General features: G+C 61.4%; 46 protein-coding genes (1 of these 46 running past the window's edge). 11 read left to right on the top strand and 35 right to left on the bottom strand.

The window, feature by feature from the left end:
- Both JSS27_09020 and JSS27_09015 read right to left on the bottom strand, forming a co-directional pair.
- Positions 1–808: the 5' portion of an ABC transporter permease gene (locus tag JSS27_09020; protein MBS0209080.1), read on the bottom strand. Its footprint begins 380 nt before the window's first position; only the first 808 of its 1,188 coding nucleotides appear in the window; it begins with the start codon at positions 806–808; the stop codon falls past the left edge of the window.
- A complete protein-coding gene (locus tag JSS27_09015; GenBank protein ID MBS0209079.1) occupies positions 805–1,899 on the bottom strand; it encodes a substrate-binding domain-containing protein in 1,095 nt (364 codons plus the stop codon). The genes JSS27_09020 and JSS27_09015 overlap by 4 nt, the downstream gene beginning before the upstream one ends.
- A 50-nt stretch (positions 1,900–1,949) precedes the next feature.
- Here JSS27_09015 and JSS27_09010 point away from each other — a divergent pair, with 50 nt between their 5' ends.
- Together JSS27_09010 and JSS27_09005 are read left to right on the top strand one after the other, a co-directional pair.
- Positions 1,950–2,198, top strand: coding sequence for a hypothetical protein (locus JSS27_09010; protein MBS0209078.1), 249 nt, complete (start codon positions 1,950–1,952; stop codon positions 2,196–2,198).
- Position 2,199: 1 nt separating this feature from the next.
- Positions 2,200–3,156, top strand: coding sequence for a serine/threonine protein kinase (locus tag JSS27_09005; protein MBS0209077.1), 957 nt, complete (start codon positions 2,200–2,202; stop codon positions 3,154–3,156).
- A 43-nt stretch (positions 3,157–3,199) separates the two neighbouring features.
- On the opposite strand, the gene JSS27_09000 is transcribed toward JSS27_09005, so the two are convergent.
- The 9 genes from JSS27_09000 to JSS27_08960 form a co-directional block, all read right to left on the bottom strand.
- Complete coding sequence (locus tag JSS27_09000; protein MBS0209076.1) at positions 3,200–4,543, bottom strand: (Fe-S)-binding protein; 1,344 nt, start codon at positions 4,541–4,543, stop codon at positions 3,200–3,202.
- On the bottom strand, positions 4,530–5,723 hold the full coding sequence (locus tag JSS27_08995) for an FAD-binding oxidoreductase (GenBank protein MBS0209075.1): 1,194 nt from the start codon (positions 5,721–5,723) through the stop codon (positions 4,530–4,532). Before JSS27_08995 ends, JSS27_09000 begins: the two co-directional genes overlap by 14 nt.
- A gap of 165 nt (positions 5,724–5,888) precedes the next feature.
- Positions 5,889–7,328, bottom strand: coding sequence for an FAD-binding protein (locus tag JSS27_08990; protein ID MBS0209074.1), 1,440 nt, complete (start codon positions 7,326–7,328; stop codon positions 5,889–5,891).
- A gap of 28 nt (positions 7,329–7,356) precedes the next feature.
- Entirely contained in the window at positions 7,357–8,979 is a 1,623-nt protein-coding gene (locus JSS27_08985) for an Rne/Rng family ribonuclease (GenBank protein MBS0209073.1), read from the bottom strand.
- Between the two features lie 705 nt (positions 8,980–9,684).
- Complete coding sequence (ptsP, locus tag JSS27_08980) at positions 9,685–11,427, bottom strand: phosphoenolpyruvate--protein phosphotransferase (GenBank protein MBS0209072.1); 1,743 nt, start codon at positions 11,425–11,427, stop codon at positions 9,685–9,687.
- A 107-nt stretch (positions 11,428–11,534) separates the two neighbouring features.
- The gene (locus JSS27_08975) at positions 11,535–11,813 is read right to left on the bottom strand and encodes an HPr family phosphocarrier protein (GenBank protein ID MBS0209071.1); all 279 of its coding nucleotides are present in this window, start codon (positions 11,811–11,813) and stop codon (positions 11,535–11,537) included.
- A 99-nt stretch (positions 11,814–11,912) separates the two neighbouring features.
- Complete coding sequence (locus JSS27_08970) at positions 11,913–12,389, bottom strand: PTS sugar transporter subunit IIA (GenBank protein ID MBS0209070.1); 477 nt, start codon at positions 12,387–12,389, stop codon at positions 11,913–11,915.
- A gap of 248 nt (positions 12,390–12,637) precedes the next feature.
- A complete protein-coding gene (gene raiA, locus JSS27_08965) occupies positions 12,638–12,988 on the bottom strand; it encodes a ribosome-associated translation inhibitor RaiA (GenBank protein ID MBS0209069.1) in 351 nt (116 codons plus the stop codon).
- Between the two features lie 351 nt (positions 12,989–13,339).
- Positions 13,340–15,844, bottom strand: coding sequence for a hypothetical protein (locus JSS27_08960; protein ID MBS0209068.1), 2,505 nt, complete (start codon positions 15,842–15,844; stop codon positions 13,340–13,342).
- Between the two features lie 749 nt (positions 15,845–16,593).
- Between JSS27_08960 and JSS27_08955 the strand changes: the two genes are divergently transcribed.
- Positions 16,594–17,073, top strand: a complete 480-nt coding sequence (locus tag JSS27_08955; protein ID MBS0209067.1) for a tetratricopeptide repeat protein — start codon at positions 16,594–16,596, stop codon at positions 17,071–17,073.
- A gap of 77 nt (positions 17,074–17,150) precedes the next feature.
- On the opposite strand, the gene JSS27_08950 is transcribed toward JSS27_08955, so the two are convergent.
- The 10 genes from JSS27_08950 to JSS27_08905 all read right to left on the bottom strand — a co-directional run bounded on the left by JSS27_08950 (position 17,151) and on the right by JSS27_08905 (position 27,833).
- Positions 17,151–18,839 carry a M28 family peptidase gene (locus JSS27_08950; protein ID MBS0209066.1) on the bottom strand — a complete coding sequence of 563 codons (1,689 nt, stop codon included), beginning with the start codon at positions 18,837–18,839 and terminating at the stop codon, positions 17,151–17,153.
- Between the two features lie 110 nt (positions 18,840–18,949).
- Positions 18,950–19,150 (bottom strand): hypothetical protein, encoded by a 201-nt coding sequence (locus tag JSS27_08945; GenBank protein MBS0209065.1) that lies wholly within the window; start codon positions 19,148–19,150, stop codon positions 18,950–18,952.
- Complete coding sequence (locus JSS27_08940; protein ID MBS0209064.1) at positions 19,147–19,842, bottom strand: CHAP domain-containing protein; 696 nt, start codon at positions 19,840–19,842, stop codon at positions 19,147–19,149. Before JSS27_08940 ends, JSS27_08945 begins: the two co-directional genes overlap by 4 nt.
- A gap of 362 nt (positions 19,843–20,204) precedes the next feature.
- Entirely contained in the window at positions 20,205–20,573 is a 369-nt protein-coding gene (locus JSS27_08935) for a response regulator (protein ID MBS0209063.1), read from the bottom strand.
- Positions 20,574–20,802: 229 nt separating this feature from the next.
- Positions 20,803–22,221, bottom strand: coding sequence for a sigma-54-dependent Fis family transcriptional regulator (locus tag JSS27_08930; GenBank protein MBS0209062.1), 1,419 nt, complete (start codon positions 22,219–22,221; stop codon positions 20,803–20,805).
- Complete coding sequence (locus tag JSS27_08925; protein ID MBS0209061.1) at positions 22,199–23,704, bottom strand: hypothetical protein; 1,506 nt, start codon at positions 23,702–23,704, stop codon at positions 22,199–22,201. The genes JSS27_08930 and JSS27_08925 overlap by 23 nt, the downstream gene beginning before the upstream one ends.
- A gap of 746 nt (positions 23,705–24,450) precedes the next feature.
- Positions 24,451–25,464 (bottom strand): HipA domain-containing protein, encoded by a 1,014-nt coding sequence (locus JSS27_08920; protein ID MBS0209060.1) that lies wholly within the window; start codon positions 25,462–25,464, stop codon positions 24,451–24,453.
- Positions 25,461–25,790: a HipA N-terminal domain-containing protein gene (locus tag JSS27_08915; protein ID MBS0209059.1), complete on the bottom strand. Its 330-nt coding sequence runs from the start codon at positions 25,788–25,790 to the stop codon at positions 25,461–25,463. The genes JSS27_08920 and JSS27_08915 overlap by 4 nt, the downstream gene beginning before the upstream one ends.
- Entirely contained in the window at positions 25,777–25,995 is a 219-nt protein-coding gene (locus JSS27_08910; protein MBS0209058.1) for a helix-turn-helix transcriptional regulator, read from the bottom strand. Before JSS27_08910 ends, JSS27_08915 begins: the two co-directional genes overlap by 14 nt.
- A gap of 296 nt (positions 25,996–26,291) precedes the next feature.
- Positions 26,292–27,833, bottom strand: a complete 1,542-nt coding sequence (locus tag JSS27_08905; GenBank protein ID MBS0209057.1) for a hypothetical protein — start codon at positions 27,831–27,833, stop codon at positions 26,292–26,294.
- A 26-nt stretch (positions 27,834–27,859) separates the two neighbouring features.
- On the opposite strand from JSS27_08905, the gene JSS27_08900 reads away from it, so the two are divergent.
- A complete protein-coding gene (locus JSS27_08900; GenBank protein MBS0209056.1) occupies positions 27,860–28,054 on the top strand; it encodes a hypothetical protein in 195 nt (64 codons plus the stop codon).
- 28 nt (positions 28,055–28,082) lie between these two features.
- Here JSS27_08900 and JSS27_08895 read toward each other — a convergent pair whose 3' ends face one another.
- Together JSS27_08895 and JSS27_08890 are read right to left on the bottom strand one after the other, a co-directional pair.
- On the bottom strand, positions 28,083–28,658 hold the full coding sequence (locus JSS27_08895) for a glutathione peroxidase (GenBank protein ID MBS0209055.1): 576 nt from the start codon (positions 28,656–28,658) through the stop codon (positions 28,083–28,085).
- Positions 28,659–28,694: 36 nt separating this feature from the next.
- Entirely contained in the window at positions 28,695–29,618 is a 924-nt protein-coding gene (locus JSS27_08890) for a response regulator (GenBank protein ID MBS0209054.1), read from the bottom strand.
- Positions 29,619–29,882: 264 nt separating this feature from the next.
- Here JSS27_08890 and JSS27_08885 point away from each other — a divergent pair, with 264 nt between their 5' ends.
- Both JSS27_08885 and JSS27_08880 read left to right on the top strand, forming a co-directional pair.
- On the top strand, positions 29,883–31,826 hold the full coding sequence (locus tag JSS27_08885) for a sigma-54-dependent Fis family transcriptional regulator (protein MBS0209053.1): 1,944 nt from the start codon (positions 29,883–29,885) through the stop codon (positions 31,824–31,826).
- 7 nt (positions 31,827–31,833) lie between these two features.
- Positions 31,834–32,577: an endonuclease/exonuclease/phosphatase family protein gene (locus tag JSS27_08880; GenBank protein ID MBS0209052.1), complete on the top strand. Its 744-nt coding sequence runs from the start codon at positions 31,834–31,836 to the stop codon at positions 32,575–32,577.
- Here JSS27_08880 and JSS27_08875 read toward each other — a convergent pair whose 3' ends face one another.
- The 3 genes from JSS27_08875 to JSS27_08865 are packed head-to-tail and all read right to left on the bottom strand — an operon-like array spanning position 32,578 to position 35,617.
- The gene (locus JSS27_08875) at positions 32,578–33,195 is read right to left on the bottom strand and encodes a hypothetical protein (protein ID MBS0209051.1); all 618 of its coding nucleotides are present in this window, start codon (positions 33,193–33,195) and stop codon (positions 32,578–32,580) included.
- Between the two features lie 53 nt (positions 33,196–33,248).
- On the bottom strand, positions 33,249–34,979 hold the full coding sequence (locus JSS27_08870; protein ID MBS0209050.1) for a serine/threonine protein kinase: 1,731 nt from the start codon (positions 34,977–34,979) through the stop codon (positions 33,249–33,251).
- Positions 34,979–35,617: a sigma-70 family RNA polymerase sigma factor gene (locus JSS27_08865; GenBank protein ID MBS0209049.1), complete on the bottom strand. Its 639-nt coding sequence runs from the start codon at positions 35,615–35,617 to the stop codon at positions 34,979–34,981. Before JSS27_08865 ends, JSS27_08870 begins: the two co-directional genes overlap by 1 nt.
- Before the next feature lie 218 nt (positions 35,618–35,835).
- On the opposite strand from JSS27_08865, the gene JSS27_08860 reads away from it, so the two are divergent.
- The 3 genes from JSS27_08860 (at position 35,836) to JSS27_08850 (ending at position 38,742) form a co-directional block, all read left to right on the top strand.
- Positions 35,836–36,591, top strand: coding sequence for a hypothetical protein (locus tag JSS27_08860; GenBank protein MBS0209048.1), 756 nt, complete (start codon positions 35,836–35,838; stop codon positions 36,589–36,591).
- Positions 36,592–37,051: 460 nt separating this feature from the next.
- Positions 37,052–37,735, top strand: coding sequence for a hypothetical protein (locus tag JSS27_08855; GenBank protein MBS0209047.1), 684 nt, complete (start codon positions 37,052–37,054; stop codon positions 37,733–37,735).
- A 44-nt stretch (positions 37,736–37,779) separates the two neighbouring features.
- Positions 37,780–38,742 carry a DUF4339 domain-containing protein gene (locus JSS27_08850; protein MBS0209046.1) on the top strand — a complete coding sequence of 321 codons (963 nt, stop codon included), beginning with the start codon at positions 37,780–37,782 and terminating at the stop codon, positions 38,740–38,742.
- Between the two features lie 257 nt (positions 38,743–38,999).
- On the opposite strand, the gene JSS27_08845 is transcribed toward JSS27_08850, so the two are convergent.
- Both JSS27_08845 and JSS27_08840 read right to left on the bottom strand, forming a co-directional pair.
- The gene (locus JSS27_08845) at positions 39,000–40,334 is read right to left on the bottom strand and encodes a DEAD/DEAH box helicase (protein ID MBS0209045.1); all 1,335 of its coding nucleotides are present in this window, start codon (positions 40,332–40,334) and stop codon (positions 39,000–39,002) included.
- A gap of 211 nt (positions 40,335–40,545) precedes the next feature.
- Entirely contained in the window at positions 40,546–41,769 is a 1,224-nt protein-coding gene (locus JSS27_08840) for a Fic family protein (protein MBS0209044.1), read from the bottom strand.
- A gap of 278 nt (positions 41,770–42,047) precedes the next feature.
- On the opposite strand from JSS27_08840, the gene JSS27_08835 reads away from it, so the two are divergent.
- Entirely contained in the window at positions 42,048–43,805 is a 1,758-nt protein-coding gene (locus JSS27_08835; GenBank protein ID MBS0209043.1) for a DUF11 domain-containing protein, read from the top strand.
- A gap of 166 nt (positions 43,806–43,971) precedes the next feature.
- Here JSS27_08835 and nadB read toward each other — a convergent pair whose 3' ends face one another.
- The 6 genes from nadB to JSS27_08805 form a co-directional block, all read right to left on the bottom strand.
- Positions 43,972–45,579, bottom strand: coding sequence for an L-aspartate oxidase (gene nadB / locus JSS27_08830; GenBank protein MBS0209042.1), 1,608 nt, complete (start codon positions 45,577–45,579; stop codon positions 43,972–43,974).
- Between the two features lie 343 nt (positions 45,580–45,922).
- Positions 45,923–47,602 (bottom strand): hypothetical protein, encoded by a 1,680-nt coding sequence (locus tag JSS27_08825; protein ID MBS0209041.1) that lies wholly within the window; start codon positions 47,600–47,602, stop codon positions 45,923–45,925.
- Positions 47,603–48,096: 494 nt separating this feature from the next.
- The gene (infA, locus tag JSS27_08820; protein MBS0209040.1) at positions 48,097–48,318 is read right to left on the bottom strand and encodes a translation initiation factor IF-1; all 222 of its coding nucleotides are present in this window, start codon (positions 48,316–48,318) and stop codon (positions 48,097–48,099) included.
- 338 nt (positions 48,319–48,656) lie between these two features.
- Positions 48,657–49,364: a DUF1080 domain-containing protein gene (locus JSS27_08815; GenBank protein ID MBS0209039.1), complete on the bottom strand. Its 708-nt coding sequence runs from the start codon at positions 49,362–49,364 to the stop codon at positions 48,657–48,659.
- A 97-nt stretch (positions 49,365–49,461) separates the two neighbouring features.
- Positions 49,462–50,382, bottom strand: coding sequence for a sugar phosphate isomerase/epimerase (locus tag JSS27_08810; GenBank protein ID MBS0209038.1), 921 nt, complete (start codon positions 50,380–50,382; stop codon positions 49,462–49,464).
- Positions 50,383–50,468: 86 nt separating this feature from the next.
- A complete protein-coding gene (locus JSS27_08805) occupies positions 50,469–51,965 on the bottom strand; it encodes a sulfatase (protein ID MBS0209037.1) in 1,497 nt (498 codons plus the stop codon).
- Positions 51,966–52,238: 273 nt separating this feature from the next.
- Here JSS27_08805 and JSS27_08800 point away from each other — a divergent pair, with 273 nt between their 5' ends.
- Entirely contained in the window at positions 52,239–54,671 is a 2,433-nt protein-coding gene (locus JSS27_08800) for an efflux RND transporter periplasmic adaptor subunit (protein ID MBS0209036.1), read from the top strand.
- 125 nt (positions 54,672–54,796) lie between these two features.
- Here the strand turns inward: JSS27_08800 and JSS27_08795 are convergent, their stop codons facing one another.
- Entirely contained in the window at positions 54,797–57,499 is a 2,703-nt protein-coding gene (locus JSS27_08795) for a TolC family protein (GenBank protein ID MBS0209035.1), read from the bottom strand.
- Positions 57,500–57,671 lie beyond the last annotated feature (172 nt).

The following is a 57,671-nucleotide window of genomic DNA, read 5'->3' as shown; positions in this document are numbered from 1 at the left end:
TGGCGTTGAGTTCGGCGGTGTTGCCCATCGTTTCCGGCGCGGCGGTTCCTTCATTGGCGATGTAGAAGATGCCGGCGATCGAGGACAGGGTCGCGCCGATGCAATAGGCCAGCCATTTGAGTCGATCGGTGCGAATGCCGCTCAGCCGGGTTGCCGCTTCATTGCCGCCGAGGGCATAGAGATGCCGCCCCACCACGGTTCGGCTCATCAACACCCAGACCGCCAGTGCCAGGACCGCGAAGGTGACCACCGGAATCCAGTTGGATTTGGTCAAGTAGCGAAACTGTCGATTGCCCACGTCGATTTGCGAAGCATGCGCCGTGACGTTCAACACGACCACCCGCGCCAGGCTGCGCAAACCGACCAGCGTGGCCAACGTGGCGATGAACGGCGGCAATCCAATCACCGTAATCAGCCAGGCGTGCAGACTGCCGACCAGCAGCCCGACGCCGATCGTCACGGCGATCGCCGCCGCGATCACGCCCAAGCCGATCGGCTCGACCGAGTTCATTTGCGTCGGAGCCAGCAACAACATCACGGCCGCGCAGATGCTGCCGCTGAACGCGATCAGCGAGCCGCACGACAGATCGATCCCGCCGGCGATGATGACGACCGCGCTCCCCAGGGCGAAAATGCCCAGGATTGACGCATCACGGACAATGTCGATGGCGCTGAGCTGCGGGAAGTGCAGGTAGTTGCGCTGAGGATCGAAGGCCAGCGTCAACAGCAGCACCACGACAATGGCCAGCGCCAAGGCCACTTCGCTACGTCGCCAAAAACCTGACCGGGCAGAACTCGATGTGCTCATGAGCCTTCGAGTCCGTACTTCGCCAACCACGCTTTGAAATCGGCCAGCGTGAGGAATTCCGTCTTTTTGCCGAACATCTCTGGTTTGAGCGGCGTGGCGCCGTTCGGCACGACCAGCTTCAACCCAGTCTCGAAAATATCTCCCCCAGGCTGCCCACGGTTGGGATACATTTCCTTGATGATCGCGTCGTTCTTTTCGCACAGCGCGGCCATCAGGCGCGCCGATTGAAAGCCAATCTCGTACGGATTCTGCACCATCATGCAATCGAGCAGCGACTGTTCCATGCTGGTGATGCTGGTGGGCTCGGCATCGAAGGTCACGGCGGTGTACTCGGCGCGGCAGTTGCGCTCGACCAGCACGTCGACGATTCGTGGTCCGTTATACGACCACAGCCCCACCAAGGTTTTGGCCTGGGGATGATTGGTGATCGCGTTTCGCACGTTCTCCAGCGCGCGCGAGCGATTCATGTCATCACCCATGTTGTCGACCAGCTTGAACTTTCCGCCGGCCCCTGCGACAACGCCGTTGCGACGATCGATGGCATTCTGCGAGCCGACACGGCCGACGAATGTCACCATTTCACCCCCCGCGGGACGCAGGTTCTTGATCGCCACGCCCAGCTCACGGCCAGCGGCGATGTTGTCGGTGCCGATAAAACCGAAGCGGGCGTCGGCTAATGTGGCGCGGTCGACGTCGGCATCGCAAGCGACCACATGGATGCCCTTCGATTGCAGGTTGCGCATCTCGTCCGCGATGGCCACATTCGCGGCATCGGTGACCGAAATGCCCACGGCGACAATATCGCGCTGAGTCGCGTACTGGCGCAGCTTTTCAATCTGCCCCTTGGGCGTGCCGTCGTTGACCTCCATTTCGACCTTCAGACCCCGATCGCCCAGCTTCAATTCCTTCTCGGCGGCTTGCAGGCCGGCGCGGCAGGCGTCCCAGTACGGCGATTGGCCGTTGGTGACGAAGATCATTCGCTTGACGCCCGGCGACGACGAACCGCCCGAGTCACCCGACGTGCAACCGGCCGGACTGGCGAGGAACAACGCGATCAACAACAGCGAACCAGCGCGGGCGAGCGACTTCATCGTGGTGTTTCTCAACGGTTGGCGGGCGGCGGCTTGATGGATCGGCGGCCGTGACATTTCGCGCTCGGAAATGGGACCGCTGGGCCTGCGACGTGGCGGTCCCGGCGGCGCGCGAAGCTGTTACGGAAGTTGTGATTTTAAGAGCCATGCCGGCGCGCGGCAAGCGCCGCGCCGCACGCCCGCTACAACTGTCGCCGCCGGCCCGCGAAACGCGGTTCCGGCTGGCGCGCTTGCACCGGACGTTCTTGCCCGCGGGCCGCAGGTCAACTCGGACGCCCTGGCTGGACGAATCGGCTTGATATGCCGCACCAGCTTCCCAGCCCGACAGCCCGCGTGGTCCGAACCGGTGGCGTCGCCAGCGCCGCCGAGGGGGCCGCGCCGCGCGTCGATTGCTGGGAATTGATGCGTCGCGCCGCCACCGGGGCGCTGACCGATGTCTATCGCGCCCGGGCGCGCGGCCAAGCCGCCGTGTACGCCACCTATGCCGTCAAGATCCTCAGCCCCCGGGCCGAGAACGGGGCGCTGGCCCGAGCGCTATTGCGGCGCGAGGCGATTGTGGCGTCACAGGTCACTCATGCTCACCTGCTGCCGCTATTGGCCCAGGGGTATGACCACCCGACGCCGTTCCTGGTGTTCCCTTGGCTGGCTGGCGAGTCGTTGGCGCAGCGAATAGCGCGCGTGAGCGAGCCGCTACCGCTGGCGCACGCCCTATGGTACGCACGGCAGATGGCCGAAGGTCTGGCGGCGCTGCACGCGGCTGGCTGGCTTCACGGCGACGTCGCGCCGGCCAACGTGATGATTGGCCCCCACGGGCATGTAACGCTCGTCGATCTGGGGTTTGCTGAGCCGCTCGGGCAACATGCGAGCACGAACAAAACGACGCCGCGCGGCACGCCGGCTTACATCGCCCCCGAGCAACTCACCGCCGGGCGCGTCGACGCGCGGAGCGACTTGTACAGCCTGGGCGTCGTGTTGTACCAGATGTTGACTGGCCGACTGCCGCTGGCGATCACCGATCGGGCATCGCTGGTCGCGGCTCATCGTCAAGGTCGAGCGGCCGACGTGAGGGAACATTGCCCCAACATTCCGCGCGAAGTGGCCAAGTTAGTCAACGAGCTGCTCAGCAAGCAACCGCTGCGCCGGCCGGACAGCGCCATGGAAGTCGTCGCCCGGCTCGCGGCACTCGAAGTCGCCGCCTTCACCGAGCGCGGCACGATCGCGCTTGCCGACGCTCGCAAGCTGCGCATTGACGGCTAGACCACCCTCATTCATCACTCAGCACTCATCATTCATCACTCGCTCACACCGGCGGCGGCAAGTGCCGGTAGCTCCGATCGAGCAAGTCGATGGGATGAGCGATCCAGAGGGGTTCGTGCCGCGTGTGAGCCTCGCGCATGATCTGCAGCAGGCAGCCGGCATTGGCCGTCAGCACCGCCCGCGCGCCCGTGCTGAGAATGTTGTCTAACTTGCGGCGGGCCAGCCGGGACGCCATCTCGGGCTGGGTCAGGTTATAGGTTCCTGCCGCGCCACAGCAGATTTCGGTCTCGGGCAGCTCGCGCAGTTCGAGCCCGGGAATCGCGGCGAGCAGTTTACGCGGAGCGGCGCGCACCCGCTGGGCGTGCAGCAAGTGACAGGCGTCGTGATAGGTGGCGACCATGGGCATCCGCCCGGTCGGCGCGATCAGCCCGAGCGAATCGAGAAACTCGTGAACGTCGCGGACCTTGTCGGCCAGCGCTTGGCGCGCTGGCTGCGCGGCGTCGTGCCAGTGGTGGCCGTAATCCTTGAGCATCGCGCCGCAGCCCGCCACGTTGACGATCACCGCGTCGACGTCGGCGGCGTTGAAGGCGCGGACATTCTGGTCGGCCAACTCGCGGGCCGGTTCGCCGCTGCCAGCGTGATAGTGAATCGCGCCGCAGCATTGCTGAGTGCGCGGCACGACCACGTCACAGCCGTTCTGCTGCAAGACTCGAGCCGTGGCCCAGTGGGTGGGACGGAAGACCGCGTCGGCCACGCAACCGGTGAACAGGGCCACCCGCGCGCGGCGCGGGCCAATGGCCGGCAAGAACTCGGGTAACTCAGGCTCGGCGGCGGCGAGCGTCGGCAACATTTGCGAAAGTTGCCTGAGGCGAGCCGGCAGCAATCGAAACAGCCCCAGCCGTTCGGCCAGCGCGACCAGCCCCAGGCTTTGCGCCACGCGCATCGGACCGAGCAGCAACTGCATCCGACGTGGCTGAGTGAACAGGCCGAACAGAATCCAGCGGTGGAACCAGTCGGGACCGGCGTCCCCCTCGACCTGCTGCTGCATGGCCACGCGGAACGGCTCGATCAGCTTGCCGTACTGGACGCCGGCGGGACAGGCCGTCTCGCACGCCCGACAGTCGAGGCACAACTCCAAGTGGCGTCGCACGTCGTCGCCAAGTTCGATCCGCCGATCGGCGATGGCCCGCATCAGGTAGATGCGTCCGCGCGGGCTGTCGTTCTCGTCCCCCAGCTCGCTGTACGTCGGGCACGCAGCAGTGCAAAGGCCGCAATGGACGCAGTCCTGCAGCAAGCGATACTCGATGGCGTCGCCCGGGTTCGGCGCGCCGCCGGGAGCCGCGGACGTCGCAGGGGGCGCGACGACGGGCAGTTCAGTCGTTTTCATAGATGAATCGCCCGGGGTTGAGCAGTCGCTGCGGATCGAATTGTTGCTTGACGCGTTCCATGTAAACCATTTCGCCCCGCACGCCTCCCCACCAGGCCGGCCGCGTGAAATCGTCCGCCGTGGCCGCCGACCAGACGTGGGCGTAACCGCCGCAAGCGTGCGCCGCCGGCTGCAGTTGCTGGAGCAAGAACTTGCAGGCGCCGACCGCGGGAATCTGTCGGAATTGGGCAATGACGATCCCGTTGCCGGCGTGGGCCTGAAAAGCAGCCTGATCGTCGAACGTGCGCAGTTTGTCGAGCAGCGTGCAGACTTGGCTGGGGCGCACGCTGAACTTCACCACCAGCGGCACATCGCCGGCCGGCAGCGAAAAGTCGGTCAGCTCTTGCCACGCGCCGGGCTGTTGCTCGAGCTGATCGATGACGGCCAGTTCTTCCGCGAGCGCTTCGCGAGGCCACTCGGCCTGCAAGGTTTCGATTTGCCAGGCGACCTCGGCGGCCGAGCCTTCAAAGCCGACGATAAAGCGCCACTCGTCGCCGAATTGATTGCCGTACAGAAGTTCGACCGCCACCGGTGTCGCCAGCGAAGTATTAAGCGCGGCCAACAGCTTCTCGGCCGCGGCCAGGTTCACCGGCCGGGCGACCAGCAGGGCGCTGGCCTCGGGCAGCGGACGGACCTTGAGCGTGACCTGGGTGATGATCCCCAGCGTGCCCAGGCTGCCGACCAGCAGCTTGCACATATCGTAGCCGGCTACGTTCTTCACCACGCGGCCGCCACCCTTGAACAGCTTGGCGTTGCCGTCCACGGCGGAAATGCCGATCACGTAATCGCGCAGCGTGCCAAAGCCGAAGCGTCGCGCGCCGCTGTAGTTGGTGGCGATCAGGCCGCCGAGGGTCGCTTGCTCGGCGAAGGGGGCGTCGATGGGCAACCGCTGCCGCTGCTCGGCCAGGATCGCGGCCAGCGACTGCATGGTGATGCCGGCTTCGACCGTGATGGTCATATCGCGCCAGGGATAGTCGATCACCTGGTTCAAGCCGGCCAACTCGACGCTGTAGCCGGGCTTGCGCGCGGGCAGACCGTAATCGAGCGCCGTGGCGCCCCCTTCGGGATAGAGCGCGGCATCGGTGTCGCGCGCCGTATGCACCAGTTCAATCACATCGTCAGCAGAAGCAATAGCGAGCATGCGTTACAAAAAGTCTTGTTGTCAGCCCCGAACCGTTCACCATTTCGCACTGGTGGGCAAGCCACCAGTGGCACCCAAGCCAGAGTGACCTGACTCCCATTCATCACTCAGCACTCATCATTCATCACTTCCGTTCATCGCTGATCGTTTCGCGTTTATCGTTTCTTAAACCGCCGCTCTCCGCCCCGGATGACTCCGCTCGGCGCTGCACGCTCCGGCGGTGGGAAGCATCTTCTTTGGGCTTAATAGCCCTTCCGAATTGAACGCTTGGCGCAGCCGGCTCATGGCGTCCAGATCGTCGGCCGTGAACATCTTGGGCATGAAATCGATCTTCTCGATGCCGATGCCGTGCTCTCCGCTCACGCTGCCGCCACAGGCCAGGCACTCGTCCAGGATCTCGTTGCTGGCGTCCAGGGCGCGGCGCATTTCGTCGGCGTTCTTCTCGTCGAATAGCACGATCGGGTGCAAGTTGCCGTCGCCGGCGTGAAACACGTTGACCGCTCGCACGCCGTGCCGGGCCGTGATCTCGGTGATCTTGCGCAGCATGTGGGGCAACCGCGTCCGCGGCACCACGCCATCTTGGGTACAGTAGCTGGGGCTGATCCGTCCCACCGCGCCGAAGGCTTGCTTACGGGCTTTCCACAGCGCGATCCGCTCGGCCGGCCCGTTGGCGTGACGCACCTCGCGGGCGTGATGGGCCTGGCAAATGGCCGTGATTCGTTCGCGCTGGGCGTCGAGTCCCGCTTCCAGCCCATCGACTTCGATGATCAGGATCGCTTGCGCATCCAACGGGAAGCCAAAGTGGAACGCCTGTTCGAGCGCTTCAAGAATGCCGTGGTCCATCATCTCGAGCGCGGCCGGGATGATGCCGGCGGCGATGATGTCGCTGATTGCCGCGGTGGCGTCGTCACAACTTTCAAAGATGCCGAGCATGGTGCGGACGCTCTGGGCGTCGCGCGTCAGGCGGACCCAGACTTTCGTCACGACGACGAGGGTGCCCTCGCTGCCGACCAGCGCGCCGGTCAGGTCGAGCCCGGGCAGATCCTCGCTCGGCCCGCCGAACTCGCAGACCGTGCCGTCGGCCATGACCGCTTCGAGCCCCAGGACATGGTTCACGGTCACGCCGTACTTCAGCGTGTGCGGCCCGCCCGAGTTGGTGGCCACGTTGCCGCCAATGGTACAGCTTCCCTGGCTGGACGGATCGGGGGCGTAGTGAAAACCTGTCCCGCGCAAGCGCTCGGTGAGCTTGACGTTCACCACGCCGGGCTGCACGACGGCGTAGCGATCGCGGAGGTTGATCTCGACGATCTCGCGCATTCGTGTCAGGACAATCAACACCCCGCCGCCGACGGGCAAGCTGCCACCGGCCAGCCCCGTGCCGGCGCCGCGAGGCACGAACGGCACCTGCCGGCGCCGGCAGAGCAGCACGATCTGCCTGACATGTTCGGTCGTGCGCGGAAACACGACCACGTCGGGCGTATCTTTCTCGACGACGAACCCGTCGCACTCGTAGACGAGCATCTCGCCGGCCGCGGACAGAACGCCGTCGGGGCCGACAATGCGGCGCAGCTCGGCGGCCAGTTCGCTGATTCCGGCGATGCTCATCGGGGGCGTGCTCCGAACCTTGAGTCGCTTAGGGGTTGAACTTCAGCTCGCGACCCAAGGCGTCGAAGCATTCGACCACCAGGTGTTCCGGCGCGACGGCCTCGCGCCCCATGATCTGGATATTCACCTTGTGATCTTCTTCCAACTGGGTCAACTCGCGTCGTTTGCGGTTGTTCAGGTACGTGGCCACTTCGTCGAACACCGTGACCGTCACCCGCGCGATGTCGGGCAACTGGCAAGCCATGATCAGCAAGCGAACCGACTCGATCGCCATGCTTTCCGCCGTCTTGACCACGCCGGTACCGGTACAACTGGTGCAGTTGCGGAACAGGCTCCGCTTCAAGCTTGGGCGAATGCGCTGGCGAGTCATTTCGATCAGCCCGAACGGACTCGTACGGAGGATCTTGGTTCTAGCCCGGTCGCGTTTCACCGCGTCGGCCAAGGCGCGTTCGACGCCGCGGCGATGCCTTTCGCGCCGCATGTCGATGAAATCATTGACGATCACGCCCCCCAGATCGCGCAGGCGAAGCTGCCGGGCGATTTCCCGGGCGGCCTGCAAGTTCATCTGGTAGGCGGTCTCTTCGGCGTTGTCCTGAGCGCGGAAGTTGCCGCTGTTGACGTCGATGGCCACCAGCGCCTCGGTCTGGTCGATGACAATGCTGCCCCCTTGCTTCAAGGGGACCGAGCGCTGGTAAATGCTCGAAATCTCCTCGTCGAGCTTGTACTTGTGGAACAGCGGCTCCTTGCCTTCGTACAACTGCAACCGGTGGACGTAGCGCGGCATGACTAGTTGCAGGAATTCCTTGGCCCGCTCGTAGGCTTGCGGTTCGTCGATGTAAATGGCGTCGACTTCGGCGGTGAAGATGTCGCGAATGGTCCGGATGATCATGTCGCTTTCTTCGTAGATGCCGCCGGGGCCCGACTGCTTCTTGATGCGGCGGACGATCACCTTCCACAAACGAAGCAGGTAGGCCAGGTCGCGCGACAGCTCTTGCTTGGTCCGCTCGATGCCGGCCGTGCGGACGATGAAGCCGACCCCCTTGGGCGGGTTCAGCTCGTGCATGATCGAGCGCAGCTTGCGGCGGACGTCTTCGTCTTCAATCTTGCGCGAGATGCCCGTGCGACCCAGCGCCGGCATCAGCACCACGTAGCGCCCTGGAATGCTGATGTAGGTCGACAGGGTCGGCCCCTTGTTGCCGATCCCTTCCTTGATGACCTGGACCAGCAGTTCGTCGCCGCGGCGGAGAATGTCCTGGATCGGCGGCTTGACCCGCGGGCGGCCGCCGGGACGTTGGGCGCGACGCCGGGTGCGAGTGCGACCGTCGTCCCCTTCGTCGATGTCCTCGCCGTGATGGCCGTTGTCGTCGTCCCCTTGCTCGTCGATCGGGCGATTGGGGTCGAAGCCCCCTTGGCGGAAGTATTGCGCCTCGATGTCGCTGATGTGCAGAAAGCCGTTGCGGCCGACGCCAAAGTCGACAAAGGCGGCTTGGATGCTGGGTTCGATGTTGACCACGCGGCCACGGTAGATGTTGCCGACGTAGCCTTCCTGGCTACTCCGTTCGATGTACAACTCTTCGAGCACGCCGTCCTCGACAATGGCGATGCGGCATTCCTCGGGCTGCGAGACGTTGATGAGCATCTCTTGCTTCATGACCGTACTTTCTAGACCGGCAATTGTGGGGGCGATACGCAAGCGCCAGGGACAGCGGCGACGGCGCGGTGCGCTCGGTCGCATGCTGGACGAAGAGGCGCGGGGAACCGGCGGCCAAACAGGCCGGGCCGGTTCGACTGGAGTCAGTGGCGGAACATCGTCCGCGGCAACGAGCGCCGCAGCCGGCAAAGACGCCCGATCGCGGCCCCGCCTGAGGCGTGCGGCGATCGGCGCAGGTGGCATGCCGCTCGAGCCGGCGCGCCGTGCCAGGGCGCGACTCGGATGCTGGCGCGCAATCGCCGACCGGCGCCACTGGCGGGCGCGCCAGGGCGAGTCGACCTGCGCCAATCGTCTGCGAGCAGTTTGTCTGCACCAGTTTCACTCCGGAACCGGTTGCCGCGGCGGCCCGGCCCGATTTGCGACTTGCGCCCAGCGGTCACCTCCGTGCGAAGTGTCGCGGCGCAAAAGTCGGCGGGGCATGGCGCACCAGCGCGTGGCAATTAGCCGAGTCGGGACAACGGTTCCTGGTTTGCTTTGCCGAGTTCGGGCGAACTCGTTACTGACCAACGGTTTCATATCGCATCGCTCCGCGCGTGCCGAACGCGGCGGAGGTCGGTTCGATCGGATCATCGAGATTGATGAACGATGAACGCGCGGAGCCGTCGCAACTGCGACGATGCCGCGCGAGCATCCTTCACCCTCCCATCACCAGTCGATCCCCCCGTGGATGCGGTTCAATTCCTCTTTCAGGTAATTCTTAATATCGCGCGCGTGCTCCAACGTGAGCGCTTTCTTGGCCACCACTTCGCATTGCGGAATGCTGACGTGGCGAATCAGTTGCTTGATCTCGGGAATGTTGTGAGGGGCCACGCTCAGTTGCCGCAGGCCCAGGCCCAACAGCAGCATGGTGTAAATCGGGCTGCCGCTCATCTGTCCGCACAAGCTGATCGGCACGCCTGACGCCACGGCCGGACGAACCGCCATGTCAATCAGCTTGATCACGGCCGGATCACTGGCCGTGTACAAACTGGCCACGTCCTTGTTGCTGCGATCGACGGCCAGAGTGTATTGAATCAGATCGTTGGTGCCGATGCTCAAGAAGTCGATCTCTTCGACAAAGTGATCGATCATCATCACGGCGGCCGGCACCTCGACCATCATGCCGATGGCCAAATCGCGATCGAACGCCACGCCATGCTCGTCCAGGTCTTCCATGATGTCGGCCAGAATCATCTTGGCCTGGCGCAGCTCGAGCACCGTGGCGACCAGCGGGAACATCACGCGGACCCGCCCCAGCACGCTGGCCCGCAGAATCGCCCGCAACTGGGTGCGAAACAGCGGCAAGTTGCGCAGCGACAGCCGGATGCTCCGCAGCCCCAGGAACGGATTGCGATCCTCGTCCAACGGCTCGTCGTGCGGCACCTTGTCGGCGCCCAGGTCGAGGGTGCGAATCGTGACCGGTCGGCCTTGCATTTGCTGGACGACGTGGGCGTAGGCCTGGTAGTGATCTTCCTCGTCGGGAACCTTCTCAGCGCCCAGGTACAAGAACTCGGTGCGATACAACCCGATGCCGTCGGCCCCTTGCTGCAGACACAAGCCGACCTCGTGCGGAAACTCAATGTTCCCGAACAGCGCGACGTTGACGCCGTCGGCGGTTTGCGCCGGCAGATCGCGAATCGAGACCAGGCTAGCCGCGCGGGTGCGATTGTCTTCGATCTCTTGCTTGTAGCGTCCCAGCGTCTCTTCGTCGGGGTGCAGGATCACCAGTCCCTGGTGCCCGTCGATGATCACCGTGTCGCCCCCCGACACATCGGTTAGGAACGGCCCGGTGCCGACCACGGCCGGAATGCCCATGCCTTCGGCCACGATGGCGGTGTGGCTCCCCGCGCCGCCGATCTCGGTGACAAAGCCGCGGACAAACTGCCGGTCGAGGGTGGCCGTCTCGCTGGGGGTCAGGTTGTGGGCCAAGACCAGCACCGGCGAGGTGAGGCGAGAGATTTCCTCGCGGCGGCGGCCAAGCAGGCTGCGCAACAGGCGTTTTTCGATGTCGACGATGTCGTTGGCCCGTTCGGCCATTTGGGTGTTTTCCAGCGACTGGAACACCTTGGCGTAACGGCGCAACGTGCGGCTGACGGCGTACTCGGGCGAATAGTGCCGCTCGCGAATCAACTGTTCAAGTTCGGCGCGCAGCTTGGCGTCGCGAAGCATCTGCAGGTGGGCCTCGAAGATGGCGCCGTAACCGGCGCCGAGTTCCGAGCTAACCGTGTCGCGATTGCGCTCGATCTGGTGGGCGGCGTCGTCACACGCCAACTGCAGACGTTCGAGCTCGGAGTCAACGGCATCGCGCGACAGAAAGCGCCGCGGGATGCGGAAGCCTTCGTTGCCCAACACCAGCGCTTCGCCAATGGCAATGCCCGGCGAAACGGCAATTCCTTGCAGACGTTGCATGGTTGTTCCACAAGCGAGCCCGGTGGGTTTGCGCCAGCGTGCTCGCTCGACTGCCGCGGCCCGTCCCGCCTGGGGGGACCGGCGCGCGGATGTATCGGGTTAATTCGCTATTCTTCGCCGAACGTGCTAGAGACCAGCTCGGCCAGCGCGTCGACCGCCGCTGTCGCGTCAGCCCCCTCGGCCTCGATCGACAACTCGGTTCCTTCGGTGGCCGCCAGCGTCAGGATGCCCAGAATGCTTTTGGCGTCGACTCGCTCGAAACCTTTGACAATGACAATGTTCGAGGAAAACTTCATGGCGAGTTTGACCAGCAAGTCGGCCGGCCGCGCATGCAGGCCATTGGGGTTTTTCACCACCGCCGCCCGCGTTTGCTTCAGCTCGCTCATATGCACAATCTTGACTCGCGGTGTTCGACCGACGACGTTCGCCAGGTCGCGTGGGCCACTGGACCCCAGGGTAAAGCTGGCCAGTGGTCCTTGGCCTGGCTAGACGTTGAACTGATCGTTATCGGCTTCGTCGAGCAACGTCAGGATGTCTTCCGTCGACCTGGCCTGCTTGAGGAACTTGCAAAAGTTGTCGTTGCGCAACTTGCGCGAGACATACTCCAGCGCTCGCAGGTGGTCCCCCGGCCGGTCGGGCGGCGAGACCAGCAAGAACAGCAGGTGGACCTTCTCGCCGTCCAGGCTCTGAAAGTCGACGCCTTCGCTGCTGACGGCGACGGCACCGGTCAGCTTGGTGACGCTGGGATGCTTGGTGTGCGGCACGGCCACGCCGCGGCCGATGCCCGTGCTGCCCAGCTCTTCGCGCTTGAGAATCGCCTTGACGATGCTGTCGGGTTGATCGGCGGGCAGATTGCCGGCCGAGAGCAACGATTCGACCATTTCGCGAATAACATTCTCTTTGACATCCGCCTCCAGGTTCGCCTTGACGGCCTGGCGGGTCACGAAGTCGGCAAACTTCATGCACCCACTCCTTTCTATTTCGACGTTGATGTATGCGATGCTCGACTTCGACCGTGGACCGGTGGTCCGTAATCGCTGTCGAGCGTGTGATGTTCTCTGAAGTTCGTACGGTTCGAGGCGGCGATGGTTGCCCAGGGGGTCATGCGCCACGCGGTTCGCCGAGTCGGGCACAGGGATGTTACGGCGGCCCGACCCGCTCGATTAGATTACAAGGCGACGGCCCCGTAAAGCGCCAATCGTCGCAGCAGTTAGGAACCTTCGGCTTCTTGCTCCGCGGCCCCCTGTTCGGCGCTGGCCTGCCGCAGGCCCGGCCCGCGGTGGTGATTCTGGACCTTTTCCTTGTACTTGCGCAATTGCTGCTCGATCTTGTGCATGGCGCCGTCGAGCGAGGCCATCAGCTCGCTCCCCTGCTCGGTCGCCACGAAGTCGTGCTTATGCTCGGCCGACAGCTTGAGATCGACCGTCGGGTTGTCCCGATCTTCCAGGTCGACCGTCACGTCAATGGCCATCAGCCGCTCGAACAACCGCGTCATCTTTTCTAGCTTGGCTTTGATCTTGGCCTGGGTCGCGTCGCTCAAATGGCCATGACGCGCCGAAATATTGATCAGCACCGCAACACTCCCGTTCTATCTGAATTGGGCTGCCGCGCCGGCGACCCCATGCCAGGGTCAATTCCGGTGCGTTTGAAGCAGAGAGATCACGCCTGCGGTCAACGGCTCCCAAGATGGGCCCGGACCAGCCGTTAAGGCGACAGCGTTCCCCCAAAGGCCGCATTCTACCTGCCAGCGGGAAAACCCACAAACGCAAACCTTAAGTCGACGATTCATGGCCTTTTACGGCAAATCACCCTTGGAGGGCTCCGCCGAATGGCCACGGCGGGCACCCCCATTGCCTGGGGGGATTGTCTCCAAGCTGACTGGGCCGCCGCACATCTCGCCACCACCCCCGCTTTAGCGCGAGAACAATTGGCCGGTTTCGATCTTTTGCTTCCACTTCACGACAAACGGCTGGCGCTTCGCCACCGTGTCGTCCGGCCGGTAGAACAAATCGGTCCCGGCCATCCGCTTGAGCGTGCCAATGCTGAGCACCCGGAACTCGAGATCCTCGTGGTCCAGGTAGCGGACCAATTGCATGCCGCCCCCCGACTGAATCTGGTCCGGCGTGTAGCCCCACAACATCCGGTACAGCTCGAGCCCCTTGGCGCCGTAGTGCTTCTCGAACGCCTTGCGCACCTGTTCGGCGTGTTGCGGGCTGCGACCGATCGCGTCGCGCAAAGCGTCGATCACTTCTGGCCAAAGAGACCGCTGGGTCCGCTCCTTGAGCGCCAAGACCAGCGGGTTGTAATCGTCCAACCGGGCCAAGGCTTGGAGCGAGAGCAACACGTTCTCTTGCTTGCGACCGGTGGCCGCTTCTTCCTGCAGCGCCTGGCTGATCGGACGATCCTGGGGCAGCAACTTGGGCAGCTCGGCGCTGGCCCGTATTTGCGTGGCGCTGCGTTCTTCGCTGGTCAACCAACGAGGCATGCCCGCCTGCTGGGTGGTCGACGACCCCATTAACACACGCCGCACCGGCGCGGCCAGCTTCTCGGTCTTGCCCGTCGCGTCGGTCCAGGAAATCTGACCGGTAAAGGCGTAGAGTACCGCTTCGACCGGACCAGCTTGCTTCTCGGGATCGGTTCCTTCCAGGTGCAACCGATCGACATCCAGCGCCGCCGCCGAGTTCTGGTCGGCCAGCACGAGCCTCCCAGGTTGACCATTGATCACCACGTTCAGCGCCGTCTCGGGTCGAGCAGCCTCAAGCACCATGATCCGTCCTTCGACCAGTTCCACGCCAGGCACTTTCTGCGGATCGTTGGGCAACAACTTGACTTCGGCACCACCCAGCAAGTCGACTCTCACGCCGGCCGTCATGGCCAGCTTGGCGCTGTAGCTCGGCAAACAGAGCAGCCGATTGCCGCTGAGCACCGTGGCCTTGCCCAACATGCGTTCCCACTGCAACGGCCCATTGATCGCGCGCACCAGCAGGTCCGATTCATTCATGTACTGACCGACCCCCTCTGGCGCAGCCGGGGGAACCACCACGGGCTGAGCCACGGGGGCCGCTGCTCCCGACGCGACGCCCGGCGTGCCGGCATTCATCGCCACCGGTCCAATCCCCGGCGCAGGTGGCGCAGGAATGGCGCTGCCCGGCGTGGCTGGCGTCCCCGGGATTGCGGGCGTTGTGCCTGGGATACCCGTCGGCGGGGTGGTGGCCACCGGCGGTGGATTCGGCGCCATGCCCGGCGCTGTCGGAGCTGTACCGGGCGCGGCAGGTGCGGCACCAGGCACCACTACTGGCGGCGCGGTTCCGGGTGGCAAAGACGCTGGCTGGGCGACTGTTCCCGGCGCGGCGGGTGTCCCGGCGGCAGGTGCCACTGTCGGCGTGCCGGGCGTCGGCGCGGTTGGCACATTAGCGGCCGGTGCGGTCGGAGAAGTTGGCGCTGCTGGTGTGGGCACTGCTGTCGTCGGTGCCGTGGCTGCTGGCGTCGTCGGCATCGAGGCGGGCTGCTGCAAGCCGCCGGGTATCTTGCCCGCGTCGTCCAGGCCGGGGACGACATTCAAGTCCTTCGACGTGGTCTGGCCCGTCATGGTGGCTGTCGGCAAATCGGTTCCCTCGGTCGGCGGGTTTGAACTGGCAAGCCACGACTGCAACTGCTCGCCGTTGAGCAGCACGCCGATCGCCGCTCCGACCACGATGAACAACAGTAACGCCGCGATCAGCCGGCCCCTGGAACCACGCCGCGGAGTGGACTCGCGCAGGTATTCAGGCACCTCGATCTGTCGGCGCGCGGGACGCAAATCCGCCTCGCTGGGAACCGTCTCGGGCACTGGCGCGGTGTCGGTCGCCACGGCCGGCACGCGCGGCGTGTCGCGCGGCGGAATCGGCGGCGGAGTCGGCGCCACGCGGCGCGGCGCTTCGGCTTCGTGCTCGACGGACGCGGCGATCGACGACGCAGCTTCGCCACCGGCGGCTGAAGAAGCGCTGTCAGCCTCGGCGGGAGCGGCACTACCGGCGGCGTCATGGGCGGCCGCCTGCGACGGCAAGGCGTACATCCGCTGGCGAATCGCCGGCTCGATCTCGGCCGGCTTGTCGAGCACCAAGGCCAATACCTGGTGCGAAGCGGCGACCTCGGCCAGGTGAATGTCCGACTCCAGGCAGATGCGCTCGAAGTCGGGCACACGCTCGGCCGAGAGTGAATTGTCCAGGTACTCGGCCACCGTGTTGGCGTCGAGCGCCAAGCCGCGACCTTCGACCTTGGGCGCGCCCAGCCGGAGTCGGCGCGTGACGTCGCGGATGCGATGCACCAGCGTCGTGGCGAACTCGCTCTCCTTGACCTTGCTGGCAATCTCCTGGGAATCGCCCGGCTCGAGGTTCTGGTCCAAGTAGGCCAACAGGGTTCGCAAGGTCAATCGCATGGCATTCGCTCGTCGAGGGCTGTGTCAGTTAATGTCGAAGTCGTCAGTTAATGGCAAACGTGATTCGGCGGGGCAAGAACACGCCAGCCCGCGGAAACAAATGGAGAGTGGGCTGGCATCCTCAATAGTGGGTGCCAGCAGTCGAATCCGTGCGGTGGCGGCCTAGATTTCACAAAAAACAGGTTCGCGGCGTGCTGGCTTCGAGGGCGCGAATTATGCTGCAACTAGAAGGGGCGCAAGACGATCGCCCCAGCCGAAAGCGGAACCTGGCCGCTTGTCAAAGGGCCGTGACGGAGGGGAGAAAATGACGAAATTTCGCCCGTCCACGAGCAAATTGATTGTGCGGGCCCGAGCGGGCGAGCCGAAATCTGATACTAGCTGCATCGCCGATGTTGTCATAACGCCACCGCCCACGTTGCCAGAAGTCGTCGTCGCCCGCTCGCTGGCTCGGTTTAATCGCCAAGCCAAGCGCGAACGACACCGCCAGCCAGGGACCGTCTCGAGCGTTGACTCGGTTGTAGCGGCGCGCCACGGCGCGCTGCCAGCTTTACGCAATCGATTCATCGCGTCGTGCGGCACCGCAAATCCGCTCGCCGGGGGCGCGGCCACATTTGGGATTGGCATAAGTGTGAGATAAAATTAAATATAGAAAGGGTTCGTGAGCCAGGGTCGCCAACACACGCCTGCGCGGCCGGCTTCAGGGGACAGAAACGATGTTGTCGGGCCATCGAGTACGGTGCCAGCGAATCATGCGCGAAGCCGAGGGCTACCTCGAGCTGGGACTGCCGCAGCTTGCGCTCGATCGACTGGAACGGATGAAAGACCCCGGCACGTTCCGCGGCCATCAGCTATCGCTGATGGGCGAGGCGCTCCGCTCGCTACAGCGCTACGAGCAAGCGGTCACCGTCCTGGAAGAAGCGACCGACCTGACCCCCAGCAATCTGCACGCCTGGCTGACGCTGGGTTGGTGCTTGAAGCGAAGCCGCCGGCTGGACCAGGCGATTTCGGCCCTGGAACGGGCACGTGACGTGTCCCCGACCGAAGCGATCGTCCACTACAACCTGGCCTGCTACTACAGCCTGGCCCGCCGCAAGAGCGAGGCCCTGTCCTGCTTGCAACGGGCCATCGAGATGCAGCCCGACTACCGGGACGCCATCGGCGACGAGCGGGACTTTGACCCACTACGGGCCGACCCCGACTTCCAGGCCCTGATGACGATTATCGTCTAGCGGCTCGTCGTTTGCATTTCCGCAACGTGATCCAGCGACCTACAAGAAGTATCTGGAAAGGTGCGAGGGCGAGTCCTTCAATGGCGAGCCCTTGCCGTGGCCTTCACAGAAACATTTCGCGTTGGCGCGTCAAGCTTCACGACATGCGTCACTCCGTCTCGCTCAAATTGCAACTCCAGGGGCAGCGATCGTCTTTCGATAAGTTGCTGGAACTCCTCGTCGTTCAGAAAGCCGAGGCCATCGACCCGGTAAATGCGATCGGTCAAGCGCAATCCCGCCCGATCGGCAGGAGAATAGGGAACTACTTGCACCAGGATGATGGCTGTTGGATCGGCCGGATCGACACGCCAGGAAATGCCGATGCGAACTGGCTCTCCGTGGAGGTCAACCGTGCGAAGTTCGCTCGCGCTGTCGTCAGCTCGTTGAACAACCACGTCAATTGACGGTGGCGCCATGACAATCAGCGAGTCAAGATCCACACCTTCGCCGAGCTGATTGCCGTCGACACTTAAGAGGGTGTCTCCTTGACAAAGCCCAGCCCGTTCCGCCGCTGAGTTCGCGTTGACGCGCGTGATCAGTAACCGGTCGTTGTCGCGGCTGTATTTCCACTCGATTCCCAGGCGGCCGGGGGGAGCCGCGACCGGACTTTCGATGGCGCCGCGCAGGGCCGACGTTTCGGTATGCACCGAGGTACGGAATGCCGGAACCTGCGGCAGGTCGGCGACGGCTCGTATGGTGTCTGCGACGAGACGCGTAATCTTGGCCATGCCCGCGTAGTCCAATTTGTCGGCGTCGTCACTGGGGCGATGATAATCGTCATGTAAGCCGGTATGGAACATTAACACTGGAATATCGAATTGATAGAAGGAATAGTGATCGCTGTTTTTTTTCAACTTCCAACAAAAATCCAGTGGTAGCGTCGCATGGTCGTTTTGTTCAACGACCAGCCGGCGCAGGCCCGCTTGCGAACGCCAGCCGATAACTTCTAGCTTCTTGTCACCGAGCCGACCAACCATATCGAGATTGCACACAAACGTCACCTGATTGAGCGGCGTAGTCGGATGCGCGGTCCAGTAGCGAGACCCTCGCAGCTCTTCTTCTTCGCCGTCCCAGAGTGCAAACAGAATCGAGCGCCGGGGGGCACTTGGCAGCGACTGGAACGCCTTGATGACCTCTAGCAGCACGGCCACTCCGCTGGCGTTGTCATCGGCCCCGTTGTGAATTTCACCGATACCCCCTCGACTGTTGCTTTTGTTGCCGTAGCCCACATGGTCAAAATGCGCGCAGACCATGACCACCTGATCTTTCACCGTGGGGTCCGACCCGGGAAGCAATCCCAAAATGTTTTGGCATTGATTGCCAAAGGCCTGGTAATAGCCCTGTCGGCGATCTCCCATCGGGAGGAGGTCGAAGTTCTGGAACTTCGTCAACAAGTAATAGGCCGCCGCATGCCCACCGCGGCTTCCGGCGGCGCGTCCCTCGAAGATGTCGTTGGCTAACGTCTCGACAACGTCGCGAAGGGCGTCCTGGTCGTTCGCCGCTATCGTCCGGTCGCCGGACTCTTTCTCCGCGGCGCGCAGTGGTGGCAAGGAGGCGCCCCAGGTCAAAGTCAAAGCCAGAACGAACCAACGACGCAGGTGAATCGGCGCTCTCGCTGGGACGAAGCCGCCGTGCGGCCAGCGACAAGACGCGCGTAGGCAGGCAAAAACAACGTCGATCAACCCAATTGCAGCGGAGGCAACGGTGACTAGGCAGACTCCGATCATGGCATATTCCTGTTCCGGCTATGACGTCAATCAAGGTGTGCGGCAGAGCCAAACCGCGCACTCTCGGTGTGGCGCCGATGCTGGTGATCACGGGCTTGGATTGGCCCTGCTTAGGAGATTGGCCGGCGGCGCATGCCGGCCAAAGGAGCCTTGGCCCGAGGCGCCGCCAGTTTTATCCAGCGAGACTCGAACTCTTGAAGCTCGACGGTCATCCAAAGTGAGAATTCCTCGATCGTATGCGGAAAGAGTTCCGCAAAGTCATGTGGATCGACGCTTTGCGACTCGAACTCTTCAGGTTGCTCGGGCGTCACGGCGATGTTCTCCTCGAAGGATAATGGCGATGTTCCGACATTACTGGGTGTATGGAATTCAACAATCCAGAGGACAATGGCCCAGCGGAGACACGTGTGACCGATGGCGGAGAATCTTCCAACTCGTCGGATTCAAGCCCCAGGCAGGAACAAGCCGGGTGCGACGCAACACTGGCAGGCGTTACGGACGGCGTGGGAAAGATGATGCCGACAAATAACAACTCGCCGCGACGGAATTGATTGGATGTGTATAGATATCGCCTTCGCAAGAGGTTGAAGCCATCGGTGATTCCTCTTGTGGAGTCGATGAGCACGCGGCCGGCGTTCATTTCCAGTACCAACACGCGGTCGCCGACCACGTCGCCAACAACGGCAACGTGGCCGAATCGGCCACCCTTCCAGACCAGCAGCGAACCCTTGGTGACATCGCTCGCATTGGTGCTGGTGTGCCAACCTTTTGCCATTGCGTTTTCGAACCACGCTGCCGCATGGCCGCCCCAATTCACTTTGGCGCCCGCCTGGCGTTCGAATTCGATCGCGGCGTAATAGGTGCATTGCCCTTCGGGAAAATGCCAATTGGGATCCGCCGATACATAGGGCGCGCCTGCCGCGCTTACGGCCGTCGCGACCGCCCAGGCCAGAACGAAAAGTCGCAATACTGTTCGCGAACGAGTCATAGAGCGCCGTGCCATGACGATTCTCGACGTTGAGCGCATGCGATGCGGCGGAACAATCGGTTCACACATCACTCCTGCAGGAAAGCAAAAGGTGTACCAAAACCACCGAGCGGCCAGTGGGGGTGCGCAAGATGAAAAGCAGCGTGAATTGCCTGATGTGTTGCCCGCAAGAATGATCGATCCGTCGCTGATGGTGTCAGGAGTCGGACATCCTTGTCGAGTTTCTGAACCGACGACCTTTAAGCGCTGCGAGTGTCGCGTTCGAGCACGGGAGGATTCGCGGAGCAGACCCAAGCCGCTCGTCAGCTGGGGAGCGGTTCGTGCGTTCGGCGCACCCGAGCAGGGCGACAAAATCGCCGAACAACGGCTAAGAACCGCTAGGGAGCGTCGGGGAGCGCGAGCGCCAAAGCGACCGCATGTATCAGGCCATCGGGATTGGCATCCTTGGCGACGCAAGCATTCGCCAGATGGTTGACGTCCTGATCGTGGTATTCCTCAGGATGAGCCGTGTGGACAATCACGGGGAGCTGAGGATGCAGTTGTTTAAGGCGAAAGAGGACCTCTTGCCCGTCCAGCCCCGGCATTCGCATATCGAGAACAACCAGATCTGGCCGCTCGACCTGGCAAAGGTCGAGCGCGTTTTGGCCATTATTCGCTACCAGGACAACGTAACCGCGCCGTTCGAGTTCCAGACGGCAGAACTCTCGAATTGCGAAGTTATCGTCGCATACCAGTACTTTGGACATGAAACGGCCTCGATTGGCGACCGGCTTGGGGAGCAACGGCCTTCATACCATACGCCTAAACGGAATTCGCTTTCGATCGGAGCGAAATTCCCACCCCGATCTACAGAGCAACAATCGAGCCGAAGTGATCATCCGGAGAAACGAGCTTGTTTTCCGTTGTTTTTGGCTGAGATTGTCGGCGGGGTGTCAGAAAACTGACAGTTGTTTAGGATTCCGACGAACCGGACGACTATTCGATGCCGTTGGGAAGCGGCAAGTACTTCTGAATCTTGGCGTGTAGCGTTGGTCGCGGCAGGCCAAGCAGTCGCGCGGCACGCGTTTGATTGCCGCGACATTGCTGCAGTGCTTCGTTTACGAGGATGCTGTCGAGACGTTCGAGCAAATGTTGGTGCCCCATGTTGCTTTGAGCGGTACCGAGATAACGGCGCACTAATTCCGCCATCTCCGTCTCAATGGCCTGCGATAAAGTGGTTCCCGCTTCTTGTTGAGTTAGCGCTGCGCGCACGTCGGCCACTTGAATGGTGTGGCCACGGACAAAGATCGCGATACGTTGCAGACAATGCTCAAGCTCGCGAATGTTCCCAGGCCAAGAATAGTTCTCCAGCGCCGCTAGGGCGTCAGGCGAAATGGCCAATGGCTCAATACCCAATTCCAGGGAAGTGCGGCGTAAAAAAAACTCGACCAGCGGGGCCAGGTCTTCACGATGCTCGCGCAACGGGGGCAAGCGAATGGTGACGACATTCAGCCGATGGAACAGATCTTCACGAAACTCTCGTCGGCCTACTGCGGCGGATAGATCGCGATTGGTCGCCGCCAGCACGCGGACGTCAACATTAATCGGCTGGTTTCCCCCCAGTCGTTCGACGGTGTGTTCCTGCAACACTCGCAGGAGCTTTGCCTGGAGCGATTTGGGCAGATCGCCAATCTCGTCAAGGAAGATGGTCCCGCTCTGAGCTTGCTCGAATTTTCCCATGCGACGAGAAGTGGCCCCGGTGAACGCGCCGCGCTCGTAGCCAAACAACTCGCTTTCCAGCAAGTTGTCCGGAATGGCCACGCTGTTCACCGTAACCAGGGGTTGTTGACTGCGCTTGCTATTCTGATAGATAGCGCGTGCCACCAATTCCTTGCCCGTGCCCGATTCACCTTGGATCAGAACGGTGGCATCCGTCTGCGCAACTCGCCCGACCGTCTTGTAAACTTGCTGCATCGCGGCACTGTTGCCGATGATCGCCATGTTGCCGGAGCGCTTCTCCGACGCTCCCAGCTCAATTCGCGAGGAAAGCAAGCGATGATGCTCGATGGCCGCCTCGACCAACCGCAACATTTCCTCAGGATCGAAGGGTTTGAGTTGATAGTCGAAGGCCCCGGCCTTGGTCGACTGCAGCGCAATTTCGACGTCTCCCTGTCCAGTGATCAGAATCACGGGAATGTCTGGCTTGATTTGTTTGAATTGCCGCAGCGCCTCGAGGCCGCTAATCCCCGGCATGAATACATCCAGGATGATCAGGTCGGGGGCCGCTTTCGTGATCAACGGCAGGGCGGCTTCCGCGGCGCGCGCACTGACGACCCGATGGCCCTGAGTCTCTAACAGGTCCACGAATCCCGCGACGATCTGCAAATCGTCGTCAACGACGAGGACTGTGCTCATAGGCTGCAACTGCTTCGGTCGGAATCCACATGGCAAATGTGCTGCCTCGATTGTCGGATCGCTCCAACTCAAGCCAGCCGCCATGGTTCAAGAGAATCTGCGACGCGATACACAACCCGAGCCCCGTGCCTTGTTCGCGAGTGGTAAAGAAGGGCTCAAAGATTCGCTCCTGGAGATCGGGAGGGATGCCCCGGCCCTGGTCTTGAATGCGAATGACTACGGTCTCGCGCCTGCCATTTGCCGGCTCGCACTCGGCGGTAATACGAACGATTGTGTCGGCCTCACTGGCTTCCACGGCGTTGAGCAGAAGATTGACCAGCACTTGCTTCATTTGGCCGAGATCCCCTTGCACGACAGGAAGCGCGCCTCTGATTTCCACTTCGATGCGAACGCCATGATCGTGGCACTGGGGACCGATCAATTGCAGGGTCTGGTCGAGTAATTGTGAAATCTGGAGCGGGGCGATGTGGGCGGCCGGCGGTCGCGAAAATGTCAAAAAGTTATTCACGATTCCTTCTAGTCGCGTGATTTCGCCCGACACGATCTCGAACTTTCGATCCAAGTCAGGAGTCTCCGCAACCGACTTCTTGATCGAGAACAGCCACATTTTAATGGCCGTTAATGGATTCTTGATTTCGTGAGCGACACTGGATGCCAGCCTGCCGACCGACGCCAGTTTTTCCGCCTGCAACAGTCGAGAATTCTTGTGTACCAGGTCGGATTTGGCGGCGGCGACGTCGTTCATCAACGTCCGCAAATGGCGCCCAAGGGCGCGAATCTCATCTGGTGCTCCATACTCGCCAAAGCTGGAGGGGAGCGCATTCGCCTCGCGGACCATGGCCCTGAGTGGCTGCAATAACTGACTGTACAACAAGAACAGAATCAGAATACAAATCGCGACGATCAAGGCCACGGCAATCATCGTGAGCGTGGCTATTCTGCTCACATACTGCTGGGCCTCGCTATTTGCCGCCTGCAGTGAACGCTGACTCGACTCGGTCAATAACCGTAGTTCCGCGGCGGTTTCGCGAAACAATCGCGTTACCTCTTCCGTCGAAGTGCGCCGCGCTTCTTGAATTTGTCCCGCCTGGAACAGGCGGACCACTTCCCGACGTTGACGATCGCATTCCTCGTACTTCGCCCGCAACCGCTGCAGATGCACGGCCTGTTCATCTTCCCCGGCAAGCTGGCCCGCCAAGGCGATTTGATCGGCTAGCCGCGCGCGCCCCTTCTCCAATTCATCGAGCCAACGAGGGTTGCCGTTGTCCAAAACATAAGTGGTCACCAGCCCACGCTGCTCGAGCAGGGCCAACGCCAAATCTTGTTCGACAAACACGCGGTGCATTTCACGCGCGCTCGCTGCCTCTAAAGACTCCCTGATTTGGACTGCCGAATATAAAGCGGCTCCGATGGCCCACATCGCTAGAGCGATGACCGCCAAGACACTGACGCCTACATACAGCGTCAAGCGGTGGAGCCGCATGCGCTTCATCCTCTTTTTTACAGACAGCCGAATGTCAAAATCTGAAGTGAACTTATCGTTCGTCCGGCCATTGCGCCATTCGGGCGATGGGACGTACGCGATCAGGCTCCTTGACCGATGACCAAATCATATTCCAACGACAACCGGGCTGACTCGGTTGTCGGTGTTGGAGATGTTACGGGCCAAGACCCCGTATCAAATGACCGGTTACGAATCAGTATGCAACTGAACCAGGCCTAGATCAAATCGCCTCGGACGGACGCGACAGATTGGCATGCTGGCCAATGAAGCTGCGGCTCGAATTCAGAATAAAAACGAAGCTGCGATAGCCCTGAACTTCTGGACGCCAGCGGGGTGGACGTGTACGCCCCTGACGCCAAGGCGCGAGTTAAGCCGATAGCAGATTAATGGTTTCTGGCTCTGGTTGTTTGGAGATTAGCGAGGAAGGGCGCGCCACGTCGTCACATAAGACGCCTTGGGGCGACAATCTGTCCGGCCCGAAGAAAGAACTTGAATCACCCCGCGCCTGTTCGGCGCGGGACTTGCGAATGATGATTGACGCCTGACGCGACTATCAAATCGGCAGTTGGCGTGAATGCGGGAGATACGATAGCCCAGGACTGCGATAACCCAGGACTTTCGGACACCGACGGGCCGGACGCTTACGCCGGTGGTATTCGTGATTCGTTTTGGCCGGGCGATCAAGAATGTTAACGGCGGTTGAAAGTGGTGGCGCGCCAAGAGGCTCACTGTGCCGGGTTTGACGCTTGCGATTCGGAGTAAGAATAGGAGATGGCGCGCACCCGATCATCCACATGCTGTTTGTACAATTGTTTCGATTCATCCGGCAGCATCGAGCGCTCGATCAGCGAGAACACCTCGTCTCGGCACCCGATGTATTGATCGAGAATCCTTTTGTAGCGGCTTTCGACGAGCGCAAGTTTCTTGGCGAATTCGACGAAATCGTCGTAGGCGTAATAGGCGTTCACCGCGTAGCTCGCTGTCTCGAATTCGCCTTTGAACAACCCGAGCGCGGTTGGCGATTCATTGGGCAGATGCAGGCGCGTATTCAGCAGGTCGTACGCGGGTGTCAGGTTATAGGAACCGGTCTGCTCGCTTTTGATGAGCGAGAAGTTCTTCACGTGCGCGTCGCCGTTATGAACGAGATAGTTGAAAACGACAAGCTTGTAGAACCGCTCCAGGTCCACCTTGTAAGCGGCCACGTTTTTGCGGATCAGCTCGCCGATCTCTTCATACGAGAAGTCGTACTTGTAGTTCTCCCCGTGGGTTTCTTCCGACCTGCCAGCAATCTGGGCGAAGTCCTCTTGAAGTGAGCGTTTTCCGTCCGGTTGAATGTCGAACCGACGGACGAGATATGCGAGTTCCCCGCCCTCAAACGCGACCAAGGCGTTGTCAGCTACTTCGATGTCAAACACTTGACGAGCAATTTGCATCGTCAGGTGCTCGTTGATGGGCGCTATTTCCAACCGTAGGAATGTCCCTCGCGGCCTGGGCTTGAGGATGTACCGCCCACCCGACTTGGCCATTTCCAAACGCCCGTTGTTCAACGCGAGTGAAATCTTTGACTGGATGCCTGAGATTGACAGCCGGTCGGGCGTGAAGTCGAGCTTTTGTTGATCATAGGCCGGGCGAGAAAACGGGAGCACGAAAGGAATTTTCTGGCCTCCGAATAGTCGCTTTCGGCAGGTGACACAGTAGGTGTTTTGGCCGGCCTTGAAGCACCCTGGGCAACCAGTCATTCCGTGACGTCCTCGTTGATGGTCACCCCACCAATCGTTTCGGTTTGACAGGTTTTCAATAGGCGAATGAAGTGGTCGTTCTCGTCGATCTTTAGCAACCGGCACTGCAGGGTCTTTTCGTCCCCTTCCGCTAATAGTCCATAAAAGAACGGGAACAGAACGGGGGACTCGAAGGGAGTGCCTTGCTTTGGCAGGGACAGGCTAATGGCAGGATGCTTGGGGTTGTTCAAATACTCTGGCGTGTAAAAAAACAGGTAGCGTCCCGTTTCCTCCTTGCTCAGGATCCCCGCACGGAGGCCTCGACAGTACACGTTAGCTCGGCGCATTTTGGGATCTTTCCGTCAGGCGGAGTTCTAGCCCCAGTACCTCGGCAATTTTGGCGAGTTGATTGATGGTTGGATTCGCTTGCCCGCTTTCGAGCCGGGTCAGACCTCTCAGCGTGACTCCAGCGAGTTCGGCTAGATCACGCTGACGAAGACGTAGCAATTTCCTCTGAATACGGAGTTTTTCCCCGATTTGCTGGTTCGTCATTGCTATCTGCCATTCTCCATGCGCATTTTAGTGCTTTTTTATATTAAAACATCAATGCACCCAACCTGACACACTTATATAAAGGCATTAAAATGCGCTTTAATAATGAATCATACTAGGTTAACGATGGAAATCAATCGAAATGCGCATTATATGGCGCTTTTTTGCAATTTATGCCTTCCAGGAGATCCCAAGCAGGAGCGGCGGCCACAATGGGCTACGAGCATCGGGCAGGCTTCATCGTAAAGCCCCCAAAGCTATTGGATGTCAATCTTAGCCGATGCCGCAACTTGCAATTATCTACCGTCATTCTTGCGGCTAGGTTCAGAAACTAGGCGGCACGACAACTCCGTGAACGTCGTGGGGGTGTTTGTTGTCAAGACGAGCTTGTCCCCATCGCCATTTTTGAGCAACTCCATATTGCGGATGCTAACTAGCATCTTACGTCCAGTGAATACCGCAATCGTATCCTTGCGTACCTGGAAAGTGATTTGCAGCTTCATTTGCCCATCGCTCCAAGGGAGAAGGGTGCCAAGGCGCTGGTCTTCACCAAATTTCTGACCTTGGCTCCCCCAAAAACCCAGCATCAGCTTTTTGTCCTTGCGGCGAATGGTAAACGGGGACCGCTTTGCCCCATGTGGCAAAACGAAATACGTGTCGCTGAATTCCTCTTCACCGCTGATCGTAACGGAGGCATCAAGGTCGTATTGAGGTGGCAACGTGGTCGGAATTTCGATCTTGACAACCCAGTCCCGATTCTTAGTGGCAATCGCCTCATCTAGCTTTTGCCACTGACCAGCATCGCCGTGCTTGGCAGGGGCTACGTCCGCCAACAAGTTAATGTTTGCACTCGTAGCCGACGTTTCGCCTGACAAGGCGGTTGGCGAGGCAATCGATGCCAGCCGCTTTTCGATCTTTGCCTTCGTCAATCCGGAAAGCTCAGGCATAGCCTTCTGATACCAATAGGTGGCACGCCTCTGAAGGTTCGCTTTCGCAACACCATCTTCAGTCTCGCTCAAGCTCCACCAGCCATCTCCGATCTTCGCGCGTGCAGTATGCGAATTGGGCTCGGCGAGGTCTTGCTCCGCGAGAGATTTGATTTGCGAATCATCCGCAAGAGCAAGAAATGGGAGGCCCTTCGCCCAATTCGCCTTGAAATAGCAGTAAAATTCGCCGACGACCTGGCTGGCCTTGGGATCGGTCGAATTCTGGATCAGTGCGTCCATCGAGGCTTTGGCGGCGACATATCGAATGCTCGCATCCTCAGCTTCTTTAGCTTGAGTTCGTACTCGCTTGGCAACCGACATGTCTTTGGACTTTCGCGCCGCTTCAGAGGCCAAGTCAGAAACCTCTTTTGCCAAGTCATAGCGATCTGCATCAAGAAGTTTCGAGAGCAGTTTTAACGCTGCTTCGCAAAGCTCTCGGTTGGCTTCGGCTGACGTGATTGTCGGAGTGGCATCCTTAATCACGGCGACCTTGGTGACAAATTCGTCGATCTCAAATGACCTGCCCAATTCGTCGGCGATGTCCAAGGAAAGCATGAGATCGCTAGAGCGCATCGCCAAGTTCTTTGCCGCCATAAGCAGGGCGTACTTGCCCGATGGATCGTCCTTCGTTTCAACGGCTTGAACGAAAAGCTTCCTCGCCAACGCCAACTTTTTTGCGGGCGTCGTAGCTTGGTCGATGTCCTCCTTGAAAATGTCTTTCAATGTGGCCTGCGACTCTTTGAGATCGCTTTCTGCCGGGGTGGGCAGTCGTCCCTCAGCCTGAGCTGAAGAGACAAACTCGCAGAGCACAACGAGAACAGCGACACCGATTCGACAAGTGAGCTTCAGCATGGCAATTCCTTGGATGAAGGCGCGAAATGTTTCCTCGTGCGATAGCCCAGGACTTTCGGAAGCCAGCGAGCCGGACGTTTACGCCGGTGGTATTCGTCATTCGCTTTGGTCGGGCGATCGAGATACAGCCCGAGTACCGGGACGCCATCGGCGACGAACGGGACTTTGACCCGTTGCGGGCTGACCCCGACTTCCAGGCCCTGACGACGATCATCGTCTAGCGGCTCGTCGTTCGCACCGCGCTGCAAACTACGGCTTGGCCGCCAGCGCGGTTTCGATGGCCGATACCAGCTTGTCGTCGTCGGGTTCGACGTGCGACGCAAATCGGCCGATCACACGGCCGTCGCGCCCGACCAGGAACTTCTCGAAGTTCCATTTCACGTCGCCGGCGAGCTTGGGATCAGCGCCCGGCGAGGTCAGAATCTTGTACAGCTCGCATTGGCCCGGGCCTTTGACCACGACCTTGGCGAACACGTCGAACTTCACGCCGTAGTTCTTCTGGCAGAAGTCGGCAATCTCGGCGTTGCTGCCGGGCTCTTGCGCGCCGAACTCGTTGGCGGGAAAGCCAAGCACCGCCAAGCCGCGAGCGGCGTACTTTTCGTGCAGTTGTTCCAAGCCAGCGTACTGGGGCGTATAGCCGCACTGGCTGGCGACGTTGACCACCAGCAGAACTTTCCCCTGGTAATTGGCCAGCGGCGTGGCCTTGCCGTCCAGCCGGTTCATCGTCAACTGCAGCATGCTCGGCACTTGCTCCGCTCCTTGAATCAAGCTCACCGAAACCAGGGCCACCAGCCCGACACAAGCCGCCACGGTACGGAGTCTCATCGGTCACATCTCCAAGTGTTTTGTCGTCGGTTGCGATTAGTGAGCCGCGGCCAAGTCGGTCGTCCGCCGCTTGACCAGGCAGACTTCGTTCCCCGACTCGTTGCGGGTCACTTCGTCCATAAAGGTCTGCATCAGCACCAGGCCGCGCCCCCGCTCGCGAGTCAGGGCCGAGGCGTCGCTGGCCAGGCTGGGGACGCGCGACAGATCGAATCCGCGGCCGCCATCCCGGATGATGAACCGGGCTTCGTCGCGCACCAAGTTCACCTCGACGTGAATCTTGCGCTGCAGGTACGGTTCTTGGGCGGCACGCTCGGCCACCACGTCGCGCGCACCCGATTCAAACAACGAACAGCGCGATTCTTCCAGCTCGTCGGACGTGAGTTCCAAGTTGCCGTGGTACAGGGCGTTGAACAGCCCCTCTTCCAAGGCCAAAGCCAGTTGCAGCCGGGAAGCGTCATCGACCAATCGCATGGTCACCAGCCATTGCTGCACGTGATCGACCAGCGGCCGGACCAGGCTGGGGTCGTTGTCCAACTCGAACGTCATCTTCCGCTCTTCCAGGCAGTCGAGCAGCCGGCGGTGCTGATCGTGGGTCTGAGCCACGGTCAGCACGTTCTGCACGGTCTGCAACAGATGGCGCGGCAGTTCGGACTTGGGCACGTAACTGGCGGCGCCCGAGAGCAACGCGCGAACGGCGACGTCTTCGCCCCCGTGGGCCGTCATCAGCACGACCGGCACCAGCGGAAACCGGTCGCGAATCGCCTCGACCAGTTGCAGCCCGTCCAAAATCGGCATCTGCAAATCGGTCAACACCACGTCGGGCAATTGCCGGGCGATCTGTTCGAGCGCCTCGGCCCCCTGGGTGGCATAGCTAACGACCAACTGCGGATCCTTCTCCAACAGCCGCCCCGCCAACAGCCGATCGACGGCTGAGTCGTCCACCACCAATACGCTTGGCATTTCGAAATCCCTTCGTGCAAACGCCGGCCAGACCCAGCGGCCCCCTGCCCCAGGTTGGCTGGCCCCTTCAAGCTACCGACAAATAGTTGCATTTCAAACATTTTTCGCCAGCATCAATGGCGGCGGCGCGCCCCAGGGCACGCTTTACACCAGACCAAACCTGTCAATCGAATCAAATTGACTTCACGTCACGCCCCCTGGCATCGTAAAGTTGAATACCGTCAGCTTCGCGCTCGGATGACACCCCTGAGACCAGCACCCCCTGTGAACGCCGAGTCAAATCACGATCGCACCCTGCCCGCGGTACCGGCCGCGCTGCTGCCCGTGGCGTGGCAAATCGCCAGTGTCGGCTTCTCGGCCGTCGAGGAGGCGGGGCCGGTGACGCTGGCCCTGGGGGACGTGCGCAAGGCCCTGGCGGTCGAATACGCGGCCCTGGTGCGCTCGACGGGAGCCAAAGGACTGACAGCACTGTACGAAGCCGGCCCGCGCGGCACCTTGCCGGCCGATTGGCTGGCCGAGGTGCTCGACGGCGAGCAACCCGCCGCGCGCCAGGCCTGGATCGCGGCCCCGCTGGCCCATCACGCCGCCGGGGGCGAGTTGCTGGTCGTGCGCGCTGGCTCGGCCGGAGCGCCCGCCTTGGCCGATGTGGCGGCCCTGGCGGCCACGCTGGGGGCGGCGCTGGCGGCGATTCGCGACCGCGCGGCACAGCGGCGCAAGAATGAACGCCTGAGCACGATTCTCGAAATCGCCGCCCAGTGGAACCAGGCCCACGAGGTGGAGCCGTTGCTGAACGAGATGGCCGAGGCGGCGACTCGGCTGCTCAGGTCCGATCGGGCCAGCATTTTTCTTTGGGACCGGAGCAACCATTTGCTGGTGGCGCGCCCGGCGCTGGGGGTCGAGGGGGGCGAGCTGCGCATTCCCGACAATGAAGGGATCGTCGGCCAGGTGATTCAAACCGCCGCGCCACGCCGCGTCGACGCCGAGCACGAACAACACACCATCAGCCGCAACGTCGATAAGCAACTGGGCTACACCACGCGGACGCTGCTGTGCGTGCCGCTGCGAAGTCGGCGCGGCGAGATGCTGGGCGCGTTCGAGGTGATCAACCGGCTGGAAGGAAACTTCACGACCGAAGACGAAGCCGCGCTGGTCGAGTTGGCCAACCACGCCGCCATTGCGCTCGAGAATACGCAAGAGCGCAAAAAGCTGCTCGACTCGCGCCGCGAGCTAAGCGAGCAAGCGGCCCGCGGCGCCAAGCTGATCGGCGTCAGCCCAGCGATCGAAGAGCTGCGCCAGACGATCCGCCGCGTGGCGCCGACCGAGCTGGCGGTGCTGGTCCTGGGCGAGAATGGCACCGGCAAGGAAGTGGTTAGCCAGGCGATTCATTACCTCAGCCCGCGCCGCGACCAGCCGCTCATTGCGGTCAATTGCGCGGCCATCACCGAGAGCCTGCTGGAAAGCGAATTATTCGGCCACGAGCGCGGGGCCTTTACCGACGCCCACGAATCGCATGCTGGCAAGTTCGAGCTGGCCTCGGGCGGCACGCTGTTCCTGGACGAGATCGGCGATCTGAGCCTGGGGGGTCAGGCCAAGTTGCTGCGCGTGCTCGAGGAAAAAGTCGTCGTTCGCGTCGGCGGCTCGAAGTCGATTCCGACCGACACGCGCGTGGTCGCCGCCACCAATCAAGACCTGGCCGAGATGGTCCGCCAGAAGCGGTTCCGGCAAGATTTGCTGTTCCGTTTGAATGTCGTGGCGCTGCGGTTGCCGCCGCTGCGTGAGCGGGCGGTCGACATCATCCCGCTGGCCGAACACTTCTTGGCACAGTTCTGCCGCCAGGCGCGGCGACCGGTTCCCGAGTTCACGCCTGCGGCGCGAGCGCGACTGGAATCGCATCGCTGGCCGGGCAATGTTCGCGAGCTGCGCAACGCCATGGAACGGCTGGCGTATCTCTCGGCCGACGACAAGGTCGACCTGGACGATTTGAGCTTCATGTTCGCGTCCGAGGCGCCGGCCGCCAGCGCCACGATTCCTCAGAACCTGCCGCTTGGCGAAGCCACCGAACGCTTTCAAGTCGAATACGTGGAACAAGCCATCCGGCAAGCCAACGGCCACATCAGCGCCGCGGCCGAGCAGTTGGGGCTGCACCGCTCGAACTTGTATCGCAAGATGCGCCAGTTGGGGATGAACACCGACGAGCCGCCGCAGTGACGTTCCCATGCGCGTACTGAGCTACAACATTCACAAGGGGATCGGCGGCCGCGACCGTCGCTATGACTTGGCGCGGATCGTCGCCACGGTCGAAGAGCAGAATCCCGACCTGATCTGCCTGCAAGAAGTCGACCAGCGCTGCCGCCGCTCGTCGCACGACGATCAGCCCCACATGCTGGCCGAGCGATTCCACGCCGCGGCCCAGATGTACCAGATGAACTTCCACCTCCGCTCCGGCGGCGGCTATGGCAATCTGCTCCTCTCGCGCTGGCCGCTGAGCGCGCATCATCAGATCTCATTGCGCTTGCGGCAGCGCAAGCCGCGCGGCGCGCAGATCGCCATCATCGACACGCCCGAGGGAACGCTGCGGCTGGTGAACATGCACCTGGGCTTGCAGGAGCGCGAGCGGCATTGGCAGATCGAGCACCTGCTGGGGCATCATCTGTTTGCTTCGACGGGGGAGTTGCCCACCCTGTTGATCGGCGACTTGAACGACTGGCGCAATCGGCTGCACCGAACCGCGCTGCGCCGCGAAGGCTACCGGCAGGTCAGCGCCCCGCCGAGTCGGTTTCGCTCGTTCCCGGCCTGGCTACCGGTCGGCTCGTTGGACAAGGCGTTCTGTTCTGGCGCGATCGAGGTGACGCACGCCCGGGTGGCCCACTCGCGCCCCGCCCGCGACGCGTCGGACCACCTGCCGTTGGTGATCGACTTTCATCTCCGGCCGCGGGCCAGCCCAGGAGATCGAGACTAATCACGGCACCCGAGACACTTCGGGGGCCCTGGACAATGCTTTTCGCCGCCGAGACTCGCGCCGGTGCGGGTAAACGAGAACCAATGCCAAGCCAGTCAGCACCATCATGGCATCGGTGATCATGACCCCATGATGGATCAAATAACCACAAACTCCGGCCCCCATGAAATACGCGACCGCCAATGCAGAAGTGACCCGACCAAAAGGCGCCTCACGACGGCGTACGAATATGAATGCGCCGATCAGAATCATTTGCATGGTGCTGTAGATCAAATGCACCCAGCCCGCGGGCAGAAAGACGCCGTCAGGCGCAATCATATGGCCAGGGTCTTGATGGTCGATTTGCCAAAAGGCGTGAGCCGCGGTATTTGCCGTGACAGCCACCGCCATAACGACAAACAGCCGGCCGCCGCGACTCCAATCGATCAGGTGTACGACGAACAAATTGAACGGCACGAACACCCAATCGACATAGGCGACCGTGGGGTTTCGAAACAACAGGTTCTCCGGGCCAGCGCTGAGCATGTATTGAGTGACGAACGAAGCGATCGGCGCCACGGCCAGTAACGCACCAGCAATCCACAGGGAGGATTCATGACACGAATTCGTTTGAGCCACGATACTAATCCCTTGGATTTGCCAGCTTACGCAGTTCTCTCGCGCGTAAATCGTTAGCACGCGCCCTCAATACGGGTGAAGCGATAGCCCATGTACGCCAGGAATAGCGCCCAGGCGATCCCATAGCCGATGCATGCCCCTTCAAACGGAAGTGCCGCCAATAGAAGCCCAACCGCGAGAAAGTAGCCTGCGACCCAAAAGAAATATCGAGTCCTGAAGATGACTCCGAGCATGATAAACACCGCGCAATTAATGACCGAAGCGGGCGACCATACGTTGTTGCCATAGCTTGGAATCAAGCGGTTAAACACCAGGTAATTCATGATCTGTGAAAGCGCGACGTTGATGACGAGCGCCATCAATAGTTGCCGCTCTAGCGTCGCTTGCCGTTTGACCCCACGCACGACCAGGAAAAAGAAAAGTGGTGCAAGACCCGCATAGAAAATAAAAGAGCCGGGCCTTGGCGCGAATGCGGTGACGGCGGAACTCACCAGCATCACCAGGGCCGCGCCAAAAGCGTAAACTTCCCAGCCCTTGAACTCTGGTCCAAACCGCGGTGGCCGACAAGTTCGCAACACTCGCTGCAGCGCGCTCGTCGGCCGCGCCAAGATTTGCTGATCGTGGAGAAACCGGTCCAAATCGTCGCGCAATTCCGCCGCCGTGGCGTACCGATCCTCGGGCAGTTTTTCCAAGCATTTGAGGCAAATGGTGTTGAGATCGCTGGGAATCTTGGGATTCAGCTTCTCGGGTGGCTGCGGCCGATCCTCGATGATTTGCTTGAGCTTTTCTTGTTGGTTGCCTCGCTCCACTGGCGGGTAGCCGGTCAAGAGGCAATACAAGACGCCTCCCAAGGAATAAATGTCCGAGCGGGAGCCTGTCTCTTGGTGGCGAGATTGGGCCTGTTCCGGTGACATATAGTCGAGCGTGCCGATCCTGGCGTCTGATTCCGTGAGGTGGCCATCGGCCTCCAACATCTTGGCCAAGCCAAAGTCGGCGATCTTCAGCCGACCATCATGCGCCATCAGAATATTGCCCGGCTTGATATCTCGATGCACGATGCCTTGTTCATGGGCATATTGCAGCGCATCGGCGATTTCGCGCACCACGCGCGCCGCCTTTTCCGGAGCAAGCTTGCCATTGGCCACTACTTCAGCCAGATTCTTTCCTTCCACATACTCCATTTCAATAAAGTGTTGGCCTTGATGTTCGCCATAGTGAAAAATCGACACCACGCCAGGGTGGTTCAATCGACTGGCGGCAACTGCTTCCGCGCGAAATCGGTCGACCGCGCGCGGCTCAAGCAATAGGTTCGGCTGAATCAGCTTGATGGCGACAATGCGGCCACCGAGTTCGGTTTTCGTCGCCTGGTAGACCACGCCCATTCCGCCGGCACTGATTTGGCGTTCAAGCTCGTAACCACCAAATCGGCGCGGAGTGTTCACATGAATGGAGGCGACTGGCTTCTTGCCCGTCGCGCCACCCAGCCAATCTAGCGTTGGAAACGCGGGCGAGACCCCAGCGTTGACGGCCAGTTGCTGTCGCAACTCGGTTGCGCACTGGGGAAACCGAGCTATTAGCTCTGCTTCACTCGGCTTATTGCCGAACTGATCGCATAACGCCAACTCATTACAGATCAGCGTCAAAAGCGAATCGGTATGTTCCACCAGCTGGGAATATTCCGCCAAGTACGCTTCCACCGGCCGTTTGTCGCCATTCAACCAGCGGTGCCGCTGATCGGCACATAGCGTTCGCGTCAACGCTTCGAGCGATTCGTCGTCGTCCATCACGCGGGCTCCTCGTGGAAGCCCATGTCGCGGCCCACACGATCGATCGCGCGACTGCATCGCATTCTTAGCGTGTCAGCGGGTTCCCCGACTTCTTTTGCCAGCTCCTCCCAGCTTCGGCCGCTCGCTCGCTGCTCGACAAGGTACAGTTCCCGCGAAGTCATTTGCCGGCGCACGTTCGCCAACAACTCGCGTCCCATCGCTATCTGGCTGGGCGTATCGACCGCCTGATTTGGCAGGTTTGTCACTTCTTCCTGACCGATACGACGGACATCGCGCTTGCCCGCTTGTTCGCGCTCGATGTGATTCACGAGCTTATTGCGCCCCATTGTTGTTAGCAGCGCGATCAACTGTTCGGGCGCGTTGATTTCGTATTCGCCCAGCGCCACGCGGACGAAGAAGCTCATCATCACGTTTTGATACACGTCCGACGCGCCAAAGCTCGGACGAATACGCTCGTCGGTATGCCGAGCGTTGATGAAGCGACGCACTTCCGGCTCATACATCCGCACCAACTCGGCAGTCGCCTGTTGGTCTCCCCGACGGACACGCGCGATCAGTTCAACAAATTCCGCGTTGGTAGCCATCGGCGTTGCCTCAACTCGACTGGGAACGATGCATTGTGCGACACCAGCCAACAGCCGCGCGTGTCGGACTGGGCACGCATTGCTTCGACTCACGATAGCCACCACTCAGCCAAACCTGAATTCCGTGCCCCAGGGCTCGATCACATTTTTTATTCTTTTGTTCGGTTTGCGATCCTATTCCTGATTTTTATGTGAAGGGAACAACAACCATCCCGTTGGACGAAATCGCAAAACAACCACAAGTCATTTCCAGGACAAAGGTTACAGCCATGCGAAAAAACCTTGCAGTCTCTCGGCAGCTCGCTTGCGCGACCAATGATCGGCCTGACCGCCAGTTTTCCGGACAATTCCGCCCTGCCGGTAACCGTGGTCGGCTGTCGCTAATCGTCTTGATGATGACTATCACATTATCTGCGGTGACCGCCGAAGCGCAATACCGGGCGCCCTTGAGCAGTCGCGTTCGGCAATGGGAAGAGCGGGCTGCCGCAACGGACCAGATCACCGAAGACTTGGCTCAGCAACTCGAGCGACTTGACCGTAGCTTGCGAGAGCTCCAGCGCATCCGAGCGGAGTTAAGCAGCCTGCGCCTGGACGTCGCTTCACGAACCGACGCGGCGCTGATTGCGAGTCTCGAGCAACGAATCGCGATCCTTGAGGCTTCTCTTGCGTCGACCGACGTACACCCTCAGGCGGCAAAACCAGGTATCAATAGTGGCCGGTTTGGTTGCGGCAATGGCGCCCAGTTTGAAGTGATTGATGAAGGAGATGGCCTCTACGTCAGTTATGTTGGCGGCGGCAATATTTCCTGGGCCAGTGGTCGATTGGAAAAACACGGGGATGGCGCATACCGCGGCACCCTAAGTGGGGTATTTACCGACGACCACAGCCGCAAGGTGCGCATGCTCCACGTTACGGTACGTCCGATCAACAATGCTTCTTTGTCGCTGACCACGCCGGTAGTTCACTGGAACAATCACGGTGTCGAAACCGAGCGCGCGCCGATCACAGTCGTGCTCCGGCGGTAACGTAGCGAGCGTTGATGCCTAGAGTGCTTTTAGTAACGGGGTAAATCAAATGGCTTTCAAGATGAATTGCACCCACTGTGGCACCATGATCAACGTGACCGAAAAGGCTTATGGAAAAGAGCTGCCGTGCCCTGGTTGCCAACAAAAGCTGATGGTCCCCCAGCTAAGATCGTCGCCGCCGGCCCAAAGAACCAATGAGCCAACTGAACGATGGCGGTCGTCACCAGTGACACAGATTCCGGCTCCCTCAGCGACTCCACCAGCGCCGAGTTCCATGCCATTGACGGCTTCGGCTGGCAAGCCGGTAGGCGGCTCAAACGGGGGCCCGCCTCCAATTCGCGAGCCGGCCTTTGCCTGCCCAGGTTGCAACAGTCCGATCGTTTTTGACCCTTCCTTGGTTGGGCACGGCGTTGCCTGTCCGCACTGCTCATTTCAGTTCATGATGGGACCGAACGGCCCCGTGGCTTCGGCAGTCAACTACGGCATGCCCCCCGTGCCACCGGTGGGAGATCGAACGACCCATATCATCAATCGCAATGAATTCGCCAGCGACAATGATGCTTATTCCCAAGCGCCATCCTCACGTTCGGAAAGCGCAAGCCTACCCATTGAGCGGGCTGGGCCAGCAGGAGGTAGGCCAATCGGAATTGTCTGGCTGACGTTCTACTTCGTGCTTAACGGACTATCGGTAATGATCCTCGGGTTAATCTTCACGGGATTAGTCCAAGCTGGCGACAGCGCCTTGAGCGGCATGAGTCATGTGATCGGCCAAGCGCAAAGCCGCGCCGCGGCGGAGTTGGGCGCGGCGGGCACGATCGCCAGCCTGACGCTTCAAGCACTGGCGGCCCTGACCTTTCATCTCGGCTTACTTACCCTTGTCGCAAGTTATGGGCTGTGGACCTTTCACGCCTGGGGGCTATCGCTGGCTCGGCTGTTGTCCATCGTCTACGCCGTGCTGGCCATGCTTAGCGTCATCTTGGCCGTCAGCCTGCGCGTGGGGATCATGTCGAGTGTGATCAGCCTGACCATCTGGTCAATCGTCTTGGTGCATTTGTTTGCCAGCGCGGAGCGTTCGATCCGGATGAGGCAATACTACGCCAAAGTCGTCGGATCACCGCAAGGCGCCTTGGATCGATACCGATGAGGGCGTGAACGTGCGTCAATGACGCGAGCGGTAGGAGATCAGCGGTGAATGACGAACGTCGATGCTGGTACGTAACCCGCGCGGGCGACACGCCGACCGGCCCTTTCACGGCCGAACAAATCCGCGTCGCTTGCCGAACTCGGCAACTTGATTCGACCGTTCTATGTTGGTGCGAGGGAATGGCGGCTTGGCAACCGCTGGCTGAAGTCGGCGCGTTCGTCACCGCTGTGTCAACCTCGGTCGCAATGCCTTCACCGCCGATCGGTTCGGCGGCGCAACCGACCTTTCCAACCCAGCAAAGATGGCGTCCGCGAGCCCGGCCAAAGTCCTCGGCCGCGTGGTTATTGCTGATTCCCCTGGGCGCCGTCTGTCTGGCGGGCCTGATTTACGCGGCTACCCAAGTAAAACCCACGTCATTTCGCGCTGCTGGCCCCACGTCCGCGGGTGGCGACATTCCGATTTATAAAACCGGGCTCCTGTTCGGAGTGCCGTTTGGCGAGCACCTGAAGCCGTACAAGCTAGCGACGGGACTCGATCGCGAAGCTGGGCTGCTGGCGATCAAAACCTGGAAGCTGACAAAAGCCAACGACGGATTCCGGGTTCGCATTACCCGAACATTTCCGCCCAACAACTCGGGCCTGCGCGGCCTTCCTTCTGTTATCCCGCTCGATTGCGTCTTTGAATTGCGCAATCCTCACGTCATGGTTGCTTCACAAGGGATGACCGAAGCCGATCGGCTGAACGGGCGCGGCTTCCACGGCATCATCAAGCTCGGAGCCGATGCCGGCCGTTTCTACCCCTTGAACGACCAGTGGGCGAACGGCTTCAGCGGTAGGTGGTCGGCTTGGGCTAACGGCGCGCCGATGTTCTGCTTTTGTGAGATCGCGATTGAACAACGGAACGGCGCGTGGAAGATTCTGTCGATCGATCATATTTCCGATCACGACGGGTTCGGTAGAACAATCTCGTTTCCAAAGCCTGACGGAGCCGTCATTCCGGCGCGCTGAGCAACCGCTTGCACTTGGGACCACCGGGCTCTCTCAACCCTCGCGATGACGGCGCCTCGGCGGATTACTTCGACAGACTGTTCGCGGTGTTCAACCGCATGCTTTCGGCGGCATGTAGGTATCACCGACATGGTCAACAAGTTCTTCGATGGATTCGCGGCGACTGACAGGCCGCAGGTGGATGATCGGCGAAAGCGAGGTGAACACTAAAGACATTCGTCATTCCTCCGCGCCTCCGTGGCGAATCCGGAGCGGAATTAAAGCGCCCGGCGGATGCGGCGGGCGGGGCGACCGTCGCGGCCGAACATCGGCTTCTTGGCCGGCGGCGCTGGCTCGGTCGGTGGTGAATCGGCCGACGCCCCGGGGGCGTGACCGGCGTTCCCTGCGGCGTGTGACGCGGCGGGGCGGCTGGCGCCGCCGACGTGGGTCAGCCCTTCGATCTCTTCGCGTTTCAAGAGCCGATCGATCCGCATTTCGATCCGCGTCAGCTCGGGGCCTTCTTCCGGCGTGACGAACGAATAGGCCACCCCTTCGCGTCCCATCCGCCCCGTGCGCCCCACGCGGTGAACATAGTCGTCACAGAAGGCCGGCAGGTCGTAGTTGACGATGTGCGAGACGGTGCTGACGTCGATGCCGCGCCCCACGACGTCGGTCGCCACCAGATAGCGGACCTTCTCTTCGCGGAACGACGACATCACCCGGTCGCGCACGCTTTGTGACAGATCGCCGTGAATGCACTGCACGTGATCAAACTTCTTGCTCAGGTTGCGGAACACCCGATCGGTGCCACGCTTGGTCCGGCAAAAGATGATCGCCTGCTTCGGCTCTTCACGCTTGAGCAGCTTGACCAGCAGATCGAATTTATTCTCGGGCGTGACCGTACAGTAGAACTGCTCGATCGTCTCGACCGCCACTTCACCCGGCGAGAAGTCGAGCGTCTCGGGCTCGCGCATGTAGCGCCGCGCCAAGCGTTCGACCGTCGGCGGGACCGTGGCGCTCAAGAGCAGCGTCTGCCGCGACTCGGGACAAGCCCGCAAGATGCGTTCGATGTCGGGGCGGAAGCCGATGTCGAGCATCCGGTCGGCTTCGTCCAGGACCACGATCCGCAGATCGCGCAGATTCAACGTCCCGCGTCCCATGTGGTCGAGCACGCGGCCCGGCGTACCGACGACCACGTCGACGCCGCGGCGCAGCTTTTCGGCCTGGCTGCGAATCGGCTTGCCGCCATAGGCCGCCACCGAGTGGACCTTGCGGCCGTGCGAAAGCTTGACCAACTCGTCCTTGACTTGCACGGCCAACTCGCGCGTCGGCACCAGGATCAGCGCTTGCGGCCCCACCGCGCGGCTGTGCGGTTCGAGCTTCTCGATAATCGGGATGACGAACGCCGCCGTCTTGCCGGTGCCGGTGCGGGCCTGGCCCAACACGTCGACTCCGGCGAGCGCGCGGGGAATGACGCCGGCCTGGACAGGCGTGGGCTGTTCATAGCCCGCTTCGGCCAGGGAGGCGAACATGATGTCCGACAATTCGATGGCGCGGAATCCCGACTCAGTCGAAACGGTACGCTGCTCGTGCTTCCTGCTCGAATCGGACATGTAACCAACGATATCTGATGGGGGACAGCCGCTCAGTCGCCAGACGGACCTGGCCAAGCACGTGACCGCCTGGGAACAACTCCCGGCGAAATTCAAACCCGCGCCCGCGCGATTGCTAGCACCTCAGGGTAACTCTCCCAGGTCGCTCGCGTCAACTTGAACGTCGCTACAAACATCTAAAAGTGTTCTGGCCAACCACGAAACGCCAGTCTTATTCACGCTGTGACTCGTCTCGTCGAGGAGTAATGAAGTTAGTCAGGGCCTCGACGTTGGCAGAAACTTGCGTCGAACCTAGCCGCCGTACAAGCCCCATATTTTCCAAAACATTCAAATCCCTACTGACTGTTTTTCGTGTCCGGCCCGCATATTCCGCCGCTAATTCGGGAGTTAGCACCCTGATCTTGGAAACATGAACCCAACGCCGTTCTTTTCCGTCGCGGCGTAAGTGCAATGCGAGCAATCGCTGACGATGTGCAGCCCTTGATTTCAATGCGCGGAACTTCTCATACACATAGTCTTTCCAGGCGATGGCTCGTTGGTATCTACGAATTCGCCGAATTTGAAGATCAAGCTTATCTACGAGGCCCTGCACCGCGTACTCCAAGAAAGGCAAAACATTTCCGCCGGATTTACTCGATGCGGATAGCTGCCTGTAATACTCAGTACGAGTTTGGTTATAGAAATTACTGAGCAGATGCGCTGCAACCTGCGGCACACCCGCGCCAATCAAGATTTGCACTTCGATGAGGCGAGCCGTTCGACCATTACCGTCGCCAAATGGGTGAATCCAAGCCAGGTAAAGATGCGCCATCACCGCTCGCAAAACGCCAAAGGCAATCTGATGGTGCTCATCGGCTGGCTTCAGCGAATTAATCCATTCGCACATCTTTTGCAAAAGGAACTCGCAATCTTCTCGCGGAGCGCCCAAATAGTTGCCGACGACAACAGAATGACGCGCGATCTCACCTGCGACTACACCCTCGTCAACGGGCAAGTCCTTGAGGACGAAAGCATTGAACTGCTTAATTCTCTCAATCGTGATCTTGCAGTCATCACCATCTTTAATCATCTGGTCCGCGATTAAATTGCAGGCAGCGATAACATTATCGATCTCTTTCCCAAGGTATTCACGAGACTTGGGGAGCGACTTTTTCTTAGCAATGCGATCGCGTACCTCTTCTTCGGTAAGCGTGTTTCCCTCGATCGCCGTCGTCGCTCTTACGCCCTTGGCCAAATACAACTCGTAAAGCCGCTTAGCTTCCTCCGGAGGCAGCATCACGTTGGCAACGTGCTCGCACTTAGATTGAATTGCCCCCAGGTTCATCCAGAACCCGTGCGACGCCTTTCGCAAGTCGAGTTCGAATGATAGCCACGAGTGTGACTGTTGATATTTCCGCTTTGGCGCCTCCATCAATGTCCCATTTCCATATGACATAAACCACTCCACTGAAATGAGTTTTGTTTACATCAACACAAAACAGTTGATTAAAATGTCCCAGAAGAATCAATTCTTGCCTCAGAGTTTGGCAACGTCAAGGCAAATCGCATCCGGCTTGAGGCCAGACAATACGTCACAAGCCCATCAAAAATAAGACTTTATGTCGACAGCCCTTCTTCTAGCGGTTCTGCTGGAACTGCCCTGTTCCGCTGCTGGCAAATCTGATACTTAACCCAGCCCTCAAAGTCTGCGCTTTTCTCCAGGAAACTCCCGCCATGTCACGATCGCCTGCCCCGCGGACAGTTGCGCTCGGTTTACTTGCCCTCGCTTCGACTCTGGCACTGACCATGTCGGCCACGGCCCAGAACTCGCTGCCGCCGGGTTACGTCCCGTATCAAGCGCCGCCCCGGCGGCCCGCCGCGCCGCGCTCGGCCGGCATTCCGCAGCCGCCGCGACGTTTGGCGACGCCCCGCACCCCCGACGTGGAAGTCTCGCCAGCGCGGCCGATCGATCCGGGCCCGTTCACCCAGCCAGTCGTCGTCGAGACGCCGCCGGTCGATCTGGGGGCCACGGTCAACGATGGCGGACCCGCGCTCGCGCCGCAAACTCAAACCGCGCCCAGCCAACCACAAGACTCCGGCACGGGCCGCCCTGGCCCCAAGCAACTCGACGGCTTGCAAACCCCGTCGGTCACCATCGAAAAACATTCCCCCAAGGAAGTCCAAGTCGGCCAGCCCGCCAAAAGTGAAATCGTCGTCCGCAACGCCGGCCAGGCGACCGCCTATGACGTGTCGGTGCGTGACGATGTACCGCAAGGCGCGCGCCTGATCGGCTCGAAGCCGACGCCGCAGACTGGCCCCGAAGGTGAGTTGGTCTGGACGATTGGCGCGCTGCGCGCCAACGAAACGGCCAAGATCGAAATCGAATGGATGCCGCTGGGCGAAGGTGAACTGGGCAGCGTGGCCACGTTGCAATTCTCGGCCATGGCCTCGTCGCGCAGCCGCGTGACGCGACCCGAGCTGACCATCGACGTCTCGGCGCCGAGCGAAGCCCTGCAAGGCGAAACGATCCCTTATCGGATCAAGCTGACCAACACCGGCACCGGCGCGGCCAATGGCGTGGTGCTGGTCGATCACGTGCCGGCCAACCTGGAACACCCGGCGGGCGTCGATCTGGAGCAAGACATTGGCGCGCTGCGTCCCGGCGAAAGCCGGACGATCGACCTGGTCATGCGGGCGCGCGCGGCCGGCGAAGGGGTAAACGTCGTGGCGGCGCACGCCCAGGGTGGCTTGAAAGTTGATAAGCAGATGCCGATTCGCGTCCTCGCGCCGGCGCTAGCGGTGGGACTGGAAGGCTCGCGCCGCCGGTTCCTCGAGCGCCAGGCGACCTACACAGTAAACATCGCCAATCCCGGCACCGCGCCGGCCAAGCAAGTCGAGCTGGTGGCGTACTTGCCGCCGGGAGTCGAGTTCCTGCAGGCCAATCACCAGGGGCGCTTCAACCAGGCGTCGCGCAGCGTTCACTGGCTGCTCGAAGAGCTGCCGGCTGGTCAGCAGGGTGACGTGACCATGACCGTATTGCCGCGCGAACAGGGGGCCCTGCCCTTGCGGATTGCCGCGGCGGCCGAGCGCGGGCTGTCGACCGAGCGCCAGGAGACGATCCAGGTCGAGGGCGTGGCGGCGCTGTTGTTCGAAGTGGCCGATCAGGCCGACCCGGTGGAAGTCGGCGGCGAGACGGTCTACCTGATCCGAGTCGTGAACCAGGGCTCGAAGGATTCGATGAATGTCCAGGTTGTGGCCTTGCTGCCCAGCGATATGAAGCTGTTGTCGGTCGAAGCGCCGACGCGCTATGACGCCACGAACGGCGTCCGATTCCAGCCGATTCCGCGCCTGGCCCCCAAGGCCGAAGCGACGTTCCAATTGCGCGTGCAAGCCGGCGCGCCGGGCGATCACCGCCTGAGAGTGCAAGTGACCAGCGACGAGATTCACTCGCCAATCACCAAGGAAGAAAGCACTCGCGTCATCGGCGAGTAGCCAACGACTTGCAGGATTCTATTACAGCAGTTCGCACATGCTCGTCGCCTGGGTGGCACGTCCCAAGCGCAGCGCAGGGCGTGGTGAATCGCCAATGCGATTGCGGGGCTAATACATGCTTCCCCACGCCCGAAGGACGGGCGTGCCACCCCGACGCTTGGGCACCCTAGGGATTCTCGCTACGGCGAAAGCTGATGTGCCGCCGCCAGTGCTCGTTGTCGAGCTGCGGGAAGTCGACGCGCAAATGCACGCCACGGCTTTCTTCGCGTTCGAGCGCGGCCGCGATCATTAACCGCGCCACGCAGAGCATGTTCTGCAACTGCCAGCCAGCAGGGTTGTTGAACTGTCGCTGCAGCGCGTAACTGCACCAATGTTCGATCGAATCGCGGGCTTCGAGCAACCCGGCTCGTTCGCGACGGACGCCGGCGTTGCGCCACATCAGCGCCGTGAGCGAATTGCGAATATCGGCCGGGTCCAACGGCTCTTGCGGCGAGCGAACCGGCGGGTTTTCGAGCGACAACGCCCGGTAATCGTCGGGCCATTGCTGCGCGGCCAGTTGCGCCCCTTCGCCGGCGTGCGCGCCGAAGACCAGCCCTTCGAGCAAGCTATTGCTGGCCAGACGGTTCGCTCCGTGCAGGCCGCTGCAACTCACTTCGCCCGCCGCCCACAGGCCCGGAATCGTCGTGCGACCGTGGCTGTCGACGGTCACGCCGCCGATCATGTAATGGGCGCCGGGGCGAACCGGAATCCGGTCGCGCGCGATGTCGATGCCAAACTCGGCGCAGACCGCCGCAATGCCCGGGAAGCGCGCTCGGACTTTCTCCGCTTCGAGGTGGGACATGTCGAGATAGACGTTGGGGTGGCGGGTCCGCTCCATTTGCGTGACGATCGCCTGGCTGACAATGTCGCGCGGCGCCAACTCGCCGCGGGGGTCGAAGTCGGCCATGAACCGGCGGCCGGTTCGATCGATCAGGTGCGCGCCCGCGCCACGCATGGCCTCGGTAATCAGGTTGCGGCTGCTGCCGGCGATGTAGAGGACCGTGGGGTGGAACTGCATGAACTCCATGTCGCGCAGCTCGGCCCCGGCGCGATAGGCGATGGCCAGCCCGTCCCCCGTGGCGACCGCGGGGTTGGTCGTCTCGCGATAGATCTGTCCCGCGCCGCCGGTGGCCAGAATGGTCTGCTTGGCCCAGACCAAGGTCTTGCCGTGCGCCGGGTTCCAGACCAGCGCGCCGCGGCAGACCCCTTCGTGAACCAGCAGATCGAGCGTGAACGTCTGCTGCCAGGTGTCGAGCTGCGGCAAGGCGCGGGCGCTTTCGATCACGGCCCGCATCACTTCCTTGCCAGTCGAGTCCCCCAAGGCGTGGACGATGCGGTCGTGGCTGTGTCCCCCTTCGCGGCCGAGCGCGAGTCCGCCGGCCTCTTCGTCGAAGTGCGCGCCCCAGTTGATCAGTTCGCGAATCCTTCCCGGGGCCTCGCGGACGACCAGCTCGACGATCTCGCGATCGCACAAGTCGCCGCCGGCCGCCAACGTGTCGGCCACGTGGTTCTCGAAGCGGTCCTCGGGGTCGATCACCCCGGCGATGCCCCCCTGGGCATAGTTGCTGTTCGATTGCAGCAAGTCGTCCTTGGTGACGACCAGGACGTTCATTCGCCGGTCAATCGCCAAGGCGGCCCGCAGTCCGGCCAGCCCGCCCCCCAGGATCAGCACGTCGGTGAAATGGTGCGGAACGCGCTTGGGGTGAAACGGCGTCAGGTAACGGGGAACCCACACGGCAAGTGCTTCTGTAAGGGCTGAAGACGATATTCGTCGGTTGGCAACACTGAAGAGCCGTCATGGCTCGTCGCTCAATGTTCACCACACCGCTGGGGTGCCATGCTCAAGCCCCTCAGGCTTGAGCATGCGAAGCGTGTACCGACATGCTCAAGGCTTAAGGCCTTGAGCATGGCACCCGTTCGCAATGGAACATGGGAACTCGGGGCTCCGAGCAATCTCACTGCCCCACCATAACATGCCAACGCGCGCGCAGCAAAAAGGCGTCGGCCGCCGCGGCTTGCAGGGAGCCGCTGGCGACCGACGCCGTAGTTCGCTCGGTCAGTGCGAGCCGCCGGCGAGGTTATTGCCCACGCTGCTGGGCGGCCTTGGCCCCCAGGCCGATGGCCCGGAGCACGCCTTCCTGCAGCTCGTAACGGACCCGCTGGCCGTTCGGCACATAGTCAACCGTGAGGTTGATCTTATCCTTGCCGAACTCGTCAAGCTCCTTGGCGATCTGCGCCAACTGCTTGTTGTCTTCATCCTGATCGGCGAGGTAATCGAGGATCGGGGTCAGAGCGACCGTGACTTGCGCCGGCAGCTTGGGCGAAGGGGCCGAAGCCGAACCGTCGATCACTTTCTTGATGGCGTCCGAGCCGTCTTCGCCCAACGCGAAGTAGACCGCGTTGTCGCTGACGCCGACGACGATGTTGATTTCGTCGCCGAGCAACTCCTCGATTTGTTCAGCCGTGTCGTCGTCGTCCGACTCGGGCCAGGGGGCGTCGAGCGTGTGAAACTTGATCCCCTTGTATTCCTCGTCATCAAGGCTGATCTCGACATCGTCGCCGAGCTTGCCTTTCTTCTTGGCCCGAGCCACGGCCTTGCGAATGGCCTTGTCCAGCCGGTTGCCCTCGGCCACGGCGCCGCCGGCAACGATCGTGAACGGACCTTCGCCGGTGATGACAAAGCCGCCGTTGGCCAACCCCTTTTCCGCCGTGGCCTTGGCCACCGCGATCAATTCGCCGACCAGTTCCTTGACGTCCGGCTTTTCTTCATCGCTCAGCTCGTCCGAAGCGTCGATCGATTGCTCGGCGCTTTGGCGGAGCGATTCAAACGTGGCGGCCGACTGCTTGCGCGATTCTTCCGACGAGACCGCGTTCCAGTGACCGTTGGCCAGGACGTCGGAGGTGAGGAAGCCAGCGAACTTGCTGGCGCCGGTGTTCGGCTGGGCCGCCAGTTCCTTGGCCAGCGACGAGCCGGACACAGCCGTTAACACCAAATCGATCGTGGCGTTTTTCTTCTCAGGGCTGAGCGAGTACCCAACCGTGACCTGCTCCAACTCGTTCGCCACTCGATCGAGCTGCGCCATCTGCTCTTCGGCCAGCTTGCCGCGAGCCTTGAACTGCTCGTCGCTTTCGTCGTCACCCTTCTTCAGACCTTGCTGCAGGCCGAGCTTGATCTGATCCATGAACATCTGCCGCAACTGCGGCGGCACATTCTGGACATTGGCCTGCACGGCCAGATCGTACTCCTTGGGCAGATTGCCCAGCCAGGCCATCGGATCTTCGGGCACCTTGTTCAGGTCGTCCGAGTTCGAGGCCACGAACACCAGCTTCCCCTTCGGCTTCAAGAAGATGGGCATGCCGTTGACCGTGACGCTTTTCACGCCGTCGCCGACGTCTTGCGGCTGGCCGACCATCCCGACCAACGCGCCGAGCAACTTGTCCAAGTTGGTGACCGGCAGGAAGCCGAACTGCGGAAAGCCCCCTTCTTCGGCCGTCAGGACATAGCCCCAAGGCTTGGTCTTATCGAGCCCTTGCAGCCCCTGCATCTGGGTGAACATGGCGACAATGCCATCGAGGCTTTGCACTAACTCGGGATAGTCCGCGGACTTTCCCAGAAAATCGACGTCGCCGCGCAGGGCTTCATAGCCCGCGAACGAGACGACGACGAGCGGCTTTTGCTCGGCCCGAGCGACGACACTCGACGCCAGCAGCAAGGCGATCGACAAGCAACCGGTGACAAAGGTTTTCAGCTGACGCATGGTGTTCAGAGTCCGCTCGATGTTCAAAGTTTGCCCAGTTTTGAAAGTACTCTGTTGAAGCACAACTCGCTCCTCATAGGTGACGATAGGATCAAGCGCGGCATGAACCGGCAATGGTTCGACGAGCACACGCGCCGCGCGCATCAAACTTATCTAGCGCTGGCTGGGCCAACGGCCCGACCAGCGCCCAAACGGGGGATAAAAGCCCGCACAACTTACCGCGCCGCCCCCGAGAGTTCCAGGAAAATACCCGCTGTCGACGCGGCGCGTTTCAAGAAAATGGGGCCGATTGCCGGCCGTTAATGGAGCGTGAACATTGGACGGCCGATCCAAACTGTCGACAGCTCCGTTCGTGGGAAAGAAACGAAGTCGTTACCCGCGCTTGTGTCACGGAGCGCCGATCAATGCGCGCAGCAACGCGCTAGCAGCTTTCGATTGGTTTGCCGAGACGTGGCGAATCCAAGATGCGTCAAGCGCAAGAGCGAGCCAGCGGTTTAACGCTCGCGGAAGGTGATCCGCCCCTTGGTCAGGTCATAGGGGGAGAGTTCGACCCGGACCTTGTCGCCAGGGACAATGCGGATGAAGTTGCGGCGCATGCGGCCGGCAACGTGGGCGATCACTTCGTGACCCCCTTCGATGGTGACCCGAAAGCGCGTGTTCGCCAGCGCTTGGGTGACCGTACCTTCGACTTCTAACGCTTCTTCTTTTTCGGGCACAAACAACTCCAGCGGACAGCACGATAGCTAAGGAAGGATCGAGGCTCGCCCCTTCGGGCAACTCAGCAAACTTACGTTACGGGACCGACTGCCGTGGACCGTTGGACCGCAGCAAGTCGGGACGCAACGAGGAGCCGCGACGATAACGCCTGCTTATCATAACATTTACGTCAGAGCGGTCTAGCCAGTCCGACGGCCCGATTTGCCCTCAATGGCAGGTTTTTAGGGGAAATGTCAGGTCTCGCATGACGCGGCACGCCCCGGCGGCGCACGGAGCGTTTCCAGCCACAGCGGAAAACCGGGCAATTGGCAGGCGAGACGCCATAGGGCCACTTCGCTTATGGCTTGGTGACCGTCAGATTGCGATAGGCCACCGGGCCGTGGTCCCCTTGGATCACCAACGGGCCGAGAGGGGCCTCGGCGGGAACCTTCGCGCCGCGAGTCGGGCCGTTCATCTCGACGTTTTCGTGAATGACCTGGCCGTTGTGAACCACCTTGAGGAACCTCGCGTTTTCCGTTTTCTTGCCCGCGGCGTCGAACCGCGGTGCCCGGAAGGTAATGTCAAAGGTCTGCCATTCGCCCGGCGCCTTGCAGGCGTTCACCTTCGCCGCGTGCCCTTCATAGCCTTCCTTCCCCTTGCCGCGGGCGGGATCCCAGCGTTCGTAGATGGCCCCACAGTCATGCACGCCGATGACGTCCTTGCCATAGCTGTCGAACACCTGCACTTCGTAGTTCCCTTGCAGGTAGATGCCGCTGTTCGAGCCCTGGGGGACGTTGAACTCGACGTGGATGATGGCATCACCGTGCTCGGCGTCGCTGGTCAGGTTCACCGTCTTGCCAGCCGGACTGTTGAGCATCACGCCGGTGCCCGGCTTCACCACAAAGCCTTTCGGGGCGCTGCTGTCCAGGCTGACGTCGCCGACAACCGACCAGGTTCCCAGCGGTTCCTTCCAGGTGCTGAGATCACGGCCGTTGAAGAAAGAGTTCTCGTCGGCGGCAGCGAGCGCCAAGGCAAGCAACGAAACAGTGGTCAGAAAGGTTTTCATGGCGTGGTGGCTTTTGGGGTTACAGGAGTAAGTGATTGAATTGTCGATGCGGGAACAACTTCGGCGTGCCTTAGCATACGCTGCCGCCGCGCGGTTTTCATCCGATCAGCGGTCGCAGCACGTTGCGGCTGATTCGCAGCGATCGTTTACGAGCTTCAAGGTCGGCGGCGAACGCGCCATCCTCGACCTCAATGCACACGGGTCCACGATAATCCACATCGCTCAAGGCCGAAATCCAGGCCGCCCAGTTCACGTCTCCCAGGCCGGGAATCTTGGGGACACTCCAATGCGGTCGGACGTCGGTCGCCCACGCGCCCAAATCATTGAGCCGGCCACGGTCGATTTTCATATCCTTGGCGTGGGCGTGGAACAGTCGGTCGCGGAATTCGTAGATCGGCCCGACATAGTCCATCATCTGCAGCACCAGGTGCGAGGGGTCGTAGTTCAAGCCCAGGTGCGGCGACGGAATCGCCTCGAACATCCTCCGCCAGATGGCCGGAGATCTGGCCAGATTCTTCCCGCCGGGCCATTCGTCGGCGGAGAACAACATGGGGCAGTTCTCGATGCCGATGAACACGCCGGCGGCTTCGGCCCATTGAATCACGTCGGGCCACACTTCGCGGAACCGGGCAAAGTTGGCCTCGACGCTCTGCCGATGGTCGTTGCCGATAAACGTGTTGACGTTCTTCAACCCCAAACGCGGGGCGGCGGCAATCACCTTGCGCAGATGTTCGAGCGCCGCGGCCGCTTCGGCCGGATCGGCCGCCAGCGGGTTGGGATAGTAACCCAACGCCGAGATGCCGACCTTGTACTTGTCGCATAACCCGCCGATGTCGTCGACGCGCGCCGGCGAAAGCTGATTCACGTCGATGTGCGTCACGCCGGCGTACTTGCGCTCGGCCTTGCCCACCGGCCAGCACATCACCTCGACGCAGTCAAAGCCTTCGTCGGCCGCGAAGCGCAGCACTTCTTCAAAACTCAACTCCGCTAAGATCGCGGTTACAAAGCCAAGTTGCATGTCATCGCTCGATGAAAGGGTTTGAGGTTGGACGACGGGCACACCCACAAGCTGTGATTCACACACCCTGGAGTCAAGGCGCTTCGTCAATTTTTGACGCTGTTCCGATACCACGCCGGCGTGCCGAACCAGCGGTCCATCTCGGCGGCCGCCTCGGCCACGACCGACGCGGGCTCGGGGATGGCGCCACGATCGCCGCTTTCGACAATCCAGGCGTCGAGCGCCGGCCGCAGTCGCGCCAGGGCCTGCTGATGTTCCGGCCGTGACGACGACAGCAAGTTATGCACCTCGTGGGGATCTTGCTGTGTGTCGTACAACTCTTCACAGGGGCCGGTTCGCTGCATCAGTTCCAAGGGAAAGCCCTGCAACTGACCGTGGGCGTGCAGCTCACGCATCACACCCATGATGGGGAAGCATTTTTCCTTGTAGCGATTCAAGGAAGCGAACGTGGGGCCGGTTGAAAACGTGCGAAGGTAGTGATACCGCCCGTCATGCACCGAGCGGATGCGCTGCGACGTTTCGTCGATCCGGTCGCGCGCCGCAAACGCGAACGGGCGCGGCGGATCGGCGCGCTCGCCCAAGAAAACGCGGCCTTGCATTGCCGCCGGGCGTTCGATGCCAGCCACGGCAATGGTGGTGGCCGTCACGTCGATCAAGCTGACGATGCGTTCGTCCACCGTGCCGGGGCGAAACTGCGGCGGCGCGGCAACCTTCTTCGGCCAGCGGATGATCAGCGGCACGCGCAGCCCGCTGTCATAGCACCAGTGAATGCCGCGCGGCTCCAAGCGACCGTTGTCACCCATGAAGATGACAATCGTGTCGTCTTCAAGCCCGTCGGCCTTCAGTTGCGACAATACCTTGCCAAACCGGGCGTCCATGCCCGAGACCGAGTTCAAGTAGCGCGCCCACTCTTCGCGCACGACTCTATGATCGGGGTAATACGGCGGCGGCGTGACCTCGTCAGGCTTGGCGTAGAGCACATGTTCGCGCTCGCCGACCCATTCGACGCGCTCTTTCGCGGCGCTCTGGCGGTCGTAGATGTCGTATTCCGATTCTTCGGCGTTCACTACGGCAAAGAACGGCTGGCGCGACTTCAGCGTCTCCCACTCGTCGGAGCGATCGTTGTAGATCGGGCCTTCGTTGACGTAGTTCAAGTCGAGCTTGCCGGTCCCGACGCGCTGCCCACCGGCGGTCTTGATGTTGGCCGTGAAGTAGCCGACATCGCGCAACCGCTGGGTGATCGGTCGCACGCCGGCCGGCAAGCAGAAGTCGTCGTGGCGATGAGACCGCATGGCGTGTGCGTCGATGGTCGTCTGGTACATTCCGGTAAAGAAGGCGGAACGGCTGGGAGCGCACGCCGGGTTCGTGGCAAACGCGCGCGTGAATCGCACCCCTTCGGTGGCCAAGCGATCGAGATTCGGCGTGTGAACGTGCCCAGCCCCATAGCAGCCCAGGTCATGGCTGAGGTTTTCACCGACCAGCCACAAGATGTTGGGCTGCTTCGCCATCACCGTCGTCGCCACGCCGACCACGACGAGCGTCATCAACAACCGAGAGATCGCTGACTCTAGAAAACGCTTCATGCCGATGCCATGCGGTGGGTGAGTAAGAAAGGCGTGGGACTATTGGACAACAGGCTTAATCAAGCGTGCAGATGGAAAGCATCATTGGGGCAGCGTAGTGATGCAAAAAGTAAACACCGAGGATTTGCCACGCTTTCTCAGGAACGACTGGAAGTCCCAACCCTATTGAGACTTAGCTGCGAATCAACTGAACTCGCACTCACCGGGCACGAAATGTGTTCTTTCTCCCTGATGTTCACGCAGCGTCTCAACTTCGCAGGGAGAGATGGCTTCATGTGTACCGTTTCCGGATCGTCGCTGCCGACGATCCACCCAGACCTGGTCGTCAAGCCGTTCAGTGCCAATGGCGAATACGTCGTCAAGCACCGCCGGCTGGGCACGTACCACCGGCTGGGCGAGTTCGAATACTTTCTGTTGCTGCAACTCGACGGCAACAAGTCGGGCCGCGAAGTTCGCGCGGCCTTTGCCCAGCAGTTCGCCGAACCGCTGTCGCGCGAAGAGCTGAACGACTTCATCACGCTGGTCGGCAAGCAGGGCCTGCTGGCCAATTCACAGGCTGAGGCCACCCCGGCGAATGCTGGCGACGATGACGAAGACGTCACCACGCCGACGGGCAAGAAGAGCCAGCACATTCTGAACTTCCGGTACAGCGTCTTCGATCCCGACACGCTGTTCAACTGGCTGGAACCGCAGGTGCGGTTCGTCTGGACACGCGGCTTCTTGCTGCTGAGCCTGGTGACGATCGGGCTGGCCGGCATGGTCGCCTGGCAAAACCATACGCAACTCACGGCCGACCTAACGCGCAATCTGCGGTGGGAAACGGCTGTGATGATCTGGTTAACGATCGTCGCGGTCACGCTGCTGCACGAGTTTGCTCACGGCCTGACCTGCAAGCACTACGGCGGCGAAGTCCACGAACTGGGCGTGCTGGTGATGTTCTTCACGCCTTGCTTTTACTGCAATGTTTCGGACGCCTGGATCATTCCCGAACGCTGGAAGCGGTTGCTGATCACCGCGGCCGGCGCTTACTTGGACCTGTGCTTGTGGGCGGTCGGCGTGTTCGTCTGGCGGGTGACGTTGCCCGGCAGCCCGGTGAACTTTCTGGCCTGGGTGATCATCACCGTCTGCGGCACGCGGACGCTGTTCAACTTCAATCCGCTGATGAAGCTCGACGGTTACTACCTGTTGAGCGACTGGTGCCAGGTTCCGAACTTGCGGAAGCAGGCTCGCGAGTACCGCACCGCCTGGCTGCGTTGGTTCCTGTGGGGCGCCCAGCGCCCCGCCGCCGTGGCCTCCGGCCGGCTGCTGTTGATCTACGGGCTCATCACCTGGACCTTCTCGGTGGTGTTCCTCGACGCGATGTTGCTCGGCTTGTTCAAGTTCCTGGGGGCTCGTTGGGGATGGGTCGGCATCCTCGGAGCATCCTGGTTGGCATATATGGTGTTGACACGACTGTTTCGCGGACTCTTTGCAGGTGAGGTGATCAAAATGTTGAAGAATCGCAAGCTTCGTACGGCGACCTGGGGCGTTGGTCTGGCGGCCGTGGCCGCGGCCATGATTGGTCTGAGCTTTGAAAACCGCAGCTCGGGCAATTTTCAGGTGCGGCCAGCTCAGCGTGTGGAAGTGCGGGCCATGGTGGCTGGCTTCCTGCGTGAAGTGAACTGTGAGGAGGGAGACAAGATCAACGCCGGCGCCACGCTGGTCCGCCTCGAGATTCCCGACCTGGAAAGCCAGATCACCCAGAAGTACGCCCAGATCACCGAATCACAGGCAAATCTCAAGAAGCTGCTGGCTGGCCCGCGCAAGGAGGAAGTTCGCGAAGCCCGCTTGAAGGTTGAACGCGTCAAGGCCTGGCGCGATCTGGCCGAGCAGGATCTGCATCGCGCCAAGCTGAGCTTGAACGAAGAACTCGTTCGCCTGGAAGGCCAGATTGCCCAGTTCCAGGCCGAGCACAGCTACTCGCTGCAGTCCCTGGCCCAAGCCAAGATGCTGTACGAACGTGGTGCGATGGCCGGTCAGCAGTATCTGGCCGAGAAGAAGAAGGCGGACATCGCCCAGTTGCAACTCGACCAGGTTCGTGCCCAGAAGCGCGCTCGCGAAGCGGTGGGCACCACCGACTCGGGCGCCGCGTTGGCCGGTCGCACCAAGGAATTGGCCGACACTGAAATGGCGCTCAAGCTGCTGGAAGTCGGCACCCGTCCGGAAGAAATCGACGCCGAGAAGGCTCGTCTGGCTCGCCTGGAAGAAGAGCTGAAGTTCTTGACCGACACCCGCGCCAAGCTGGCGGTCAACAGCCCGATCAAGGGCCTGATCACCACGGCTCGCATGAAGGAAAAGATCGGCCAGTACCTGGAGAAAGGCGCCTTGATCTGCGTGGTCGAAGACTCGACCGGCCTCGAAGCCGAAATTGCCCTGGCTGAGCAGGACGTGACCGGCGTCGAGCCGGGCCAGGATGTCGAACTCAAGGCTCGCGCCCTGCCGTTCCGCACCTTCCTGGCCACGGTCGAACGGGTTGCCCCGCGTGCCAACACGGTCGAAGGGGCTCCGCAAGGGACGATCACCGTCTACTGTCGCCTGCACCACGGTGACGAAGACTTGCTGGCTGGCATGACGGGCATGGGCCGCATCTTCCGCGGCAAGGAATCGCTCGGCAACATCGCTTGCGAGCGGGCCGTCCGTTACTTCCGCACCGAGTTCTGGTGGTAAACGTCCGCCGCACAGTCGTCCGCGAAAGCGAGCAGCCCCAGGGTTTCACCTCCCCTGGGGCTGCTTCGTTGTTGTGGCAAATGACACTGACGAATGCTGCCTACCGCGCACGAGCCGGCTTAGCGCTACCTCAGATAACTATGCCCGTCAGTTGGGCCGCGTGGCGCAATGGCCGCCGGCTCGTCATAGTTCGTCGGCATCCCGCGCAGACCGTTGATCCGCGCGCCGCTGGGCCGGACGGCTGGGGATGTTTCCGGGCTGTCGGCGGGCTCACTCGGCTCGATTGATCGCAGCCCGTGGATGCGGTTGCCGCTCACGTTCGCTGGCGCAGCAGGAGTGGCCAGCGGGCGGCTGATCACGTCACCGGCCAGCGAAGCCGTTCGTAGGCCATTCACACGCGGGCCGCGGGCCGTCGCTGGCCCCAACGGCGATGCGTCGATTGACGAGGCGAATGGCGCTGGCTCGGCCGCGGCGCGCAGTCCGTTAACGCGGGGGCCTTGGTTGCTGGTGGACGCTGGCGGAGGCGCACTCACCGGCTCGGTTTCGATGGGTGCATAGAGCCCATTGACGCGAGGACCATTTGCGGCTGGTGGCGCGACTGGCGCGGGGAGAACTGGCTCGGGAAGTGTCTGTTGTGTCGGCGGACGCAGACCATTGATCTGAGGCACGCTGTTGGCGTCGGGGGCGACGTTCACCGGTGCGGGCGGTTCTATATTACCGAAGTCCGTCGGGTTGCGCAGCCCGTGAATGCGTGGCGCATTCGGATTGGCTACAGCTTCGGGTAAGACTGGCAGCGAGTCTAAGCCCTCGTTTAAGTCAGGCGGCCGGCGAAGGCCATTTACCGTCAGCCCGGGTTCCTTCTGGGCAGGTGTCGGCGCGGCTGGAGTCGTTGTCGACGCTTGAGTGGCGCCAGCCCCCACGTCGCCAGGCGGCAGGTCGTAACCTTGCGTCGTCGGCCCGGGCATGGCGTTCGGTGGAATCGGAATCCGCGTCGAGGGCTTGGCCGGGATGTCGGTGTAATAGGGTCCGACCGGCAGGCCAAACTTGTAGACGTCGGCCGCCAGCAAGGCCGCCTGACGTGGCGAGAGCTCGGCGTCCCCTTCCAACGCGATGTTGAACGACATGGCCAAGGTTCCCATCGCTTCGTCGAGCCGGACAAGCTGCGTGTTGTATTGAGCGAGCAAGGTGGCCGCGTCCGTGGCGGCGGTGTACTGCGATTGCATGGCCGCCAGATAGTTGTTCAACATCAGCGCCAACAAGTCCTGTCCATCGACGGCCGGTGGCGGGTTCTGGAAGCGGAACCGCTCGTTCTCCAGCCAGACGGTGTTCTCGCGCCAGCGGGCCTCGGCTTCCTGGTATTGCCGGTACGAGAACTCCATCTGCCGGATGATGTCTCCCAGGCTGTGTGCCGCGGAGTGGACGGCCTGCCGCATCATGGCCCGCTCGCGCGCGAGCATGATCTCGGCGTTCTGCACGCCAGCCGTGGCGGCCCGGCGTCCAAGCGGCACGTTCAGCAAGATGCCGGTCTGGTAATCGGCGAACTGGCTGGAAAAAACCTGGTCAATGGCTTGGCCCTGCGTTGCGCCAATGCCGTTCATCCGGTACAAGCCCGTCGCGTCGAGTTGCGGCAGGTAAGCGTTCTTGGCGACGAGCAATTGCAGCTCGCGGGTGCGAATGTTCAGCCGCTGGCGAATCAAGTCAGGACGATAGGCCAGCGCGTTGGCTACCACGGTGCGCGAGTCAATGGTGATCGGCGCCTTCACCGGCGCGGCCGTTGGCACAAAGTACCGGCCGTCGCGGGGCGGCAGGCCAATCAGGTTGCGCAACCGCAATTCACGCTCATAGACCGTCGACTGGGCCAGCAAACGCTGCTGGCGGACATTGTGCAAATTGGCCCGCGCGCGGGCCACGTTCGCCACGATACTCCGTTCGGCTTTGAGTCGCTCCTCTTCAAGGTGGACGACTTCTTCCATCAGTGGCACGATCTCATCGAGCGTCTGCAAGGCGACGTGGGCCGCCTGCAAGCTCCAATAGGCTTCACAGACGCTGCGGATCGACGCCAACAAGTTGGCCTTGAAGTCCCATTTCGATTGATCGGCCTGAAGTTGGGCGATGCGGATCGGCGCCTTGTTCACGTTGGTGCCAAAGCCGCGCAACAACGGCTGGCGAAAGGCATATTCGACGTTGGCCGTGTTCAACGGGTTCAAAAAGCTGCCCACACCGTTGGGGTAGTACTGGTAGCCGACCGGCGGGTTGTACGCAATGCTCGCCTGGCCGCCGGTGACCAGCGGCTTGACCAGCGCCGAAGTGACCCCCGCCGTGTTGTAGCGGGTCGCTTCCGGAATGCCAGGACCGAAGAACTCGCCGCTTGGTTGGTTGATCCGACTGTAGTAGGCCGCTGAGGTCAGGTACGGGTCGAACGCTGCCAAGGCGGCCCGGGCGTTGGCCTCGGCCGATTGCGGATCGTACGAGCTGGTCGAGCCAGCCGTGACGCTGGTCGAATTGAGCACGCGGACGATGTCCGAATTGGCCATCGAAGTTCGCAACACATCGTCGAGCGAGACCTGCCAGGCCTCAAAGGCGTCGGGACGTCCCACTTGTAATGTCGGCGGCGTATCGCTCGGCAGCGTTGGCGGAGGCTGCGCGGGGTCGGCCGGCGGCGGGCCGTTGTAGACCTGCGGAAGCTGCACCGGCCCCAAGGCGTTTTCAAAGTGCGTTTGCGCCGCGCGATAGTTATCGCCAACCGAGACGAGTTTGCGCGTCTGGTTTGCACAGCCCGTGAACAGGGCTAATGGCAGGGCGATGATAGCAACGCGTAAGGTGCGCATGGCGATCCGCTGAGGATGGACAATCGTCCCGGTTTATCGGCCACCGCAAGAGGGGATCGACTGTGAAACTTTGACGATTGCGCCAAGTTTGCCGAGGCAGCATCGCTAGCAAGCCCGCACGCTTTGCTCGGTTCACCAGTTGCTATTAGCGGCGTGACAAGCGGCTCGACAG

The organism is Planctomycetota bacterium, from assembly GCA_018242585.1.
Classification (GTDB): Bacteria; Planctomycetota; Planctomycetia; order Pirellulales; family PNKZ01; genus JAFEBQ01.
This window is presented reverse-complemented; position numbering and strand designations above follow the sequence as displayed.

What these genes read in the sequence shown, in the direction of transcription:
- JSS27_09015 (MBS0209079.1), bottom strand. Translation starts at nt 1,899, where the DNA reads ATGAAGTCGCTCGCCCGCGCTGGTTCGCTGTTGTTGATCGCGTTGTTC.
- JSS27_09005 (MBS0209077.1), top strand. Translation starts at nt 2,200, where the DNA reads ATGCCGCACCAGCTTCCCAGCCCGACAGCCCGCGTGGTCCGAACCGGT.
- JSS27_09000 (MBS0209076.1), bottom strand. Translation starts at nt 4,543, where the DNA reads ATGAAAACGACTGAACTGCCCGTCGTCGCGCCCCCTGCGACGTCCGCG.
- JSS27_08995 (MBS0209075.1), bottom strand. Translation starts at nt 5,723, where the DNA reads ATGCTCGCTATTGCTTCTGCTGACGATGTGATTGAACTGGTGCATACG.
- JSS27_08990 (MBS0209074.1), bottom strand. Translation starts at nt 7,328, where the DNA reads ATGAGCATCGCCGGAATCAGCGAACTGGCCGCCGAGCTGCGCCGCATT.
- JSS27_08985 (MBS0209073.1), bottom strand. Translation starts at nt 8,979, where the DNA reads ATGAAGCAAGAGATGCTCATCAACGTCTCGCAGCCCGAGGAATGCCGC.
- ptsP (MBS0209072.1), bottom strand. Translation starts at nt 11,427, where the DNA reads ATGCAACGTCTGCAAGGAATTGCCGTTTCGCCGGGCATTGCCATTGGC.
- JSS27_08975 (MBS0209071.1), bottom strand. Translation starts at nt 11,813, where the DNA reads ATGAGCGAGCTGAAGCAAACGCGGGCGGCGGTGGTGAAAAACCCCAAT.
- JSS27_08970 (MBS0209070.1), bottom strand. Translation starts at nt 12,389, where the DNA reads ATGAAGTTTGCCGACTTCGTGACCCGCCAGGCCGTCAAGGCGAACCTG.
- JSS27_08960 (MBS0209068.1), bottom strand. Translation starts at nt 15,844, where the DNA reads ATGCGATTGACCTTGCGAACCCTGTTGGCCTACTTGGACCAGAACCTC.
- JSS27_08955 (MBS0209067.1), top strand. Translation starts at nt 16,594, where the DNA reads ATGCGCGAAGCCGAGGGCTACCTCGAGCTGGGACTGCCGCAGCTTGCG.
- JSS27_08950 (MBS0209066.1), bottom strand. Translation starts at nt 18,839, where the DNA reads ATGATCGGAGTCTGCCTAGTCACCGTTGCCTCCGCTGCAATTGGGTTG.
- JSS27_08940 (MBS0209064.1), bottom strand. Translation starts at nt 19,842, where the DNA reads ATGGCACGGCGCTCTATGACTCGTTCGCGAACAGTATTGCGACTTTTC.
- JSS27_08935 (MBS0209063.1), bottom strand. Translation starts at nt 20,573, where the DNA reads ATGTCCAAAGTACTGGTATGCGACGATAACTTCGCAATTCGAGAGTTC.
- JSS27_08930 (MBS0209062.1), bottom strand. Translation starts at nt 22,221, where the DNA reads ATGAGCACAGTCCTCGTCGTTGACGACGATTTGCAGATCGTCGCGGGA.
- JSS27_08925 (MBS0209061.1), bottom strand. Translation starts at nt 23,704, where the DNA reads ATGCGGCTCCACCGCTTGACGCTGTATGTAGGCGTCAGTGTCTTGGCG.
- JSS27_08920 (MBS0209060.1), bottom strand. Translation starts at nt 25,464, where the DNA reads ATGACTGGTTGCCCAGGGTGCTTCAAGGCCGGCCAAAACACCTACTGT.
- JSS27_08915 (MBS0209059.1), bottom strand. Translation starts at nt 25,790, where the DNA reads ATGCGCCGAGCTAACGTGTACTGTCGAGGCCTCCGTGCGGGGATCCTG.
- JSS27_08910 (MBS0209058.1), bottom strand. Translation starts at nt 25,995, where the DNA reads ATGACGAACCAGCAAATCGGGGAAAAACTCCGTATTCAGAGGAAATTG.
- JSS27_08905 (MBS0209057.1), bottom strand. Translation starts at nt 27,833, where the DNA reads ATGCTGAAGCTCACTTGTCGAATCGGTGTCGCTGTTCTCGTTGTGCTC.
- JSS27_08900 (MBS0209056.1), top strand. Translation starts at nt 27,860, where the DNA reads ATGTTTCCTCGTGCGATAGCCCAGGACTTTCGGAAGCCAGCGAGCCGG.
- JSS27_08895 (MBS0209055.1), bottom strand. Translation starts at nt 28,658, where the DNA reads ATGAGACTCCGTACCGTGGCGGCTTGTGTCGGGCTGGTGGCCCTGGTT.
- JSS27_08890 (MBS0209054.1), bottom strand. Translation starts at nt 29,618, where the DNA reads ATGCCAAGCGTATTGGTGGTGGACGACTCAGCCGTCGATCGGCTGTTG.
- JSS27_08880 (MBS0209052.1), top strand. Translation starts at nt 31,834, where the DNA reads ATGCGCGTACTGAGCTACAACATTCACAAGGGGATCGGCGGCCGCGAC.
- JSS27_08870 (MBS0209050.1), bottom strand. Translation starts at nt 34,979, where the DNA reads ATGGACGACGACGAATCGCTCGAAGCGTTGACGCGAACGCTATGTGCC.
- JSS27_08860 (MBS0209048.1), top strand. Translation starts at nt 35,836, where the DNA reads ATGCGAAAAAACCTTGCAGTCTCTCGGCAGCTCGCTTGCGCGACCAAT.
- JSS27_08845 (MBS0209045.1), bottom strand. Translation starts at nt 40,334, where the DNA reads ATGTCCGATTCGAGCAGGAAGCACGAGCAGCGTACCGTTTCGACTGAG.
- JSS27_08840 (MBS0209044.1), bottom strand. Translation starts at nt 41,769, where the DNA reads ATGTCATATGGAAATGGGACATTGATGGAGGCGCCAAAGCGGAAATAT.
- JSS27_08835 (MBS0209043.1), top strand. Translation starts at nt 42,048, where the DNA reads ATGTCACGATCGCCTGCCCCGCGGACAGTTGCGCTCGGTTTACTTGCC.
- JSS27_08825 (MBS0209041.1), bottom strand. Translation starts at nt 47,602, where the DNA reads ATGCGTCAGCTGAAAACCTTTGTCACCGGTTGCTTGTCGATCGCCTTG.
- JSS27_08815 (MBS0209039.1), bottom strand. Translation starts at nt 49,364, where the DNA reads ATGAAAACCTTTCTGACCACTGTTTCGTTGCTTGCCTTGGCGCTCGCT.
- JSS27_08810 (MBS0209038.1), bottom strand. Translation starts at nt 50,382, where the DNA reads ATGCAACTTGGCTTTGTAACCGCGATCTTAGCGGAGTTGAGTTTTGAA.
- JSS27_08805 (MBS0209037.1), bottom strand. Translation starts at nt 51,965, where the DNA reads ATGAAGCGTTTTCTAGAGTCAGCGATCTCTCGGTTGTTGATGACGCTC.
- JSS27_08800 (MBS0209036.1), top strand. Translation starts at nt 52,239, where the DNA reads ATGTGTACCGTTTCCGGATCGTCGCTGCCGACGATCCACCCAGACCTG.
- JSS27_08795 (MBS0209035.1), bottom strand. Translation starts at nt 57,499, where the DNA reads ATGCGCACCTTACGCGTTGCTATCATCGCCCTGCCATTAGCCCTGTTC.